The sequence below is a fragment of the Streptomyces kurssanovii genome (assembly GCF_040677245.1).
GTDB lineage: Bacteria > Actinomycetota > Actinomycetes > Streptomycetales > Streptomycetaceae > Streptomyces > Streptomyces kurssanovii.
This window is the reverse complement of the sequence record NZ_JBFAQK010000001.1, coordinates 167,366-223,160: the sequence shown is the minus strand read 5'-3', so window position 1 is coordinate 223,160 and position 55,795 is coordinate 167,366. Positions and strand designations below refer to the sequence as shown.

Sequence of the window (55,795 nt, the reverse complement as noted above, 5' to 3'; positions counted from 1 at the left end):
GCTGGAGCAGGTCGGTCAGCAGCCGGGAGCCGAGGCCCGTCCCCCACTGGCCGCGGTCGACCGCGATGGTCTGTACGTCGCCGAGACCGCCGGCGGCCGCCAGGCCCGCGTAGCCGACGATCCGGCCGTCGTCGTCCTCGGCCACCACGTAACGGCGGGTGGCCTGCGGGCCCCGGGAGTGAGCGAGTTCGGACCAGAACATGCCGGGCGACCAGGCGTCCTCGGGGAACAGCTCGTGCTCGAGCTCCAGCACCGGCTCCAGGTCCCACCAGCGCATCTCACGCAATTCAGGGAGGCCGCCGCGCAGCGGTGCCGATGCGGGGCGGCGGTCGTCGGGGACGCCTCCCGGGCGAAGCTCCGGGGGTGGGTGGGCGGCCATCACTTGGGGGTGACCACCTTGTAGTTCTTCGGGACCTGCGCGTCGGGGCGGCGCAGGTACAGCGGCAGGGGCGGCAGGAACTCCTCGCCCGCCCGCAGCTTCTCGGCCGCCAGCGCGGCGAGCGCCGCGGCGCTCACGTTCTCGGGGCCCCGGTTGTCCGGGAACGTCTCCGGGTAGAGCAGCGCACCCGCGCCGACGGCGGGCATTCCGGCGACCTGGCCGGCGATGTCCGCGGGGCGGTCGACGGCCGCGTCGGTCGCACGGGTGCGGGCGTTCTCGTACCGCGCCCAGTAGACCTCCTTGCGCCGGGCGTCGGTCGCGACCACGAAAGGCGTGTCGAGACCGGCCGCGTAGGCGAGACCGTCCAGCGTGCAGACCCCGTGCACCGGTACGCCGAGCGCGGAGGCGAACGTCGCGGCCGTGACCAGACCGACCCGCAGTCCCGTGTAAGGCCCGGGGCCGACGCCGACCACGATGCCGGTGACGGCGTCGAGCTTCACCCCGGCCTCGGCGAGCACCCGGTCGACGGCGGGCAGCAGCAGCTCCCCGTGGCGGCGCGCGTCCACACTGCTGGACTCCGCGAGGACGGAGGAGCCGTCGTGGAGGGCGGCGGTGACGGCGGGCGTGGCGGTATCCATGGCGAGCAAGAGCACGCAAACAGCCTACGGCTCCGGCGAGGGGGCCATGGCGGCACTGTCGAACGGAGCCGCGGTGCTACCGTCACCACGAGTACAGGTATTCGGTAACACACACGCATCCAAGAGGTGGGCAGGGTGGCACGGAGCAGCTCGGGATTCGTGGCCGGGCTCACGGCGGCCGCGCTGGCCGTCGTCGGATTCCTCGCCTATCAGGCGGCGGCGGACGTCCCCGACGATCTCGCCGCGTCGAAGCCGCCGAGCGCCGCCCCTTCCGCGACGACTCCCGGCGCCGGGGCGTCCCGGAAGCCGCAGGACCCGCTGGCCGTCCCGGCCGGCTCCGGCACGGGGACGCGTGTCGTGTACGCGCTCGGCGACCGGCGGGTGTGGCTCGTGGACGCGAACGGCAAGGCCGGCCGGACCTTCGAGGTCATGCCCTCCACGGTCAGCCCGAAGCCGGGCTCCTACACGGTCACCTCACGGTCGGGCAACGTGCCCGGTTCCGACGGGGTGCCGGTCGAGCATGTGGTGCGGTTCGCGAACGAGGGCGGTGTGTCCGTCGGGTTCAGCGCGGCGGTCGACGGCTCGATGGCCAGCCCCGACCCGACGAAGAAGACGGGCGGCGTGCGGATGAAGCGGGCCGACGGTGACGCGATGTGGGTCTTCGCGACGATCGGCTCGAAGGTGGTCGTCGTTCCGTAGCCCCCGCACGCCTGTCACCCGTACGGGTGATCGCGTACGACCCCGTACGAATCAGGCGGCGTCCCGGTGGGTCTCCGGGCGGTGCGTGGTGGGGCGGTGGGGCTCGTTCCCGCGGCGCGGCTCGTTCCCTCGGGGCGTCCCGTCCTCGCGGTGCGACCCGTTCTCGCGGGGCGGGGTGGACACGGCGCTCGCCGCGGCGCAGGACGCCAGCAGGTCCCGCATCGACACGGCCGACGGCAGCGGCGTCGCCGGTGTGGGCCTGGACGGCTGCTGACGTGACTGCGCTTCGCGCTCCGATGCCGGCATGGACGCCTCCTGGGCTCCGGGGGCAGCAAGTTAGGTAGACCTAACCAGGGCTCGGTACCATGTCATCACGCGCGGCGTCGTGGGCGCAACATTTTCCCGACGTCTTGTCGGAACACACGGATGCCCGGAGCCGGCCCCAGGAGCCGGGGCGTCCCTACGCGGCCGTCGCCGCCAGGTCGGTGTCCGCCCAGCGGGCCCCGTAGCCGACGAGGGTCACGACACGGCGGTCGTCGTCCGTGTCGCCCACCACCCGGTCGATGATCACGTGCAGCCGGTCCTCCGACAGGTCCTCGACCTTGCCGTCGCCCCACTCCACGACCACCACCGACTCGGGCAGCGAGACGTCGAGGTCGAGGTCCTCCATCTCGTCGAGGCCGCCGCCCAGGCGGTACGCGTCGACGTGCACCAGCGCCGGGCCGCCCGTCAGCGGCGGGTGCACACGGGCGATGACGAACGTCGGGGACGTGACCGCGCCACGGACGCCGAGGCCCTCCCCCAGGCCACGGGTCAGCGTCGTCTTGCCGGCGCCGAGCTCGCCCGTGAGCATCACAAGGTCACCGGGGCGCAGCAGCTTCGCGAGGCTGCGGCCCAGGTTCTGCATCTCCTCGGGAGAGTCGACCGTCAGTCGTGCCCGAGCGGCGGCGGCGGTCTCAGCCGCCGGGCTGTGCGGTGCTTCCATACCGACCAACGGTAGCCGCTGCCGGCACCGCCCCGGCCCGCACCAGAAGGTCCGCCAGGCGGTCCGTGACGGCCTCCGGATGCTCGAGCATCACCAGGTGGCCCGCGTCCGGCACGATGACCAGCTCGGCCGCCGGCTCGCTCTCCTTCAGCAGGTCCGCGATCGCCTCGCTGTGCGTGCTCGGGGTGACCAGGTCCTTGTCACCCGCGAGGACGAGCACCGGCAGCCCTTGGAAGACCGCGAGCGCCTCGGCCTTGTCGTGTTCGGCGAAGGCCGGGTAGAACTCGGCGACCACGTCGATGGGCGTCGACTCGATCATCCGTTCCGCGAACCGGGCGACGGCGGGGTCGACGTCCTTCGACGAGAACGAGTACCGCTTGACGAGCCCGGCGAACAGGTCCGCGGTGGCCCTGCGGCCCCGTTCCACCAGCTCGGCCTGCGAGCCCAGCGCGCGCAGTACGCCCGGCAGGACCCGCCGCACCGCGTTCACCCCGGCCACCGGGAGCCCGTAGCTGACCTCGCCCAGCTTCCCCGACGAGGTGCCGACGAACGCCGCGGCCACCACGCGTTCCCGCACCATCCTGGGGTCGTGGGCCGCGAGCGCCATCATCGTCATACCGCCCATGGAGTGGCCGACCAGCACCAGCGGCCCCTCGGGGGCCGCCGCGTCGATGACCGCCTTCAGGTCCCTGCCCAGCTGGTCGATCGTCACCGGCAGGCCGCCCGCACCGGCCTGCGCCGCGCCCCGGCCCGACCGGCCGTGGCTGCGCTGATCCCAGTGGACGGTACGGACCAGACCGCGCAGCGCGGCGCGCTGGAAGTGCCACGAGTCCTGGCTGAGGCAGTAGCCGTGACTGAAGACGACGGTGACGGGAGCCGGCGCCTTGCGCCCGAAGAGCCTGCGGCGGCGCGGCGCGGCAGCCTCGGGGTCGACCTCGTCCACCTCGTAGTAGAGGGCGGTGCCGTCGTCGGCGAGGGCCTGCCCCGGCGTGCCGCGCAGGGCGCCGTACGGGCCCGACGCGTCGAGCGCCAGACGTGCCTTCCTGCGCATCCCGCGGCCGACGGTCAGCCGCTCCAGCGCGACGCCGGCCGCGGCACCGGCGGCGACCACACCTATCGCCGCTCCCGCGAAGCCCGCGCGACGCCAGCTGTCCGAAGCCACGGCTGCCGCCGCGGCGCCGACCGCGGCCTCGGCCGCGTCCCCCGTACCGGTCTCGCTCACCGTGCCGCTCTCCTAGTCGTGGGAGTCGTGCGAGTCGTGGGCCTGTTCCTCCGGGCCTTCGTTCAGATAGACGCGCGGGACCCGGGTTCCGATCCGTGTGACGATCTCGTACGCGATGGTGTCTGCGGCCTGTGCCCAGTCCTCGGCGGTCGGCTCGCCCCGGTCGCCGGGACCGAACAGGACGGCCTCCGTGCCCTCCGGAACCGTCGCCCCGCCCAGATCGACGACGAACTGGTCCATCGCGACCCGTCCGGCCACCCGCCGCCACTCGCCCGCGACCAGGACAGGACCGCGGCCGGAGGCGTGCCGGGGAATGCCGTCCGCGTAGCCCACGGGGATCAGGCCGAGGGTCGTCTCACCGTCCGTGACGTAGTGGTGGCCGTAGCTGACGCCGTGGCCGCCGGGAACGTGCTTGACCAGGGCGACGGACGCGGCGAGCGTCATCACCGGACACAGCCCGAAGTCGGCCGGGGTGCCCAGCTCCGGGGCGGGCGAGATGCCGTACATCGCGATGCCGGTGCGGACGAGGTCGAAGTGCGACTCGGGGATCGTGAGCGTCGCCGGGGAGTTGGCCATGTGCCGGACCTCGGGCTCGATGCCGGCCTTCTCCGCGTGGTCCACCATGTCGCGGAAGACGGCCAGTTGGGCGGCGATCGAGGGGTGGCCCGGTTCGTCGGCGCAGGCGAAGTGGGACCACAGACCGGTGACCTGGACGAGCCCGTCGTCCTCCGCCGTCCGGGCGGCGGCGACCAGCTCGGGCCAGTCGGCGGGCTGGCAGCCGTTGCGGCCCAGACCCGTGTCGGCCTTGAGCTGGACACGGGCGGGGCGGCCGGCCGCCTTCGCCGCGGCGGTGACCTCCTCCAGCGCCCACATGCCGCTCACGGACATGTCCAGGTCCGCCTCGATGCCCTCACGCCAGGGGCCTCCGGGCGTCCACAGCCAGCACATGATCCGGCTCTCCACACCCGCCGCGCGCAGCGCGAGCGCCTCGTGGGGCGTGGCCGTACCGAGCCAGGTCGCGCCGGCCGCGAGCGCCGCGCGGGCGCACGGCACCATGCCGTGGCCGTACGCGTCGGACTTCACGACGGCCATCAGCGCGGCGCGCGGCGCGCGGGCGCGCAGGGCACGCACATTGGCGCGCAGGGCCGCGAGGTCGATCTCGGCCCGCGCGCGCAGTGGTGCGGAACGGCTGCTCGGTGCTGTGTGACTCATCGCGCCCAGTGTCTCAGAGCCGTACGGCCGGATCCGTACGGCAGGCGGTCGCGTGCGTCACTCGGGGTGCGCCGGCCGGGCCGCCGTGGCCCTCGGGCCGGCGCCGCGCCCCGTCAGGCCGCGCTCACGTCCCGCCACGCGGCCGGGAGCGCCTCGGCCACTTCGAGCGCCGTGATCGGCGTGCCGTGGGCCGCCGCGTGACGGGCCGCCAGACCGTGCAGATAGGCGGCTGCGGAACCCGCGTCGCGCGCGCCGAGACCGGCGGCCAGCAGGGAACCGGCCAGGCCCGAGAGCACGTCGCCGCTGCCGGCCGTCGCGAGCCACGAGGAACCCATCGGATTGACCCGGACCGGTGAGCTTTCCGCGTCGGGCGCGGCGACCAGGGTCGTGGAGCCCTTGAGGAGGACCGTCGCCCCGAACCGCGCGGCCAGCTCCCGCACGGAGTCGAGCCGCGAGGCCTCCACCTCCTCCCGCCCCACGCCGAGGAGCGCCGCCGCCTCTCCGGCGTGCGGGGTCAGCAGGGTCGGCGCCGCCCGGTCCCGGACGGCCGCGGCGTCCAGCAGGCGCAGACCGTCCGCGTCGATGAGCACCGGAACGTCGGACGCCAGCACCTCCTCCACCACACCGGCGTCGTCGCCGAGCCCCGGGCCGACGGCCCAGGCCTGGACCCGGCCGGCCTTCCCCGGGGGCCCCGCGTGCACCAGGCACTCCGGGAAACGGGCGATCACCGCGTCGGCCGCCGGGCCGACGTACCGGACGGCCCCCGCGCCGCCGCGCAGCGCGCCGGCGACGCAGAGCACGGCCGCCCCCGGATAGCGCGCGGACCCGGCGACGACCCCGACGACTCCGCGCCGGTACTTGTCGCTCTCCGCGGCCGGCACCGGCAACATCCTGGCCACGTCGGCGTGTTGGAGAGCCTCCAGCGCGGGCACGGAAGGCAGATGCTCCTCGAGCCCGATACCGACGAGCCGCACGGTGCCCGCGTACTCCTTCGCCGGGTCGATGAGCAGCCCCGGCTTGTACGTCCCGAACGTGACGGTCGCGTCCGCGCGGAGCACCTCGCCCCGCACCTGGCCCGTGTCGGCCTCGACACCGCTGGGCAGATCGACCGCCACGATGACGGCGTCGGAACCGCGGGCCGCGCGGGCCACGGGCACGGCGTCCTGGCGCAGCCCGCCCCGTCCGCCGATGCCGGTGATCCCGTCCAGCACCAGGTCGGCGGAGGCGAGCACCTCGAACGGGTCGTCGGCGACCCGCCCACCGGCGGCGAGCAGCGCCGCGAGACCGCCCTCGTGGACGCGGTCGCGGGCGAGCGGCACGGCGACGACCCCGGCGCCGCGGCGGGCCAGCCGGGCCCCGGCGTACAAGGCGTCACCGCCGTTGTCGCCGCTGCCCACGAGCAGGACGACCCGGGCCCCGTACACCCGCCCGAGCAGCCCGGCGCAGGCCGCGGCCAGTCCGGCGGCGGCCCGCTGCATGAGCGCCCCCTCCGGTAGCCGGGCCATGAGCTGTGCCTCGGCGTGCCTCACGGTCTCCACGCTGTACGCAGTACGCATGCCCCGAGTCTGCCGCAGCACACGCCACGGCGCGCGGCCACCCCGCACAAGTGCGCCACCCGCGACCGGAGTTACGTCCCGGCCCGCCGGGCCGCCCGGCCGCAGTTGCGGGCTGCCGCGCCGCCCCGGTGCGGGCCCCGCCCGCACGGCGATGCGGGCCGCTCCGGGCCGGGCCACAGCCCGCGTACGGCCCCGCAGGGTTGCGGCTCAGCCCTCCGCGATCACGACCGCCGAGGCGATTCCCGCGTCGTGGCTGAGCGACACGTGCCAGGAACGCACGCCCAGTTCGGCCGCGCGGGCGGCGACCGTGCCGTGGACACGCAGCAGCGGCCGGCCCGAGTCCTCCACGTACACCTCCGCGTCCGTCCACAGCAGGCCCGCAGGTGCGCCGAGCGCCTTCGCGAGCGCCTCCTTCGCGGCGAACCGCGCCGCGAGCGAGGCGTAGCCTCTGCGCTCACCGCTCGGCAGCAGCAACTCCCGCTCCAGGAAGAGCCGCTCGGCCATGCCCGGTGTCCGCTTCATGGACGCGGCGAAGCGTTCCACCTCCGCCACGTCGATCCCCACCCCGATGATCATCCGACGCTCATTCCACCGTCACGGACTTGGCCAGGTTCCGCGGCTGGTCCACCTCGTTGCCACGGGCCGTGGCGAGCTCGCAGGCGAAGACCTGCAGCGGCACCGCGGCCACCATCGGCTGGAGCAGGGTCGGCGTCGCCGGGATCCGCACCAGATGATCGGCGTAGGGCACGACCGCCTCGTCGCCCTCTTCCGCGATCACGATGGTCCGGGCGCCGCGGGCGCGGATCTCCTGGATGTTGGACACGATCTTGTCGTGCAGCACCGAACGCCCGCGGGGCGACGGCACGACGACCACCACGGGCAGGTCCTTCTCGATCAGCGCGATCGGCCCGTGCTTGAGCTCACCCGCGGCGAACCCCTCCGCGTGCATGTAGGCCAGCTCCTTGAGTTTCAACGCGCCTTCCAGCGCCACGGGATACCCCACATGACGCCCCAGGAACAACACCGTGTTCTTGCCGGCGAGGGAGCGCGCGAGCTCCCGTACCGGCTCCATCGTCTCCAGCACCCGCTCGACCTGTCCGGAGATCTGCGCCAGGTCCCGGACGACGGCCCTGATCTCGTCGCCCCACTTGGTTCCGCGCACCTGCCCCAGGTAAAGGGCGACCAGGTAGCAGGCCACCAACTGTGTCAGGAACGCCTTGGTGGAGGCGACCGCGACCTCCGGTCCGGCATGGGTGTACAGCACGGCGTCCGACTCGCGGGGGATCGTCGACCCGTTGGTGTTGCAGATGGCCAGCACCCTGGCCCCCTGCTCACGGGCGTGCCGCAGCGCCATCAGGGTGTCCATGGTCTCGCCGGACTGCGAGATGGCGATCACCAGCGTCCGCTGGTCCAGGATCGGGTCCCGGTAGCGGAACTCGCTCGCCAGCTCGACCTCGCAGGGGATACGGGTCCAGTGCTCGATGGCGTACTTGGCGATCAGCCCGGCGTGGAAGGCGGTCCCGCAGGCGACGATGACGACCTTGTCCGCCTCACGCAGTACGGACTGCGGGATGCGCACCTCGTCGAGGGTCAGCGATCCCGACCCGTCGACGCGGCCGAGGAGTGTGTCGGCGACCGCCTTGGGCTGCTCGGCGATCTCCTTGAGCATGAAGTAGTCGTAGCCGCCCTTCTCGGCGGCGGAGGCGTCCCAGTCCACGTGGTAGGCCCGCACCTCGGCGGGCTCCCCGTCGAAACCGGTGACCGTCACCGCGTCCCGGCGGAGCTCGACCACCTGGTCCTGGCCGAGCTCGATCGCCGACCGTGTGTGGGCGATGAACGCGGCCACGTCCGACGCCAGAAAGGACTCGCCCTCGCCGACTCCCACCACCAGCGGGGAGTTGCGCCGTGCGCCGACCACCACGTCCGGCTCGTCGGCGTGCACCGCCACCAGCGTGAACGCGCCCTGGAGCTGCCTGCAGACCATGCGCATCGCTTCCGCGAGGTCACCGCAGGACGAGAACGACTCCGCGAGCAGATGCGAGACGACCTCGGTGTCGGTCTCCGACTCCAGGTCGTGTCCGCGCTCGGCCAGTTCGGCCCGCAGGGCGGCGAAGTTCTCGATGATGCCGTTGTGCACGACGGCCACGCGCCCCGCGTTGTCCAGGTGAGGGTGCGCGTTCGCGTCGGTGGGACCGCCGTGCGTGGCCCAGCGCGTATGGCCGATGCCGGTGGAACCGCTCGGCAGCGGACGGTCCCCCAGTTCCTTCTCCAGATTGACGAGCTTGCCCGCCTTCTTCGCCGCCGCGAGCCCCCCGTCGGCGAGTACCGCGACTCCGGCCGAGTCGTAGCCGCGGTACTCGAGCCTCTTCAGCCCGGCGATGACCACATCGAGCGCCGACTGTCCGCCGACGTAACCCACGATTCCGCACATGTCGGCAGCCTACGGTTCCGGACCGGTGCGGGCAGTTCGGGTGGGCGCGCGAGTGGCCGGCCGAGGGGGGTCAGCCGAGCTTGGCCACCTGGGCGGCGATGACGGCCGTGGGCAGCGGCAGGTCGCCCTCGGGAGCGATCAGGTTGAACGACGAGAACGACACGAACGTGCCGCCCTTGCGCACGACCGCCACGTTGAACGGCAGCTTCTCGCCGTCCTGCTCGGCGGTCATCGTCCACGCCACGGCCTCGTCGCCGCCCGAGACCTTGGCCTCGGTCATCTTGACGATCTTCTGATCCGTGCTGGCCATCGTCATGGCGAAGCCACCGGCGCAGGCGGTCCCCGCGCCCTTGAGCGCGGCGAACGCGTCAGCGGCCCCTTCGCCCTCGTACGAGGAGAGCGCGACGAGCGACGTCGTGATGTCGAAGGCGCCTTCGATCGCGCCGTCCTTGCCGGCGTCCTTCACGTCGGGCTCCGCGGTGGCCCTCCGCTTGACCGTCGCCGCCGGCGCCCCCATGGGCGTACCGGCCACGGCCCGGGCCAGCGGCTCGCACTCGGCCTTCTCCGTCTTGACGTCCTTGGCCGCGATGTCGTCCTGCGGGCCGGCCTTCACGATCTTGTGCGCCTTGACGTCACCCTCGGCGAGCGCGAGCTTGTCCAGTTCGGCCGCGGTCAGCGCCTTGGCCGCGGGCTCCGCGGCAGCGGAGTCTTTGCCCTTGCCCTTCTCGTTCGTCCCCCCGTCGGAACCCTCGCCACCGCAGGCGGTGACCAGGAGAACCAGTGCGGCCGCGGCGGCGGCCAGAGCAGTACGGCGTACAGCGGTGCTTCGCATGTGCGGTTTTCCTCGCGTGATCGCAGCGACCCCTCCCGAGGCGACGGCTCACGCCTGTCCCGCCCCGAATCGCTGCTGGTGAGCCGTACGATAGCCCGCCCCGCCGACACCGCCGCCGGGCCGCCCCCGGCTCACACCTTCGCCCGGTACGCCCGCATGGCCAGCGGATAGAACACCACGGTGATACCGGCCGCCCACACCAGCGACCACAGCACCGGCTCCGCGACCGGCCCGCCGAGCAGCAGCCCGCGGAACGCGTCGGACAGATGCGTCACCGGATTGACGTCGCTGAAGGCCTGCAGCCAGCCGGGCATCGTGTCGACCAGCACGAAGGCGCTGCTGGTGAACGTGATCGGGAAGATCAGCGTGAAGCCGAACGCCTGCACCTTCTCCGCGTCTCCCGCGAGCATCCCGATGAGCACGGCGCTCCACGACACGGCCGCCGCGAACACCACCAGCAACAGCGCGCCGAGCAGGAAGCCGCCGAGCCCGCCGGTCACGCGGAAGCCGAGAAGCAGCCCGAGACCGATCATCAGCAGCATGGCCCACACATGCTTCGCGAGGTCCGCGGTGATACGGCCGACGAGCGGGGCGGAGCGCGCTATGGGCAGGCTGCGCAGCCGGTCGAAGACGCCTTTGGTGAGGTCGGTGTTCAGCGCCATGGCCGTGTACATGGTCATGAAGAGAGTGTTCTGCACGATGATCCCGGGCAGCGCGTACTTCAGATACGCCTCCGGGGAGCCGGCCATCTGTCCGCCCAGGACATAGGTGAACAGGAAGACGAACATGATCGGCGTGATGCTGTAGTCGACCAGCTCCAGCGGATTGTGCTTGACCGCCACGAGACTGCGCCAGGCCATCGTGAACGTCTGCCTGATCCCGTCGAGCGGTTTCACCCGTCCCGACGACCGGCCGGGCGCGAGCGGCATCGTCGTCGCGGTCATGTCGAACTCACCGCCTTCTCCCTCTCGTTCCCGCCGACCGGCCGGCCGGCCTCTTCCGACTCGCGGGCGGACTCGTCCGGCTGGTCGGAGTCCCGCGCCGACTCGGCCCGGTGCCCCGTCAGCGCCAGGAAGACCTCGTCCAGGGACGAACGCCGGAGCGTCAGCTCGCCCACCGCTATCCCCTCGCGGTCCAGCCTGCGCACGACGGCCGGCATCAGCTCCGCGTCGTTGACCGGCACGGTGACGGACTCGCCCTCGGTCTGGGTCTGCGAACCGGCCGTCTCCGCCACCAGCGCGCGGGTGCGCGCGAGGTCCTCCGCGGCCACCGGCCTCACCTGGAGCACCTGGCCCCCCACTTCGGACTTCAGCGTGTCCGGTGTGCCCTCGGCGATGACCCTGCCCTTGTCGACCACCACGATGTCGTCGGCGAGCTGGTCCGCCTCGTTCAGATACTGGGTGGTCAGCAGCGCGGTCGCACCGTCGGCTATCAGGGCCCGGAGCATGTCCCACAGCTCCCCGCGGCTGTGCGGATCGAGGCCCGTCGTCGGCTCGTCGAGGAAGAGGATGCTCGGCCGGCCGACCAGGCTCGCCGCGAGGTCCAGCCTGCGCCGCATGCCTCCGGAGAACGTCTTCACGGCCCGTCCCGCCGCGTCGCCGAGCTGGAACCGGTCCAGCAGTTCGGCGGCTCGGGCCTTGGAGTCCCGTCTCGGCAGGCCGAGCAGACGGCCGATGAGCAGCAGATTCTCCGTGCCGGTGAGATTCTCGTCCACCGCCGCGTACTGCCCGGTGAGGCCGATGAGGGAACGCACCTTGCCGGCCTCGCGGACGACGTCGTGGCCTGCCACCGTCGCCCTGCCGCCGTCGGGGGTCAGCAGTGTGGCGAAGATCCGTACGGCAGTCGTCTTCCCCGCCCCGTTCGGCCCCAGCAGGCCGAGCACCGAGCCGGTGCGGGCCGCCAGGTCGACTCCTGCCAGCGCTTCTGTGTCCTTGAAACGCTTGACCAGTCCTTCCGCCTGGATCGCATAGGTCATGGGACAACCCTCCGGGTCCGCGGACGTCGCGGGTCGGCGCCCACCTCACCCATAACTGTGACCCACGCCACTGACATTCCATCGCGGAGGCGCCGCGGACCCCCAGGGGCGGGTCCGCTCCGCGTGACCGAGCACACCACCCATAACCGAGTCGCACGCACGACAATGTCCCTGTGATCACTTCGCCGCCACGAAGCGCCCAGCGCCGGGCCGAGCACGCGTCGACGCCTTACGTCGACCTCACCCGCGCGGAGTGGAGCGCCCTGCGCGAGAGAACCCCGCTGCCCCTCAGTGCCGAGGAGGTCGAGCAGCTCCGCGGGCTCGGCGACGTCATCGACCTCGACGAGGTGCGGGACGTCTACCTCCCGCTGTCCAGACTCCTGAACCTCTACGTCCAGGCCAGCGCCGGCCTCCGCGGCGCTCTCAACACCTTCCTCGGCGACGCGGGAGGCGGCCACGGCGAACAGCGCGGCACGCCCTTCGTCATAGGGGTCGCCGGCTCCGTGGCCGTCGGCAAGTCGACGGTCGCCCGGCTCCTCCAGGCCCTGCTCGCGCGCTGGCCGGAACATCCGCGGGTCGAGCTGGTGACCACCGACGGATTCCTGCTTCCCATGAAGGAGCTCGAGGCCCGCGGGCTGATGTCCCGCAAGGGCTTCCCCGAGTCGTACGACCGCCGGGCGCTGACCCGTTTCGTCGCCGACATCAAGGCCGGCAAGGACGAGGTCACGGCGCCGGTCTACTCCCACCTCATCTACGACATCGTCCCGGACGAGCGTCTGACCGTGCGCCGCCCGGACATCCTGATCGTCGAAGGGCTGAACGTCCTCCAGCCGGCGCTGCCCGGCAAGGACGGCCGGACCCGGGTCGGTCTCGCCGACTACTTCGACTTCAGCGTGTACGTCGACGCGCGGCCCGAGGACATCGAGACCTGGTACCTCAACCGTTTCCGCAAGCTGCGGGAGACGGCGTTCCAGAATCCTTTCTCCTACTTCCGGAAGTACACACAGGTCTCCGAGGAAGAAGCACTCGACTACGCCCGCACCATGTGGCGGACCATCAACAAGCCCAATCTGCTGGAGAATGTGGCCCCCACCCGGGGCCGCGCCACACTGGTGCTGCGCAAGGGCCCGGACCACAAGGTGCAGCGGCTGTCACTGCGCAAGCTCTAGGAGTCACCGCCGTGCTGCATCTGCGTCTGATCACCCCGGCCGACCGCACCGCGGAGGTGCTCGGCCTGCTCGAGAAGACCGTGGGTACCGCGCATCTCGCGGTCGTCCCCGGGGCGGCACGTGACCCGCAGGGCGACCTGGTGATGTGCGACGTGGCCCGTGAGGCGGGCGACGAGCTGCTCGCCGGACTGCGCGACCTCGGCATCGACGAATGCGGCTCCGTCGCCGTGGAGAACATCGACCTCTCGATGTCGCACCGCGCGGAGCGGGCCGAGAAGGCGGCACCCGGCGAGGGCGCGGACGCGGTCCTGTGGGAACAGCTCACGGACGCCACGCACGAGGAGTCCACGCTCAGCGTCACCTACATCGCGTTCCTCACGCTGGCGACGATGATCGCCGCCTGCGGTGTGGTGCTGGACAACGCGATCCTGATCGTGGGAGCGATGGCGGTCGGGCCCGAGTTCGGCCCGCTGGCCGGTTTCTGCACGGCCGTGATCCGCCGCGCCCCCCGGCTGGCGATGCGGTCATTGGTGGCACTGATCGCCGGTTTCGCCGCGGCGATGCTGGTGACGGTGGGCTTCAGCCTCTTCATGGACGCGGTGAACCTCTTCGAGCTGTCGATGCTGAAGGCGGAACGCCCCAACACCAGCTTCATCTACAACCCGGACTGGTTCTCCTTCGTCGTCGCCCTGCTGGCCGGGACGGCCGGGATGCTCTCGCTCACCTCGTCGAAGTCGGGCGCTCTCGTCGGCGTCGCCATCTCCGTGACCACGGTGCCCGCCGCGGCGAACGCGGCGGTCGCCTTCAGCTACAGCTACTACGGGCAGGCCTGGGGCTCGACCGAGCAGCTGCTGCTGAACCTGCTGGGCATCGTGCTGGCGGGGACGCTGACCTTGCTGGCCCAGAAGTTCTTCTGGGCCGGCAAGCGCCGGCGCGCCGCGCCCGTCGAGACCGGATGACACGGGCCCGGACCGGGTGACACCGGGCGCGGACACACGGACGCCCGGTCCGGGACACAGGTCCCTGACCGGGCGTACGCACTCCTACGGCGCGACTCAGCCGAGCGCGGACTTCACCACGTCGGCCAGCCGTCCCGCGACGCACCGGGCCTGCTCGATGTCGGCGGCCTCGACCATGACCCGGACGAGCGGCTCCGTGCCCGAGGGGCGCAGCAGCACCCGGCCGGTGGAGCCGAGCTCGCGCTCGGCCTCGGCGACCGCGTGCGAGAGTTCGGCCGAGGTCTGCACCCGGGACTTGTCCACGTCGGGCACGTTCACCAGGACCTGCGGCAGGCGCTCCATCACGCCGGCCAGGTCGGCCAGCGTCCGGCCCGTCGCCACGACCCGTGCCGCGAGCATCAGACCGGTCAGCGTGCCGTCACCGGTCGTGGCGTGGTCGAGCACGATCACATGGCCGGACTGCTCGCCGCCGAGGCCGAAGCCGTGCGCCTTCATCGCCTCCAGGACGTAACGGTCGCCGACGGCCGTCTGCACCAGCTCGACGCCCTCGCGCTCCATCGCCAGCTTGAAGCCCAGGTTGGACATCACGGTGGCGACCACGGTGTTGCCGCGCAGCGTTCCCGCCTCGCGCATGGCGAGCGCCAGCACGGCGAGGATCTGGTCCCCGTCGATCTCGTTGCCCTGCGCGTCCACCGCGAGGCAGCGGTCGGCGTCGCCGTCGTGCGCGATGCCGAGGTCGGCGCCGTGCTCGACGACGGCGGCCTTCAGCAGCTCCAGGTGCGTGGAACCGCAGCCCTCGTTGATGTTGAGGCCGTCGGGCTCCGCGCCGATCGTGACGACCTCCGCACCGGCCCGCGCGAACGCCTCGGGCGAGACGCGGGAGGCCGCACCGTGCGCCTCGTCGAGGACGACCTTGAGCCCGTCGAGCCGGTTGGGCAGCACGGCGATGAGGTGGGCGACGTACTTGTCGAAGCCCTCGTCGTAGTCCGTCACCCGGCCGACGCCCGAGCCCGTCGGCCGCTCCCACGGCTCGCCGGTGCGGTGCTGCTCGTAGACCTGCTCGATACGGTCCTCGAGCTCGTCCGCGAGCTTGTGGCCGCCGCGCGCGAAGAACTTGATGCCGTTGTCCGGCATGGCGTTGTGGCTCGCGGAGAGCATCACGCCGAGGTCGGCGCCGAGCGCGCCGGTGAGGTACGCCACGGCCGGGGTCGGCAGCACGCCGACGCGCAGCACGTCGACGCCCGCGCTCGCCAGGCCGGCCACGACGGCGGCCTCCAGGAACTCTCCGGATGCGCGGGGGTCACGGCCGACCACCGCGGTCGGGCGATGGCCCGCGAACGTGCCCGCTTCTGCGAGCACATGTGCCGCCGCGACCGACAGACCGAGCGCGAGCTCCGCCGTCAGATCCGCGTTGGCGACGCCGCGTACACCGTCCGTACCGAAGAGTCGTCCCACTGTTGTTCCTCCGAGAATGCTGAATGCTCGAACCGTTGTTCGCCCGAGGCAGTCGATAGACGAACGCCCCGGCAGCACGGAGTGCCGCCGGGGCGAACGAGAAGCCGTACAGGATGTCTGCAGGCCAGCGTGCGATTTAGCGCTTGCTGTACTGCGGGGCCTTACGGGCCTTCTTGAGACCGGCCTTCTTGCGCTCGACCGCACGGTCGTCGCGGGAGAGGAAGCCGGCCTTCTTGAGGGCGCCGCGGTTGTTGTCCACGTCGGCCTCGTTCAGCGCGCGGGCCACACCGAGGCGCAGGGCGCCGGCCTGGCCGGACACGCCGCCACCCGAGATACGGGCGATGACGTCGTAGCGGTTGTCGAGCTCGAGCACCTTGAAGGGCTCGTTGACTTCCTGCTGGTGCACCTTGTTCGGGAAGTAGTCCTCGAGGGTGCGACCGTTGATCTTCCACTTGCCGGTGCCCGGAACGATCCGGACGCGGGCAATGGCGTTCTTGCGACGGCCCAGGCCGGCGGCCGGCTGCGGGTCGCCGAAGCGGGACGCCATGGACTCGGTGGTGTACTCACCCTCGACCGGGGCGTCCGACTCGAAGGTGGTGACCTCCGCGTAGGTCTCTTCGCCCTCGACGGGGGTCTCAACAGTGGTCTCGGCCACGATTCTCCTCAGATTTCTTTTCGTCTTAGGGGGTGGCCGGAACTACTGCGCGACCTGGGTGATCTCGAACGGGACCGGCTGCTGAGCAGCGTGCGGGTGCTGGTCACCCGCGTAGATCTTCAGCTTCGAGAGCATCTGACGGCCCAGGGTGTTCTTGGGGATCATGCCCTTGATGGCCTTCTCCACAGCCTTCTCCGGGCTCTTGGCAAGAAGCTCGTCGTAGCGGACGGAACGCAGACCACCCGGGTAACCGGAGTGGCGGTACGCCATCTTCTGAGTCTTCTTGTTGCCGGAGAGGTGGACCTTCTCGGCGTTGATGATGATGACGAAGTCGCCCATGTCCATGTGCGGGGCATAGGTCGGCTTGTGCTTGCCCCGGAGGAGGTTCGCTGCCGTAGTCGCCAGACGGCCCAGGACGATGTCCTGCGCGTCGATGATGTGCCACTGGCGCGTGACATCGCCGGGCTTGGGGCTGTACGTACGCACGGTCGTAGCCTTCGCTTCTTCAGTGAGTGTGGTCCTGACAAGGCCACCCGGACGATCACGACAGCCCTGGCGGCACGCGGGGACGCAACCCGAATGCCTGCCGCTGGTCATCGGCCCGGTGGACCGGCGTAAGGGCCCCTCACGTGAGATAGAGCAAGCCAATACGCATAACGAACCAGCAGAATACCCGTCTGCCCCCTGGCGGGTCAAAACGGGTCCACGGCCCCCGTCACGCGGGAGCAGGAAGACCCTCCCGGCGGGCTATCGCACCCGCTCCACCCGCCGCTCGTCCCACACCGGCTCCGGCGTCTCGCGGACCACCCCGTCCGAACCGAAGACCAGGTACCGGTCGAAGGAGCGCGCGAACCAGCGGTCGTGCGTCACGGCCAGCACCGTGCCGTCGTAGACCTCCAGCCCCTCCTGGAGCGCCTCCGCAGACTCCAGGTCCAGGTTGTCCGTCGGCTCGTCGAGCAGCAGGGCCGTGGTCCCCGCGAGCTCCAGCAGCAGGATCTGGAAGCGCGCCTGCTGTCCGCCGGAGAGCTTCTCGAAGGGCTGGTCCCCCTGGCGCTCCAGCTCGTAGCGCCGCAGGACCGACATCGCCCCGCCCCGGTCCTTGGCGTGCTCGGTCCACAGGATGTCGACGAGCGTGCGGCCCAGCAGCTCGGGGTGGGCGTGGGTCTGGGCGAAGTGCCCGGGCACGACCCGTGCACCCAGTTTCCACTCCCCCGTGTGGGCCACCGAGGCGTCGCCCGCCAGCAGCCGCAGGAAGTGGGACTTGCCCGATCCGTTGGAACCGAGGACCGCCACCCGCTCCCCGTAGAAGACCTCCAGCGAGAAGGGCTTCATCAGACCGGACAGCTCCAGTCCCTTGCAGGTCAGCGCGCGCACACCGGTGCGTCCGCCCCGCAGCCGCATCCTGATGTCCTGCTCCCTCGGCGGCTCCGGCGGCGGGCCCGCCTCCTCGAACTTCTTGAAGCGGGTCTGCATCGCCCGGTACCGCGAGGCCATGTCCGGGCTGTTCGCCGCCTGCTGCCGCAGCCGCAGCACCAGCGCCTTCAGCCGGGCGTGCTCCTCGTCCCAGCGCCGCTTCAGCTCCTCGAAGCGCGCGAAGCGCTCCCGTCGCGCCTCGTGGAAGGTGGCGAAGCCGCCGCCGTGGATCCACACGTCGGATCCGGCCGGCCCCGGCTCCACCGCGACGATCCGCTCCGCCGCCCTGGCCAGCAGCTCCCGGTCGTGGGAGACGAACAGGACGGTCTTGCGGGTCTCCTTCAGCCGGTCCTCGAGCCAGCGCTTGCCCGGCACGTCCAGATAGTTGTCCGGCTCGTCGAGCAGCAGCACCTCGTCGGGGCCGCGCAGCAGCGCCTCCAGCACGAGCCGCTTCTGCTCGCCCCCGGACAGGGTCCGCACCTGGCGCCACTGCGCCTTCTCGTACGGCATCCCGAGCGCCGCCGTGGTGCACATGTCCCAGACGGTCTCCGCCTCGTACCCGCGCGCCTCCGCCCAGTCGCTCAGCGCCTGCGCGTACCGCATCTGCGCAGCCTCGTCGTCGACCGTCATGATCGCGTGCTCCGCGGAGTCCACCGCGGCCGCCGCCTCCCTGATCCGCGGCTGGGCCACGGACACCAGGAGATCGCGGACGGTGCGCTCGTCCCGCACGGAGCCGACGAACTGCCGCATCACGCCGAGTCCGCCGCTGACGCTCACCGAACCGCCGTGCGGCTGGATCTCCCCCGCGATCAGCCGCAGCAGCGTGGTCTTGCCGGCGCCGTTGGCCCCCACCAGCGCCGCCACCGCGCCCTCGCCGACCCGGAACGAGGCGTCGGCGAGGAGCGGACGCCCGTCCGGCAGGTAGTACTCGAGATGCGCGGCCTCTACATGTCCCATGGGGCCGATTCTGACTGCCGGGACCGGTCCCGCCCAACAGGTTTAGGATGCGCGGCATGAGCTTTGGGCAGGGGGGACCACAGTGGGGGTCCGGCGGACAGGACCAGAACCCGTACAACCAGGGCCAGTACGGACAGAACCAGTACGGCCAAGGACCGGGCCGGTACGGGCAGAACCAGTACGGCCAGGACTCCTTCGATCCGTTCGGCGACCGGTCGGGCAATGACGGCACGCCCGACTGGGCCGCGCTCGCCGACGCCTCGGCCGCCCGTGCCCGCCGCAGGCGCTGGCTCATGGTCGGCGGCGGCGCACTCGCGACCGCGCTCATAGCCGGCGCCGTCGCCACCGCCATCGTCTCGTCCAACAAGGACGGCGACGACACCGCCTCCGACAAGAACAGCAGCCAGCTCCCCGCGCCGCCGGAACTGCCGCAGAACACCACCGCGCCGGAGCCGTCCTTCTCCTCCGTGGCGCCGCTGCCGCCCCCGGACCCCAAGGACTTCATCTCCGAGCGCAAGAAGGACACCCTGCCGCTGAGCGCCGAGACGCTGTTCCCCGGCAGGAAGCTGACGATGGGTGACCGCGTCTACGACAAGGGCGCGCTGGCCCGCACCGGCAACTGCGCCTCCGCCGTCAAGGGCGCCCTTGCGACCGCCCTCGAAAGCAACGGCTGCGAGCAGGTCTTCCGCGCCACCTACAGCAAGGACGGCATCGCGGTCACCATCGCCGTCGCCACCTTCGAGAACGAGGCGAAGGCGAAGAAGGCCCTCCAGCAGGCGTCGGGCAGCGTCGTGCCGCTGGCGGGCGCGGGCGTGCCCGCGTTCTGCAAGGGCGGCCCGGTGTGCCGCTCCACCTTCAACTCCTACGGCCGCTACGCCTACTTCACGACCACCGGCTACACCAAGGCCAAGTCCGTCACCAAGCAGGACACCAAGGCCTTCCAGACCGGCGACGACCTGGGCGAGTTCACGTTCCGCCAGATCGTCCGCCGCGGCGAGGCACAGGCCTCCGCGGCGGCCTCCGCCCCGGCGCAGTAGCGAGCGAGCGCGCGTGACGTCGCGCTCCCGCGCGCAGCGACGCTCGCACCGTCGGGGTCACGCTCCCCAGGGGTGAGTCTCGCGGCCACCGGCCCGTCCGCGCCGACGGGATCGCGGAACTCACCGCGGCACTCGGCGGAGCCCTGTGGTTCTGGGCGCGCGGCCGCCGCACCGCCTGCCCCCGTACGCCGGAGGGGGCGAGCGCCACCGGCGCCCGCCCCCTCCTTCATGTCATTGCCCTCACAGCGGCCGTCAGGCCGCCCTACGCCGCCTTGCCACGACGAGGAGGACGCCACCCGCCACGACCGCCGCCGCAGCGCCCACACCGGCCACCAGCGCCGACGAACCCGTCGAGGCCAGGCCTCCGTTCGCGGACCCGGTGGCCGAGCCGCCGGTCGACCCGCCCGTGGCGGTCCCGGCCGAAGAGCCACTGGTCGACCCGCCCGTGACGGTCCCGGCCGGCCGAGTAGCCGCTGCAGCCCTCCGGCTTCGACGTCACCTTGGTGCCGGCCGGCACTGTGAACTCGACCCGCCACGATGGTGCCCCAGAGGTACAGGTCGGTCGAGCGGGTGCAAGGGCCCGCCTTCTCCAAGGCGACCGACGGCCCTGTCCCGCGCGTGAACGTGAGGCCGTCCCGCAGCCGTTCGCGCGCGGCGGGGGTTGCCCGGGGAGCCCCGATTCAGCAGCAGCCCGCCGACAGGCCCGGCAGCGAACGCCTGTTGCGCGCTTCCTTGTTCCGCGCGGCGAGCAACTCGTCCGCCGGGTAGCCGACTTCCTCCAGCGTCAGCCCGTGCGGGCGCACCACGTGGACCGCCGAGTCGCGCACACCGGCGGCCAGGACCTTCGCCGGCCACTCGGCGGACCGGTGGCCGTCGCCGACGAACAGCAGCGCGCCGACCAGCGAGCGCACCATGTTGTGGCAGAAGGCGTCGGCCTTCACGGTCGCGGTGATGACGCCGGACGCGTCGCGTTCCCACGACAGTTGCTGGAGCGTGCGGATGGTCGTCGCGCCGTCGCGCTTCTTGCAGTACGCCGCGAAGTCGTGCTCCCCGACCAGCCCGGCCGAGGCCTCGTTCATCGCGGCCACGTCCAACGGCCAGTCGTGCCACAGCACATGACCGCGCAGCAGCGGGTCGACGCCGCCGGGGTTGTCCGTCACCCGGTACGCGTAACGCCGCCAGATCGCCGAGAAGCGCGCGTTGAACCCCTCGGGCGCCTCCGCCACGCTCCAGATCCGCACATCGCGCGAGAGCCGGCCGGCCAACCGCTTGAGCAGCTTCTCCCGGTGCTCCGCCCACAGCTCCACGGGCAGGTCCACGTGCGCCACCTGGCCGCGCGCGTGCACCCCGGCGTCGGTGCGTCCGGCGACGGTCAGCTCGTACGTCGTCCGCGAGCGCGTGACCGTGCGCAGGGCGTCCTCGATCTCGCCCTGCACGGTCCGCCGTCCGCCGGCCTGCTTCGCCCAGCCGGAGAAGTCCTTGCCGTCGTACGAAAGATCCAGCCGCACCCGTACGAAGCCGGGCTCCACCTCGTCGCTCACGCGATCCATCCTCTCAACTCACGCGGAACGGGCCCGCCCCCAGTGGGGAACGGGCCCGCTCGACGAACCTGAAATCAGGCTCAGGCGTCCTTCGACTCCTCGGCAGACTCCGCCGGAGCCTCCTCGGACGTGGCCTCGGCGGCCTCGTCCTTCTTGAGGGCGTCTTCCTTGACCGCGCGCTTGGCGGCAGCCTCGGCCTCGGCCACGGTCGCCTTCTTCGCGATCTCGCCCTCGACGAGCTCGATCACGGCCATCGGGGCGTTGTCGCCACGACGGTTGCCGATCTTGGTGATACGGGTGTAGCCACCCGGACGCTCGGCGTAACGCGGAGCGATCTCGGTGAAGAGCGTGTGCACGATGCCCTTGTCCGTGATCGTCTGCAGCACCAGGCGACGGTTGTGGATGTCGCCCTTCTTCGCCTTGGTGATCAGGCGCTCGGCGACCGGACGCAGGCGGCGGGCCTTGGCCTCGGTCGTGGTGATGCGGCCGTGCTCGAACAGCGACTTCGCCAGGTTCGCGAGAAGAAGCTTCTCGTGAGCGGCGCTGCCACCGAAACGGGCTCCCTTGGTGGGACGCGGCATGGGGTTTCTCCTTGTGATCTGCACCGGCCGTATCAGGTACCGGTGTCAGTTCCCTCCTGGCGGTCGCCGGAGGGGGTGCGGGGAGCCGGGGCTCCCCGCAAGCCTTCTCAGTACTGCTCGGTCTCGACGAAGCCCGCGTCCGCGTCGTCGTCGGCGCCGAAGGCGTCGGCGGCGGCGGTCGGGTCGAATCCGGGCGGGCTGTCCTTGAGGGCCAGGCCCATGCCGGCCAGCTTCGCCTTGACCTCGTCGATCGACTTCGCACCGAAGTTGCGGATGTCGAGCAGGTCGGCCTCGGAGCGCGCCACGAGCTCACCCACGGAGTGGATGCCCTCACGCTTGAGGCAGTTGTACGAACGAACGGTGAGCTCGAGCTCCTCGATCGGCAGCGCCAGGTCGGCGGCGAGGGCGGCGTCCGTGGGGGACGGGCCCATGTCGATGCCCTCGGCGTCGATGTTGAGCTCGCGCGCCAGACCGAACAGCTCGACCAGGGTCTTACCGGCGGACGCCATGGCGTCACGCGGGCGCATGGCCTGCTTGGTCTCGACGTCGACGATCAGCTTGTCGAAGTCGGTGCGCTGCTCGACTCGGGTCGCCTCGACCTTGTAGGTGACCTTGAGGACCGGCGAGTAGATGGAGTCGACCGGGATACGGCCGATCTCCTGGCCCACCTGCTTGTTCTGCACGGCGGAGACGTAGCCGCGGCCGCGCTCGACGGTCAGCTCCATCTCCAGCTTGCCCTTGCCGTTGAGCGTGGCGAGCACCAGGTCGGGGTTGTGCACCTCGACACCGGCCGGCGGGGCGATGTCAGCAGCGGTGACCAGGCCGGGACCCTGCTTGCGCAGGTACATCACGACCGGCTCGTCGTGCTCCGAGGAGACGACCAGCTGCTTGATGTTCAGGATGAGGTCGGTGACGTCCTCCTTGACGCCCGGCACGGTGGTGAACTCGTGCAGGACACCGTCGATGCGGATGGACGTGACGGCCGCACCCGGGATCGAGGAGAGGAGCGTACGGCGGAGCGAGTTGCCGAGGGTGTAACCGAAGCCCGGCTCGAGGGGCTCGATCACGAACCGCGAGCGGTACTCGTCGACGACCTCTTCGGTCAGCGAGGGACGCTGAGCGATAAGCATGGTGTGTTTCCTTCAGTCATGGATGCCCGCTATTTGACACCCGACAGGTACTGCGTACTGCAAGGGTACGGGCGGTACGTCCCACAAGGGACCTACCGCCCGAAAGCCCTACGTCGACCAGGATGCGTCACGCACCCAGGGTCAGACGCGCCTCCGCTTGGGGGGACGGCAGCCGTTGTGCGGCGTGGGGGTGACGTCCTGGATCGAGCCGACCTCGAGGCCGGTGGCCTGGAGGGAGCGGATCGCGGTCTCACGGCCGGAGCCGGGACCCTTGACGAAGACGTCGACCTTGCGCATGCCGTGCTCCTGCGCGCGGCGGGCGGCCGACTCGGCGGCCATCTGCGCGGCGAAGGGGGTGGACTTGCGCGAGCCCTTGAAGCCGACGTGGCCGGCGGAGGCCCAGGAGATCACGTTGCCGCTCGGGTCCGTGATGGACACGATCGTGTTGTTGAACGTGCTCTTGATGTGCGCGTGGCCGTGAGCGACGTTCTTCTTTTCCTTGCGGCGCACCTTCTTGGCAGCGCCCTGACGACCCTTGGGGGGCATCTATAACTCCTACGGGGAGGTGGTCGGTCCTACAGCGAAGACCGCTGGTAAAGCGAGTCCGCTGAGGACTACTTCTTGCCCGGCTTCTTCTTACCGGCGATGGCGCGACGCGGGCCCTTGCGGGTACGAGCGTTCGTGCTGGTGCGCTGACCGTGGACCGGCAGGCCGCGGCGGTGACGCAGACCCTGGTAGCAGCCGATCTCGACCTTGCGGCGGATGTTGGCCTGGATGTCGCGGCGGAGGTCACCTTCCGTCTGGAAGTTGACATCCACGTACTCGCGAATCTTGACCAGGTCCTCTTCGGCCAGGTCACGAACGCGGACGTTCGGGTCGACACCGGTGGCGGCGAGGGTCTCCTGCGACCGGGTGCGCCCGATGCCGAAAACGTAGGTGAGGGCGACCTCAATACGCTTGTCGCGCGGGAGGTCAACGCCTTCAAGGCGTGCCATTCATGGCTCCTGATGTAGTCGGAGGTCTTCCGCAGAGCCGTTCCGTGGCCGCCGCCCCTTGAACAAGAGAGGGAGGTACGGACCAGGTCCCCGGCCTCCACCGGAGGTGTCGCCGACCGTAGTCAGGCGGGCTCTGCGTATGTACGTATTTACGTGCGTCGCGCGATGAACTGCGAGTGCAGGTGGTCGTGCGTCAGCCCTGGCGCTGCTTGTGGCGCAGGTTGTCGCAGATGACCATGACCCGGCCGTGACGGCGGATCACCTTGCACTTGTCGCAGATCTTCTTGACGCTCGGCTTGACCTTCATGGGATGTGAGGTTCTCCGGGTCAGTGCCGACACCCCGCGAGGGGGGTGCGACAAGATCTACTTGTACCGGTAGACGATCCGGCCACGCGTCAGGTCGTACGGGGAGAGCTCCACGACGACCCGGTCGTCCGGGAGGATACGGATGTAGTGCATCCGCATCTTGCCGGAGATGTGCGCGAGGACCTTGTGACCGTTCTGGAGCTCCACCTTGAACATGGCGTTCGGGAGGGACTCGATCACGGTGCCCTCGATTTCGATGGCACCTTGCTTCTTGGCCACGCTTCGCCTTTCGAATCGGCTACCTTGATCGACTCTCGTCACCGCGTGCGGACACACGGGTACACGAGAGCCGACGCATCAGTCTACGTCAGGCCATTCGAAAAGACGAATCCGGCAAGTGTGCCCAACGTGAGAGATCGTTAAGCGGCGTGCGCGCCCGAAGACGCGCCGCGGCCGCTACGCGTCAGGCAAGGGGGTCCGGTGCCGCCGTGATGCCCAGCTCCGCCAGCTTCGCCTTGCCGCCGTCGTGGGCGGTCAGGACCAGCGGACCCTCCTCCGTCAGCGCGACCGAGTGCTCCCAGTGCGAGGACCAGGTGCCGTCGGTGGTGATGACCGTCCAGTCGTCGGAGAGGACCTCCGTGTGCGGCGTGCCGAGCGACACCATCGGCTCGATGGCCAGGCAGAAGCCGGGGACCAGCTTGGGGCCCTTGCCGCGCTTGCGCGAGACGTAGTTCAGCAGGTGCGGGTCCATGTGCATCTCGGTGCCGATGCCGTGGCCGCCGTAGTCCTCGATGATCCCGTACTTGCCGGTCGCCGGACGCGGCTGGCGGCGGATGTAGGTCTCGATGGCGCGGGAGACGTCGATGAGCCGGTTGCCGTTCTTCATCGCGGCGATGCCGGCCCACATCGACTCCTCGGTCACCCGCGACAGCTCGAGGAGCTCCGGAGCGTGACCGCTGCCCACGAAGGCCGTGTAGGCGGCGTCCCCGTGCCAGCCGTCGACGATGGCGCCGCAGTCGATGGAGATGATGTCGCCGTCCTTGAGGACGGTCGTCTCGTCCGGGATGCCGTGGACGACGACCTCGTTGACCGAGGTGCAGATCGTCGCGGGGAAGCCCCCGTAGCCGAGGAAGTTCGACTTCGCTCCGTGATCGGCGATCACCTTGCGGGCGACCTCGTCGAGGTCCTTGGTCGTGGCGCCGGGCACCGCGGCCTTGCGGGTCGCGTCGTGGATGGCGGCGACGACCAGTCCCGCCTCGCGCATCTTCGCGATCTGCTCGGGGGTCTTGATCTGCACCATTGCGGCGGGCGCCTTTCTGGACAAGTGGTTCCGGGCTTATCAACGATACGGCCGCGGCGTCCGAAGGACACCGCGGCCGTAACTCTCGAGAAACTGCTTCGCAGGTGCTCAGGCCTGGGCGGCCTTGTCCACCTGGAGGGCCTCCATCGCCCGGGCGGTCACGTCGGTGACCTTGCCGAGCGCGGAGATGGTGACCACCAGGCCCTGCGACCTGTAGTAGTCGATGATCGGCTCGGTCTGCGTGTGGTAGACCTCGAGCCGCTTGCGGACCGTCTCCTCCGAGTCGTCGTCGCGCTGGTACAGCTCGCCGCCGCACTCGTCGCAGACGCCCTCGGTCTTGGCCGGGGAGTACGTCACGTGGAAGACGTGCGCGCTGTTGTTGCGGCACACACGGCGTCCGGCGATCCGCTTGACGACCTCGTCCTCGGGGACCTCCAGGTCGAGCACGGCGTCCAGCTGGACGCCCTCGCCCTTCAGCATCCCGTCCAGCGCCTCGGCCTGGCCCACGTTGCGCGGGAAGCCGTCGAGCAGGAAGCCGCCCACGGCGTCCGGCTGGGACATGCGGTCCTTGGCCATCCCGATGGTCACCTCGTCGGGGACCAGGTTGCCGGCGTCCATGTACGCCTTGGCCTGCTTCCCCAGCTCGGTGCCCTGGGAGATGTTGGCGCGGAACAGGTCGCCCGTGGAGATGTGCGGGATCGACAGGTTCTTGGCGAGGAACGCTGCCTGCGTCCCTTTCCCGGCACCGGGCGGTCCGACGAGGACGATTCGCATCAGCGGAGGAACCCTTCGTAATTGCGCTGCTGGAGCTGGCTCTCGATCTGCTTCACGGTCTCCAGACCCACACCCACGATGATGAGGATGCTCGTCCCGCCGAACGGGAAGTTCTGGTTCGCGCCTCCGAAGCCTGCCAACGCCATCGTCGGGACAAGAGCAATCAGACCCAGGTACAGCGAGCCCGGCCAAGTGATCCTGTTGAGCACGTAGCTCAGATACTCGGCAGTAGGTCGACCAGCCCGGATACCCGGGATGAAGCCACCATACTTCTTCATGTTGTCCGCGACTTCCTCGGGGTTGAACGAGATCGCCACATAGAAGAAGGCGAAGAACACGATCAGAAGGAAGTACGTGATGATGTAGTAGGGGTGATCGCCCTTGACGAAGTGGGCTTCGATCCAGGTTTTCCACCCGGACTGCGAGTTCGAGAACTGCGCGACGAGCGCCGGGATGTAGAGCAGCGACGAGGCGAAGATGACGGGAATCACACCCGCCTGGTTCACCTTGAGCGGGATGTATGTGGACGTACCGCCGTACGACCTGCGACCGATCATCCGCTTCGCGTACTGCACCGGGATGCGCCGCTGGGCCTGCTCGACGAAGACGACCAGCGCCACCATCACGAAGCCGATCAGGATGACCGTGCCGAACTCGATCCAGCCCTGGGCGAGCTTGCCGCTCTCCTTGATCGCCCACAGGGCGCCCGGGAAGCCGGCGGCGATCGAGATGAACATCAGGATCGACATGCCGTTGCCGATGCCGCGGTCGGTGATGAGCTCACCGAGCCACATGACGGCCGCGGTACCGGCGGTCATGGTGACGACCATCACGATGGTGGTGAAGATCGAGCGGTCCGGCACGATCTCGTTGCCGACCGGGCAGCTGGCGAAGAGCGCGCCGCTCCGGGCGGTGGCGACGAGGCCGGTGCCCTGCAGCACCGCGAGCGCCACCGTCAGGTAACGCGTGTACTGCGTGATCTTCGCCGTGCCGGACTGACCCTCCTTCTTGAGGGCCTCCAGCCGCGGGATGACCACGGTCAGCAGCTGCAGGATGATGCTCGCCGTGATGTACGGCATGATGCCGAGCGCGAAGATGGTGATCTGCAGCAGCGCTCCGCCGCTGAACATGTTCACCAGCCCGAACAGGCTGTTGTTGCCCTTCGTGGCCGCGTCGACACAGATCTGGACATTCTGATAACTGACACCGGGTACCGGGATGTGTGACCCGAGTCGGTACAGAACGATGATGGCCAGTGTGAAGAGCAGCTTCTTGCGCAGGTCGGGCGTCTTGAACGCCCGGGCGAACGCGGTGAGCACGGTGCCTCCTGCGACCCCCGCGCTACTGCGTCAGAGGTGACGGTCTTGAGGATCGACGAATACGTATCAGGCAAAATCCGCACGGGGCGCCAGTAGGCACACCGGGCTGAAGTTAACAACGCACGACACCTTACCGGCGACCGTGCCCCCCAAGGAACGACCAACCGGGGATGCCCCTTATGAGAGGCATCCCCGGTCGGATGTTCAAGCCATCGAGTCGTCTCAGACGAGCTCGGTGACGGTGCCGCCGGCGGCGGCAATCTTCTCCTTGGCGGAACCGGAGACGGCGTCGACCGTCACCTGCAGCGCCACGGAGATCTCGCCCTGGCCCAGGACCTTGACGAGGCTGTTCTTGCGCACGGCACCCTTGTCGACCAGGTCGGCAACGGTGACCTCACCACCCTCGGGGTAGAGGGCAGCGAGCTTGTCCAGGTTCACGACCTGGTACTCGGTGCGGAACGGGTTCTTGAAGCCCTTGAGCTTCGGGAGACGCATGTGGAGGGGCATCTGCCCACCCTCGAAGCGCTCCGGAACCTGGTAACGGGCCTTGGTGCCCTTGGTACCACGACCGGCCGTCTTACCCTTCGACGCCTCACCACGACCCACACGGGTCTTGGCGGTCTTGGCGCCCGGGGCGGGACGGAGGTTGTGGACCTTCAGCGGGTTCTGCTCCGCCATGTCAGTCGACCTCCTCGACCGTCACGAGGTGGCGGACGGTGTGAACCATTCCGCGGAACTCGGGGCGGTCCTCCTTGACGACCACGTCGTTCAGGCGCTTGAGCCCGAGCGAACGCAGGGTGTCACGGTGGTTCTGCTTGCTGCCGATGTACGACTTCGTCTGCGTGATCTTGAGGCGGGCCATTACGCACCCGCTCCCGCACGCGCACGGAGCAGAGCCGCGGGGGCGACGTCCTCGAGGGGCAGACCACGGCGAGCCGCGATCTCCTCGGGACGCTGCAGGCCCTTGAGGGCCGCCACGGTCGCGTGCACGATGTTGATCGCGTTGTCCGAGCCGAGCGACTTCGACAGGATGTCGTGCACGCCCGCGCACTCGAGCACGGCGCGCACCGGGCCACCGGCGATGACGCCGGTACCGGGGGAAGCCGGCTTGAGCAGGACGACGCCGGCAGCCTTCTCACCCTGGATCGGGTGAGGGATGGTGCCCTGGATACGGGGGACCTTGAAGAAGTGCTTCTTGGCCTCCTCAACACCCTTGGCGATGGCGGCCGGCACCTCCTTGGCCTTGCCGTAACCGACGCCTACGGTGCCGTCACCGTCACCCACCACGACGAGCGCGGTGAAGCTGAAGCGACGACCACCCTTGACAACCTTGGCGACGCGGTTGATCGCGACAACGCGCTCAACGTACGCGGTCTTCTCGGCGGCAGCTGCGCCACCGTCGCGACCCTTCCGGTCCCGCCGCTCGCCGCCACCGGCACCGCTTCCGCGGCGCTGGGGTCCAGCCATTGGATTTACCTCTCTCTGTTACGTCCGTTAGTCCCGGAACCGGGGCTCAGAACTTCAGCCCGGCTTCGCGGGCGGCGTCAGCCAGAGCGGCAATGCGCCCGGCGTACCTGTTGCCACCACGGTCGAACACGACGGCCTCGACGCCGGCGGCCTTGGCGCGCTCGGCGACCAGGGAACCGACCTGCTTGGCCTGGGCGCTCTTGTCGCCCTCGCCACCACGGATCGAGGTGTCCAGGGTCGACGCCGAGGCGAGCGTGTGGCCCGCGATGTCGTCGATGACCTGGGCCACGATGTGGCGGTTGGAACGCGTCACGACCAGGCGCGGACGCTCCGGCGTACCGGAGACGTTCTTGCGGACGCGGATGTGGCGGCGCTTGATGGCGGCGCGCTTGTACGCGTCACCCTTGGCAATCTTCACACCGTATGCCATGGCTTACTTACCCGCCTTTCCGACCTTGCGGCGGATGACCTCGCCCGCATACTTCACGCCCTTGGCCTTGTACGGGTCGGGCTTGCGCAGCTTGCGGATGTTCGCGGCGACCTCGCCGACCTTCTGCTTGTCGATGCCCTCGACCGAGAACTTGGTCGGCGACTCGACCTTGAAGGAGATGCCTTCCGGCGCCTCCACCAGGATCGGGTGGCTGTAACCGAGCTGGAACTCCAGGTTGGAGCCCTTCGCGGCGACGCGGTAACCGACACCGCTGATCTCGAGCGCCTTGGTGTATCCCTGGGTCACACCGGTGATCATGTTCGCCACCAGCGTGCGGGACAGGCCGTGCAGGGCCTTGTTCTGACGCTCGTCGTTGGGACGGGTGACGTTGAGCACGCCCTCCTCGCCCTTAACAATCTCGATCGGCGCAGCGACGGTGTGCGTGAGGGAGCCCTTCGGACCCTTCACCGCGACCGTGCGGCCATCGATGGTGACGTCCACACCGGCGGGAACCTGGATGGGGAGCTTGCCGATTCGCGACATGAGCTATTCCTCCGTTCCCGACTACCAGACGTAGGCGAGGACTTCCCCACCCACGCCCTTCTTCTGCGCCTGCTGGCCGGTCAGGAGACCGTGGGACGTGGAGATGATCGCCACGCCCAGGCCGCCGAGAACCTTCGGCAGGTTGGTGGACTTCGCGTAAACACGCAGACCCGGCTTGGAGATGCGCTTGATGCCGGCGATCGAACGCTCACGGTTCGGGCCGAACTTCAGCTCGAGGACGAGGTTCTTGCCGACCTCGGCGTCCTCGACCTTCCAGCCGGTGATGAAACCCTCCTGCTGGAGGATCTCGGCGATGTGCGACTTGATCTTGCTGTGCGGCATCACCACGGAGTCGTGGTACGCCGAGTTCGCGTTACGCAGACGCGTCAGCATGTCTGCGATCGGATCAGTCATGGTCATGAATTGGCCTTCGGCCTCTCTCGCCGGGGTTTCCTGTATGCGCCATCCCTCTCCCCACACAGGGGCGGGACGGGTGCGGCGCGGGGACCTACGGCGTAGTAAGTCGTACGGGCGGCAGACGCCCAACCCTCCTAGCCTAAGCCATGGAGAGAAGGGCCCCTGCCAACCCTCTGCTTACCGAGAGACTCCGGTTGTCCCGATTAAGGGGACTACCAGGAGCTCTTGGTCACGCCCGGCAGCTCGCCACGGTGAGCCATCTCACGAAGGCACACGCGGCACAGGCCGAACTTGCGGTACACGGAGTGCGGGCGGCCGCAGCGCTGGCAGCGGGTGTACGCACGCACACCGAACTTGGGCTTACGAGCAGCCTTGGCAATAAGAGCCTTCTTCGCCATCTCGCTTACGCCTCCTTGAACGGGAAGCCGAGGTGACGCAGAAGGGCTCGGCCCTCGTCGTCGTTGGTCGCCGTGGTGACCACGGTGATGTCCATACCCCGGACGCGGTCGATCTTGTCCTGGTCGATCTCGTGGAACATGACCTGCTCCGTGAGACCGAAGGTGTAGTTGCCACGGCCGTCGAACTGCTTGGGGGACAGACCACGGAAGTCGCGGATGCGCGGAAGCGCGAGCGACAGGGTGCGGTCCAGGAACTCCCACATGCGGTCGCCACGAAGCGTGACGTGGGCACCGATCGGCTGACCCTCACGCAGCTTGAACTGCGCGATGGACTTGCGGGCCTTGGTGACGGCCGGCTTCTGACCGGTGATCGTGGTGAGGTCGCGAATCGCGCCGTCGATCAGCTTGGAGTCGCGGGCGGCGTCGCCCACACCCATGTTGACCACGATCTTGACGAGGCCCGGGACCTGCATGACGTTCTCGTAGGAGAACTCCTCACGCAGCTTGCCCGCGATCTCCTCGCGGTACTTCGTCTTCAGACGCGGAGTGGTGGTGGTAGCCATCAGATGTCCTCACCCGTCCGCTTGGCAACGCGGATCTTGTTGCCCTCGTCGTCGAAGCGGAAACCGACGCGGGTCACGACCTTCTTGCCGTCCTTCTCCACGACGAGCTGAACATTGCTCACGTGAATGGGGGCCTCGGTCGTGACGATGCCACCGGTCTGCGAACCACGAGCGGTCTGGCCGGCCTTGGTGTGCTTCTTGACCCGGTTGACACCCTCGACCAGGACGCGGTCCTCGCGGGGGAAGGCCTGAATGACCTTGCCCTGCTTGCCCTTGTCCTTACCGGTGATGACCTGAACCAGGTCGCCCTTCTTGATCTTCATGCTTACAGCACCTCCGGCGCGAGCGAGATGATCTTCATGAACTTCTTCTCGCGCAGCTCACGGCCCACCGGGCCGAAGATACGGGTGCCGCGAGGGTCGCCGTCGTTCTTCAGAATGACGGCGGCGTTCTCGTCGAAGCGGATGTACGAGCCGTCCTGACGACGACGCTCCTTGACGGTGCGAACGATGACCGCCTTGACGACGTCACCCTTCTTCACGTTGCCACCGGGGATCGCGTCCTTGACGGTGGCGACGATGACGTCACCGATGCCCGCGTAGCGGCGACCGGAGCCACCGAGAACACGGATGCAAAGGATCTCCTTGGCACCAGTGTTGTCGGCGACGCGCAGTCGCGACTCCTGCTGGATCACGTCTATCTCCTGATTGTCTGCCGGTTCCCGGCGGGGGCTCTCCTCTTACGAGGAAAGACCCCCACCGAGCCTGGCGGAACGAACTCGAAGGGTTACCCCTTCAAGCAATTACTTGGCCTTCTCGAGGATCTCGACGATGCGCCAGCGCTTGGTCGCCGACAGCGGACGCGTCTCCATGATGAGGACGCGGTCGCCGACGCCGGCAGCGTTCTGCTCGTCGTGCGCCTTGAGCTTGTTGGTACGGCGGATGACCTTGCCGTACAGCGCGTGCTTCACGCGGTCCTCGACGGCGACGACGACGGTCTTGTCCATCTTGTCGCTGACGACGAGACCCTCACGGGTCTTGCGGAAACCGCGGGCGGTCTTGTCTTCAGTCACGTTGCTCTCGCTCATCAGGCGCTCTCCACCGTCTCGATGCCCAGCTCGCGCTCACGCATCAGGGTGTAGATCCGCGCGATGTCCTTGCGGACGGCCTTCAGCCGGCCGTGGTTCTCGAGCTGACCGGTCGCCGCCTGGAAGCGGAGGTTGAACAGCTCTTCCTTGGCCTCGCGGAGCTTGGCAACAAGCTCCTCGTTGCCCAGCTCGCGCAGCTCGGACGCCTTGGTACCGGCCGACATCACGCTTCACCTGCCTCGCGCTTGACGATCCGGCACTTCATCGGCAGCTTGTGGGCCGCGCGAGTCAGAGCCTCACGTGCAATCTTTTCGTTCGGGTAGGACAGCTCGAACATGACCCGGCCCGGGTGCACGTTCGCCACCCACCACTCGGGGGAACCCTTACCGGAACCCATGCGGGTCTCGGCGGGCTTCTTGGTCAGCGGGCGGTCCGGGTAGATGTTGATCCAGACCTTGCCGCCACGCTTGATGTGGCGGGTCATCGCGATACGAGCCGCCTCGATCTGGCGGTTGGTCACGTACGCCGGAGTCATGGCCTGGATGCCGTACTCGCCGAACGCAACCGTCGTACCACCCTTGGCCATACCGCGGCGCTTCGGGTGGTGCTGCTTGCGGTGCTTGACCCTACGGGGGATCAGCATTTCGGTCAGGCCTCCGTTCCGGTGCTCTCAGCAGCCGGAGCGGCGGCGGGAGCGTCGGCCTTGGGGGCCTCGGCAGCCGGAGCCTGCTGCGGCTTGCGACCGCGACCGCCACGCTCGCCACCGCGGCCACCACGGGCCGGGCGGTCAGCGCCACCACGGGCCGGGCGGTTGCCGGCGCGGGCAGCAGCGTTCTCGGCGCGGACCTCGGCGATGTTCTTGACGTCGCCCTTGTAGATCCAGACCTTCACGCCGATGCGGCCGAAGGTCGTCTTGGCCTCGAAGAAGCCGTACTCGACGTTCGCGCGCAGCGTGTGCAGCGGCACACGACCCTCGCGGTAGAACTCCGAGCGGGACATCTCGGCGCCGCCGAGACGACCGCCACACTGGATCTTGATGCCCTTGGCGCCGGCCTTCATCGCCGACTGCATGCTCTTACGCATGGCGCGGCGGAAGGAGACGCGGGAGGACAGCTGCTCGGCAACGGCCTGGGCCACGAGCTGAGCGTCGACCTCGGGGTTCTTGACCTCGAGGATGTTCAGCTGGACCTGCTTGCCCGTGAGCTTCTCGAGGTCGCCGCGGATGCGGTCGGCCTCGGCGCCACGGCGGCCGATGACGATGCCGGGACGCGCGGTGTGGATGTCCACCCGCACGCGGTCACGGGTGCGCTCGATCTCGACCTTCGAGATGCCGGCGCGCTCCATGCCGGACGTCATCATCCGACGGATGGCGACGTCTTCCTTGACGTAGTCCTTGTACAGCTTGTCGGCGTACCAGCGGGACTTGAAGTCCGTGGTGATACCGAGCCGGAACCCGTGCGGGTTTACCTTCTGGCCCATTACCGGGTTCCTTCCTTGCTGCTGACGACCACGGTGATGTGGCTGGTCCGCTTACGGATCCGGTAGGCACGGCCCTGAGCACGCGGACGGAACCGCTTCAGGGTCGGACCCTCGTCCACGTACGCCTCGCTGATGACCAGCGAAGAGGCGTCGGTGTGGTCGTAGTTGTGCGCGGCGTTGGCAATGGCGCTGTCAAGCACCTTGCCGACCGGCACGCTCGCGGCCTGCGGGGCGAAACGCAGGACCGCCTGAGCCTCCGTGGCATCCATGCCACGGATGAGGTCCACCACTCGGCGGGCCTTCATGGGCGTGACGCGGATGTACCGCGCCTGGGCCCTGGCTTCCATGGTTGTCCCTTCGGTGTAAGTCATTAGTCGTTCCACCCCGCGGTTAGCGGCGCTTCGACTTCCGGTCGTCCTTGACGTGGCCGCGGAAGGTGCGAGTCGGCGAGAACTCGCCGAGCTTGTGGCCGACCATGGACTCGGTGACGAACACCGGGACATGCGTCTTGCCGTTGTGCACCGCGATCGTGTGGCCCAGCATGGCCGGGACGATCATCGAGCGACGGGACCAGGTCTTGATGACGTTCTTGGTGCCGGCTTCGTTCTGTACGTCCACCTTCTTGATCAGGTGGTCGTCGACGAAGGGCCCCTTCTTGAGACTGCGCGGCATCTAAACCCGCTCCTAGCGCTTCTTGTTCGTCTTGCGGCGGCGGACGATGTACTTGTTGCTCGCCTTCTTGGGAGAACGAGTACGACCCTCCTTCTGACCCCACGGGGAGACCGGGTGGCGACCACCGGAGGTCTTGCCCTCACCACCACCGTGCGGGTGGTCAACCGGGTTCATCGCGACACCGCGGACGGTCGGGCGAACGCCCTTCCAGCGCAGACGGCCGGCCTTGCCCCAGTTGATGTTCGACTGCTCGGCGTTGCCGACCTCGCCGACCGTGGCGCGGCAGCGGATGTCGACCAGGCGAATCTCGCCGGACGGCATACGCAGGTGGGCCATCTGGCCCTCCTTCGCCAGCAGCTGCACGGAGGCACCCGCGGAGCGGGCGAACTTCGCGCCGCCGCCGGGCCGCAGCTCGATGGCGTGGATGGTCGTACCGACCGGGATGTTGCGCAGCGCCAGGTTGTTACCGGGCTTGATGTCGGCGCCGGGGCCGTTCTCGACCCGGTCGCCCTGGTTCAGGCCACGGGGGGCGATGATGTAGCGCTTCTCGCCGTCTGCGTAGTGCAGGAGCGCGATGCGCGCGGTGCGGTTGGGGTCGTACTCGATGTGAGCGACCTTCGCCGGAACGCCGTCCTTGTCGTGACGACGGAAGTCGATCACGCGGTAGGCGCGCTTGTGGCCACCGCCCTGGTGACGGACGGTCACACGACCGGTGTTGTTACGGCCGCCCTTGCTGTGCAGGGGGCGGACCAGCGACTTCTCCGGCGTGGACCGCGTGATCTCGACGAAGTCGGCGACGCTGGAGCCACGACGGCCCGGAGTCGTCGGCTTGTACTTGCGGATACCCATTGTCTCTCAGTCCTCGGAAACTATTCCGAAATCTGGACGATCTCGACCGCCGTCAGGCGGTCGGACCGCCGAAGATGTCGATACGGTCGCCCTCGGCAAGGGTCACGATGGCGCGCTTGGTGTTGGCGCGCTTGCCGAAACCGGTGCGGGTGCGCTTGCGCTTGCCCTGACGGTTGATCGTGTTGACCCCGGTGACCTTGACCGAGAAGACCGCCTCGACGGCCTGCTTGATCTGGGTCTTGTTGGAGCCAGGCGCGACGATGAACGTGTACTTGTTCTCGTCGAGCAGGGCGTAGCTCTTCTCGGACACGACCGGCTTGACGAGAACGTCGCGCGGGTCCGTGAAGGTCTTGCTGGTAACGGTCGCCTCGGACATCAGACGTCGCTCCCTTCGGTCTCAGCGGCCTTGGGGCCAGACACGAAGGACTCGAAAGCGGCCTTGGTGAAGACCACGTCGTCGGAGACGAGCACGTCGTACGTGTTCAGCTGGCCCGGCTCCAGGATGTGCACCTGGGGCAGGTTGCGGGCGGACAGCCACGCGGCCTCGTCGGCGCGGTCGACGACCAGGAGCAGGTTCTTGCGCTCACTGATCTTGCCGAACAGCGTCTTCGCTGCCTTGGTGGAGACCTCGCCCTCGACCACGCCGGAGACGACGTGGATACGGGAGTGACGGGCCCGGTCGGTGAGGGCACCGCGGAGGGCGGCGGCCTTCATCTTCTTCGGGGTCCGCTGCGAGTAGTCACGCGGCACGGGGCCGTGGACGACGCCACCGCCGGCGAACTGAGGCGCACGGGTCGAACCCTGACGGGCGCGGCCGGTGCCCTTCTGGCGGTAAGGCTTCTTGCCACCACCGCGGACCTCGCCACGCGTCTTGACCTTGTGCGTGCCCTGACGGGCAGCGGCCAGCTGCGCGACGACGACCTGGTGGATCAGCGGGATGCTGACCTTGGCGTCGAAGATCTCGGCCGGGAGCTCAACGGTCCCGGACTTGTCGCCCGCGGGCGACAGGATGTCAATGGTGCTCATAGTCCTCAGGCCCCCTTGGCCGCAGTGCGGACCAGGACCAGGCCGCCGTTCGGACCAGGAACTGCGCCCTTGATGAGGAGCAGGCCCTTCTCCGCGTCAACGGCGTGAACGGTCAGGTTCTGGGTGGTGACCCGCTCGTTGCCCATGCGGCCCGCCATGCGGAGGCCCTTGAACACACGGCCCGGGGTGGCGCAGCCACCGATGGAGCCGGGAGAGCGGTGCTTGCGCTGGGTGCCGTGACCGGCGCCGAGGCCCTTGAAGTTGTGACGCTTCATGACACCGGCGAAGCCCTTGCCCTTGCTCTTGCCCGTGACGTCGACCTTGACGCCGGACTCGAACACCTCGGCAGTGATCTCCTGGCCCAGCGTGTACTCGCTGGCGTCAGGGGTGCGGAGCTCCACCAGGTGGCGGCGGGGGGTCACGTCGGCCTTGGCGAAGTGGCCCTTGAGGGGCTTGTTCACCTTGCGAGGGTCGATCTCGCCGAAGGCGATCTGGACCGACTCGTAGCCGTCGATGTCATTCGTACGGACCTGGGTAACGACACAGGGCCCGGCCTTGACGACGGTCACCGGGACGACACGGTTGTTCTCGTCCCAGACCTGGGTCATGCCGAGCTTCTCGCCCAGGACGCCCTTGATCTGCTTTGCCATCTCTTCCGCGCCTCTCAGAGCTTGATCTCGATGTCGACGCCGGCCGGAAGGTCCAGGCGCATCAACGAGTCAACGGTCTTGGGCGTCGGGTCGAGGATGTCGATCAGGCGCTTGTGCGTGCGCATCTCGAAGTGCTCGCGCGAGTCCTTGTACTTGTGCGGCGACTTGATGACGCAGTACACGTTCTTCTCAGTGGGCAGCGGCACCGGGCCTGCGACCGACGCACCAGTGCGGGTCACCGTCTCGACGATCTTCTTCGCCGAAGAGTCGATGACCTCGTGGTCGTAGGCCTTGAGCCGGATGCGGATCTTCTGTCCCGCCATGGCTACTCAGTAGTCCTTTGTCTAGTGAAACGCTCTGGTACTCGGTGGGTCTTGCTCTCTTCTCCGACCCACGCGGTCGGGCGTGTCGCACTCCCTCTACGTAGATCTCCCGAAGGATTTCCCAACCAAGGGGGTGCGGCCTGCGGCCGCGTATCGGGGGAAGAGCTCCCGCCGAGTGCCTGGCCGGTACCCCGCTGACACTTCCCGGAAGATTCCCGTACGTCCGACCCGAGGGTCGACGAGTACTGTGGGACTCGCTTCCGGTCCTCCCGGCGGGAGGCGCGCAGCATCGGCACTCAACCGAGCAACCCGGACAGTCTGCCACACACTCCCGCGCCCTGGCCAATCGAGCCGAGAACACTACCCCGCGGGGGTTACGTGTCAAACAACGGCGCGCAGAACCCCTGTCCGGACGGCCGCCCGGCGCCCCCGTTCACCTGCCGCCCGGCCTCCCCCGGAAGAGGGCCGACCGGGCGCGGCCCGGTGAGCGATATTCGGTCGAGCGGGGCTCCTCGCCGCTCCTACAGTGGCCGGACAGTCATTCGACACGGGGGCCCGGTTCTGTCATGCGCACGCACTATCCCCGCACGGCTCATCTGCCGTGGTCGCCCGGTGCGACCTCGGACGATGTGCGCGTCGCGGATCTCGACGGGCTGCGCGGGCGAGAGGTCGTCGTCACCGAGAAGCTCGACGGGGAGAACACCACCCTGTACCGCGACGGGCTGCACGCCCGGTCGCTGGACTCCGCCCATCATCCGTCCCGGGCCTGGGTGAAGGCGCTGCAGGGACGCGTCGCACACGGCATCCCCGAGGGCTGGCGGGTGTGCGGGGAGAACATGTTCGCCCGGCACTCGATCGCCTACGACGACCTGGAGAGCTACTTCTACGGGTTCTCCGTGTGGGACGAACTCGGCTGGTGCCTGGACTGGGACCGGACCGTCGCGTTCCTGCGCGACCTGGGTGTCCCCGTACCGAGGGTGCTGTGGCGCGGCGTGTTCGACGAGCGGGCGCTGCGGGCCCTGAAGCCGGACCTCGCCCGGCAGGAGGGCTTCGTCGTCCGCACCGCCGACGGCTTCATGGCCGAGGAGTTCGGGCGGCGGGTCGCCAAGTGGGTGCGGGCCGGGCATGTGCGGACCGATACGCACTGGATGCACGCGGCCGTCGTACCGAACGGGCTCGGGCCGGGCGCCGCGCTGTGGGACGTACGGTCCGGGGCCGCGCCGGACCCCCGGGCGCTGGGCGTGGGCGACGGTGACGCCGAGGCCGTGGCGCGGCTGGACAGCGGCGGCCGCACGGGGGACGCCCGGCTCGCCGGCGTACTGGCGGCGCTGCTCCACCGGGAGCGGCGGGGCGCGCTCGCGCCCCGCCTGGCGCCGCTGCTCGGCCTGCCGCTCGCGCGGCGCGTCGCCGACCTGGTCGGGCTGCAGGCCGGGCTGCACCTGCCGTACCCGGACGAGCGGCGCCGCGCCGGGCTCGTCCGGATGTCGTACGCCGCCGATCTCGGTGTGCTGCACGCGGTGGCCGCGGCGACGGCCGGGACGGGAGAGGCGCGGGAGCAGGTGGAGTGGTCCGCGCTGCACGCCTCGGACGTCGCGCCCCTGGACGGGCTCGCAGAAGAGTTCGCCGGTCTGGACGACGACGCGGCGGCCCGCTGCCGGGCCGAGGCCCGCGAGGCGTACGCCGAGGGCCGCATCGGCAGCACCGCGGAGGCCGTCGCCGCGACCTGGCGGTGGCGCTCGGGAGACTTCCCCCAGCTGATCCATCTCGTGGGCCCGTCCGGCAGCGGCAAGAGTTCGTTCGCGCAGGGCCTCGGCGGGGTGGACGCGCGGGTGTCCCTCGACGAACTGCGCCGCGCCCGCGGGTCGCGCGCCGACCAGAAGGCCAACGGGGACGTGCTCCGCGAAGGGCTCGGCCTGCTGGACGCCGCCCTGGCGCGCGGCGGCACCGTGGTGTGGGACGCCACGTCGCTCAATCCCCACCAGCGGTCGTTGGTGCACGCGGTGGCCCGCCGTCGCGACGCGCTCACGACCCACGCCGTGCTGCTGGTCGACGAGGACGAGCTGGCGCGGCGCAATCTGGAAAGAGAGCACCCCGTGCCGCCGGAGGTGCTGACCTCGCAACTGCACCGGTTCGTCCCGCCGTACCCGGGCCAGGCGCACCGCACCTGGTACATCGGGGCGGGCGGGACCGTCGAGGAGGAGGCGTAGGCCGTGCGAACCAGCGAGGAGATCTACCACCGGGTCCGCTGGGACGCGCGCTTCGACCCGGCCCGCTTCGTGATCGGCGTGCGCCGGCGCGAGGCGGCGCCCAAGCGCATGCCGCTGTCGGCCTTCGTGCCGGGCGGGGACATCCCCTGGCACCGGGTGCTGTTCTTCGAGGCGGACGGCGAGCTGGTCTGGGACCGGGCCACGGGCGTGGACCGGATCGACGACACCGAGGCCGGCCGGGTACGGGAGGCGCGCCGGCTGCGGGCGCCGTTCTTCGAGGCACGGACGCCCTACGCGTGGGACGGCGACGCCTGGGTGCCGGCACACGCCCCCACGGGCACCGCGGGGAGCCTGCGCGTCCTGACCTGGAACACGCTGTGGGACCGCTACGACTCCGACCGCATCGCCACCGCCGTACGCCGCCCCCTGCTGATCGACGCCCTCCGCGAGGCGGACGCGGACGTCGTCGCGCTCCAGGAGGTCGAGCCCGAGCTGCTCGTCATGCTGCTGCGCGCGCCGTGGGTACGGGACGCGTACACGGTGGCGACCGACCCGGGCGGCCGTGACGTCGACGAGTGCGGGCTGCTGCTGCTCAGCAAGCTGCCCGTACGGGAGGCGGGCCACCATGCCCTCGGCCCGCACAAGGCGGTGACGGCCATCGTCGTGGAGACCGACGGCGGTCCGGTGACCGTGGCCGCGACCCACCTCACCAGTGACCACTCGGAGGACGGCCCCGCCCGGCGGAACGCCGAACTGGCCCGGATCGCCGAGGGGTTGGCGGGCATCGACGGGGACGTCGTCCTCATGGGCGACTTCAACGACGGCACGGACGCACCGCAGACGACGCTCGGCATGCGCGACGCCTGGAGCGAGGCGCGCGGACCCGGTGACACCACCCCGACCTTCGACCCGGCCGCCAATCCGCTGGCCGCCGTCTCGTCCCTGACCGGGCGGGTGTCCCGGCTGGACCGCGTACTGCTCCGGTCGGACGCGCTCCGGGTCGACTCGGCCGTCCTGCGCGGTGACGTCCCGGGCCCCGAGGGCCTGTACGTCTCCGACCACTACGGCGTGGAGGTCGCCCTGAGCCCCGCGCGGCAGGAGAGCGGCGTTCTCGACGTGCGGCCGACGGCCCGTACGGCCGTGGCCTGGCTGCCGCCTGCCGGGCTGTGGCGACCGATCCAGGACGTCCGCCGCGACCACGACCCGCAGATCCACCGCTGGCCGCCGCACGTCAACCTGCTCTTCGGGTTCGTGCCGGAGTCCGCATTCGAGGAGGCCGTCCCGCTGCTCGCGGAGGCGGCCGCGGACGTCGCCCCCTTCGACGCCCGGCTGGAGGGCGTGCACAGCTTCGGGCACCGCGAGGACGCGACCGTGTGGCTCGACCCGGCGGCGGCCGGCGAGCAGCCGTGGCAGGAGCTCCGCCGCTCCCTGGAACGGCGGTTCCCCCGCTGCCGCGGCCGGCGGGAGGGTTTCACGCCGCACCTGAGCCTGGGCCGGACCCGCGATCCGCAGCCGCTGGTGGCCGAGTGCGCGTCCCGGCTCGGCGGCATGTCCGCTCGGGTCGGCGAGCTGGTGCTGCTCTCGCGCCGCGCCGGCGAGCCGATGCGGGTACGGGCGACGGTGGCGCTCGGAACGGGCGAGGTGCGCTGGGCACCGGAGGCGCCGGGCGTACCGGAGGCCCCGGCGCCACCGCAGGACGAGCGCGTCGCCGACGAGGTCCGGGTACGGGTCGGGCGGGCACTCGCGGACGGGTGCGTGCACCTCGTCGGTTCGCGGCGTACGGGGTGTGCGCTGCCCGGCGCCGATCTGGACCTGGTCGCCGCCGTGCCGGGCACGCCCGGACCCGCCGGCGTACGCGCCCGGCTGACCGCTGCGCTGCCCGAGGCGACGGACGTGCGGGACGTGGTCGGGGCACGTGTCCCCGGGCTGCGGCTGAGCGTCGGTGGCCTCGCCGTGGACGTGGCCGTCGTCGCCACCGGGGCGCTCGATCCGGCGGAAGCGGTCGGCCGCCGGGCCGAGCTGGGCGACGACGCGGCGGTCGTGCTCAGCGCGGTGAGCGACGCCGACGCGCTCCTCGAGGAGGTCGCGGGCCGCCGGGAGGCGTTCACTCACCTGGCCCGCCGGGTGAAGGCCTGGGCGAGGGCCCGTGGGCTGGACTCCGCTCCGTTCGGCGGGCTGCCGGGCCTCGGCTGGTCCGTCCTCGCGGCGCGTACCGTCCGCGAGGCCGGCGACCTGCCGCCCGGCGAACTGCTCCGGCACTTCTTCGCGACCTGGGCGGCCTGGGACTGGCGCGAGCCGGTCGGCGGCCCGGCGCGCCCGGATCTGCCGGTCACCGTCATGACGCCGACCGCCCCGGTGCGCCCCTGCTCCGACCAGATCACCGCGGGCATGCGCGACCTGATCACGCAGGAACTGTTCCGGGCCTGGGAGCTCCTGGACGGCGACTCCCCCGAACCGCTGCTCACCCCTCCCCCGATGCACCGCCGGCACGCGGCGTGGGCCGTCGTGACCGTCGCCCCCGGCGACGAGGGCCGCGTCCGCGGCCGGATGCGGGCGCTGCTGACGGCGCTGCCACAGCCCGGTGTCCACGCGTGGCCGCGCCCGTTCGCCGGCTCCCCCGTGCGCTACGCCGTCGGCCTCGGCCCCACCCCGCCGGACCCGGCCGGGCTTGCGGAAGCCACCGCCCCCTGGCTCAGGGGGCTGACCGGCACGACGGTCGAGCACGCGCCGTGCGGGGACGTGCCGACTCTGGTGTGACGTGCCGGCTCGCGTAAGGGACGGCCGCCGCGCGCCGAGGGACGGCCGCCCGCGCACCGGCGCCGGCCGCCCCGGCGCCTGGAGTCAGATCGAACACATGGCGAACATCCAGGCAACCCCCGGCAGCCGCGCCCCGTCTAGTTGATCGCGGCTGTCGGCTCGACCGGCCCGGCCGCCACCTGGGGATTTCACAGTACGCAGACGGGGGCACCGCCCGGCCGCTGCGGGGGGACCGGACGGAGCACCACAAGTGGAAGACAGAGCTGTGTCAGGGCTGCGCCCGAGCAGGTCCCGGCCCCGGCGGCGCAGCATCGTCGCCGCCATCGGCGCACTGGCCGCGGCCGGCTCGGCCACCGCCCTCACGTCGTGTTCCGTGCCCGCGCCACGGCGCACCGGGCCCGTCACCGATCCCGCGCCCGGCATCGCCATAAGCGACTCACGGCCCGCCCGGCTGATGCAGATACTGGCGCACCCCGACGACGACCTGTACTTCATGAACCCGGACACCCAGCGGATGCTGGACTCCGGCGTACCCCTCGTCTGCGTGTACGTCACGGCCGGCGAGGCCAACGGCGTCAACAAGGCGCCGGGGCGCCCGCGTCCCGCCGCGGACAAGAGCGCGTACTCGTCCGCCCGCCACCAGGGCCTGCGGCAGGCGTACGCGACCCTGCTCGGTCTGCCCAAGTACACGGAGTGGCAGAAGGGCGTCACGACGCTGCGCGGCGGCCGGCGGGCCGAGATCAACAGCCTGGCCGTCGGCCCCCGGCGCGTCGACCTGATCTACCTCAACCTGGCCATGCACACCACCCGCCATGCGCGGCTCGGTATGCCGAACCTGTGGCGGGACCGGGCGCTGGACCTGCCGACCGTCGTCGCGGACGACTCCCCCGTGCGCAGGATCGAGAGTTACGACTACGACCGGCTCGTCGACGTCCTCGTCGGGCTGATGGACCGCTACCGGCCCACCGTCGTGCAGACCCTGGACCCTGATCCCGACATCCAGTACAGCGACGAGGTCACCCGTAAGAAGGACAGCGAACAGCGCGGCTACTCGGACCACGGGGACCACACGGCCGTGGCCTCCTTCAGCTGGGCGGCGATGGCCCGGTGGGTGGCCGAGTCGGCCCGCGACGGCGGCGAGATACCGGCGTTCGTCGCCACCTCCTTCCGCGGCTACTACAACCGGCACTGGCCGAAGAACCTGCCGGACGGCGTGCTGCGGCAGAAGGCCGGCCATCTGGTCCCGTACGGCGGGGAGGCCGACTGGAGCTGTGGCAACAGCGGCGGGTGCGGCGACTACAACGTCGGCGGCGAACGGCCTCTGACGAACAAGAAGGGCTGGGTCAGGTCCACCCACTACCGCTATCCCGGACCCCGCACGGCCCTCGCCGCGGAACCGGACGGACGGCTGGCCGCGTACGGGGTGCTGGGGCTGCGCGCCGTGCGCTGGCGGGAGACGGAGGCCGGAAGCGGCCGGTGGGGACAGCCCTCCGACCTCGGCGGCGGCCCGCTCGCACCGACGCTGGGCGCGACGGCGCTCGGTGACGGACGGCAGCTCCTCTTCGCCCTTCGCTTCTCGGCGATCAGCGGTCACGGCGGGAACAACGCCCGGGAGATAGTGCTGCTGGAACAGCGCTCGGCGGGCGGACCCTTCCTCGCGTGGCGCGGCCTGGGCAACCCCGAGCGCCATGACGACCGGGGCCGGCGGATCGGCGTGCCGGTGGCCGTCACCGCGCCCGACGGGCGCGTTCACCTGTTCGTGCGCAACGCGGACAAGGGCGTGAGCACACGGGTCCGGGAGACGGACGGCCGCTGGAGCGGCTGGCGGGCCCTCGACGGCAGCGCCGAGATACAGGACGGGCTGACCACCGTCGTGGACGCGGCCGGCCGTGTCCATCTGTTCGGCGCGGGCTTCGCCACCGTCCACCACTGGAGCCAGGACGCGCCCGGCCTGCCCCTCGGCCACCGTCCCGGCGGACACCTGCCGGCCGCCGTCGACACCCCCGCCGCGCTCGCGAGGGCCGACGGTTCCGTGCACCTGCTGTACCGGACGGAGCGGACCTGGAAGCGGACGGCCCCACGGGACTCCCGGGGCAGCGCCTCCCCCGCTCTCACCCGCTTCAGCTCGGACGGCAGGCTGCTGCCCGCGGTCCGTTTCGACGGATACGGACCGCTCGCCGCGGCCGGTGACCCCGAGCGTGCCGTCCTGCTGGGTCTGGATCTGCGGGGCCGGGTGCAGTTGCGGCACGAAGGCCGGCTGCTGACCCGTACCGCCGGTGCCGTGGCCCTGGACACGCCGACGCTGGACGTCACCCCCGCCGGGGAGGTCAAGGTCGTCGGCATGGGCCCGGACGCACACCCGTGGACCTGGTCGCCCGGGAGGACCACGGCGAGCGGCTGACCGGCCGCGCTCCGGCGGGCACGCGGGGTCCGCCCGGTGCGTGCCCGCCGGACATGACGAAGGCCCACCGGACATGACGAAGGGCCCCGCACCGAGAGGTGCGGGGCCCTTCTTGCAGCTCAGCGAGCTACCAGGTCAGAGCAACAATTACTTGTTGATCTTGGTGACCTGGCCGGCGCCCACGGTCCGGCCACCCTCACGGATGGCGAACTTGAGGCCCTCCTCCATGGCGACGGGCTGGATCAGCTCGACGGTCATGGTGGTGTTGTCGCCCGGCATGACCATCTCGGTGCCCTCGGGGAGGGTCACGACGCCGGTCACGTCCGTGGTACGGAAGTAGAACTGCGGGCGGTAGTTGTTGAAGAAGGGGGTGTGACGGCCACCCTCGTCCTTCGACAGGATGTAGGCCTGGGCCTCGAAGCTGGTGTGCGGCGTGACCGAACCCGGCTTGATGATGACCTGGCCGCGCTCGACGTCCTCGCGCTTGATGCCACGGAGGAGCAGACCGACGTTCTCGCCCGCCTGGCCCTCGTCGAGCAGCTTGCGGAACATCTCGATGCCGGTGACCGTGGTGGTGGTCTTCTCGGTCTTGATACCGACGATGTCGACGGTCTCGTTGACCTTGAGGACACCACGCTCGATACGACCGGTGACGACGGTTCCACGACCGGTGATCGTGAAGACGTCCTCGATCGGCATCAGGAACGGCTTGTCGACGTCACGCTCGGGCTGCGGGATCGCCTCGTCGACGGCGGCCATCAGGTTCAGGACCGACTGGCCCCACTCCTTGTCGCCCTCGAGAGCCTTGAGCGCCGAGACCTTGACGACGGGAACGTCGTCGCCCGGGAACTCGTACTCGGAGAGGAGCTCACGCACCTCGAGCTCGACGAGCTCCAGGATCTCCTCGTCGTCCACCATGTCGGCCTTGTTCAGGGCGACGACGATGTACGGAACGCCGACCTGGCGGGCCAGGAGCACGTGCTCCTTGGTCTGCGGCATCGGGCCGTCGGTCGCGGCGACCACGAGGATGGCGCCGTCCATCTGCGCCGCACCCGTGATCATGTTCTTGATGTAGTCCGCGTGACCGGGGCAGTCGACGTGCGCGTAGTGACGCGACTCGGTCTGGTACTCGACGTGCGCGATGGAGATGGTGATACCGCGCTGGCGCTCCTCAGGAGCCTTGTCGATCTGGTCGAAGGCCGAGGCCTCGTTCAGGTCCGGGTACGCGTCGTGCAGCACCTTGGTAATGGCGGCCGTGAGGGTCGTCTTACCGTGGTCGATGTGACCGATGGTGCCGATGTTGACGTGCGGCTTAGTCCGCTCGAACTTCGCCTTCGCCACTGGGGTCCTCCTGTGGAGTGGTTCTGTACGCCTTACTCATCGGCGCCAGGTGATCTTTGCTGGGATGCCGGGGCCCGGGGCATTCCCGCCGTGTTGCGACGGGAATGCCCCTGGAGGCTCCGGTGACAAGCCTAAAGCGTGAACTCGGGAGAGTTACTCGCCCTTGGCCTTCGCGATGATCTCCTCGGCGACGTTCCGGGGAACCTCGGCGTAGGAGTCGAACTGCATCGAGTAGCTTGCGCGACCCGAAGTCTTGCTGCGGAGGTCTCCGACGTAGCCGAACATCTCCGAAAGCGGCACCAGACCCTTGACGATCCGGGCGCCCATCCGCTCCTCCATGGCCTGAATCTGACCACGGCGGGAGTTGATGTCACCGATGACCTCGCCCATGTAGTCCTCGGGCGTGGTGACCTCGACGGCCATCATCGGCTCGAGCAGCACGGGGCTGGCCTTACGCGCGGCCTCCTTGAAGGCCTGCGAACCGGCGATCTTGAACGCGAGCTCGGAGGAGTCGACCTCGTGGTAACCACCGTCGAGAAGAATGACGCGAACGCCCGTCATCTCGTAGCCGGCCAGGATGCCGAACTGCATGGCCTCCTGCGCGCCCGCGTCCACCGAGGGGATGTATTCCTTGGGGATGCGGCCACCGGTGACCTTGTTCACGAACTCGTACGAGGCGTCGCCGCCCTCGATCGGCTCGATCGCGATCTGCACCTTGGCGAACTGACCGGTACCACCGGTCTGCTTCTTGTGCGTGTAGTCGTGGCGCTCGACGCCCTTACGGATCGTCTCACGGTATGCCACCTGCGGCTTACCGACATTCGCCTCGACCTTGAACTCACGGCGCATACGGTCGACCAGCACCTCGAGGTGCAGCTCGCCCATACCACCGATGATGGTCTGGCCGGTCTCCTCGTCCGAGTGAACCTGGAAGGAGGGGTCCTCCTCCGCGAGACGCTGGATGGCGACACCCAGCTTCTCCTGGTCACCCTTGGACTTGGGCTCGATCGCGACCTGGATGACCGGCGCCGGGAAGTCCATGGACTCCAGGATCACCGGGTTCTTGTCGTCGCACAGCGTCTCACCGGTGGTGGTCTGCTTCAGGCCCATGACGGCGACGATGTCGCCGGCGCCCACCGACTCGATCTCCTCACGCTTGTTCGCGTGCATGCGGTAGATCTTGCCGATGCGCTCCTTCTTGCCCTTGACGGAGTTCAGCACCGCGGTGCCGGAGTCCAGGCGACCGGAGTAGATCCGGACGAAGGTGAGCTTGCCGAGGTGCGGGTCGCTCGCGATCTTGAACGCGAGGGCCGACAGCGGCTCGTCGTCGGACGGCTTGCGCTTGACGACCGTCTCCGGGTCCTTCACGTCGTGGCCCTCGATGGCCTCGACGTCCAGGGGGGAGGGGAGGTAGCGCACGACCGCGTCGAGCAGGGGCTGAACGCCCTTGTTCTTGAAGGCGGTACCGCAGAACACCGGGGTGACCGTGGTGTCCTTGGAGACGCCGGACGCGATGGTGATACGACGGATCGCGGCGTACAGCTGCTCCTCGGTGGGCTCCTGGCCCTCGAGGTACAGCTCCATGATCTCTTCGTCGTTCTCGGCGACCGTCTCGAGGAGCTTGCCGCGCCACTCGTCGGCAGCCTCGGTGTGGGTGGCCGGGATGTCGACGACGTCGTACATCTCGCCCTTGGTGGCCTCGGCGGACCACACGAGGGCCTTCATACGAACCAGGTCGACGATGCCCTTGAAGTCGGCCTCGGCACCGATCGGCAGCTGCATGACGATCGGCGTCGCACCCAGGCGGTCGCTGATCATGTCGACACAGCGGTGGAACTCGGCACCGGTGCGGTCGAGCTTGTTGACGAAGCAGATACGCGGAACGCCGTAGCGGTCCGCCTGGCGCCAGACAGTCTCGGACTGGGGCTCGACACCGGCGACACCGTCGAACACCGTGACGGCACCGTCGAGGACACGAAGCGAACGCTCCACCTCGACGGTGAAGTCGACGTGACCCGGGGTGTCGATGATGTTGATGGTGTGATCGACGTCCTCGAGCGGCCAGTGACAGGTCGTCGCGGCGGACGTGATCGTGATGCCGCGCTCCTGCTCCTGCTCCATCCAGTCCATCGTGGCAGCGCCGTCGTGGACCTCACCGATCTTGTAGCTCACACCGGTGTAGAACAGGATGCGCTCGGTGGTCGTCGTCTTGCCCGCGTCGATGTGGGCCATGATCCCAATGTTGCGGACCTTGGCCAGGTCAAGCGAAGTGGTGGCCATAAGGCTCAATCTTCTCTCGGTCTCGATGTGGGTAGCGACTACCAGCGGTAGTGCGCGAAGGCCTTGTTGGACTCGGCCATCTTGTGCGTGTCCTCACGCTTCTTGACCGAAGCGCCGAGGCCGTTGGAGGCGTCGAGCAGTTCGTTCATGAGGCGCTCGGTCATGGTCTTCTCGCGACGGGCGCGGGAGTAACCGACCAGCCAGCGCAGCGCCAGCGTGGAGGCGCGGCCGGGCTTGACCTCGACCGGGACCTGGTAGGTGGCGCCACCGACACGGCGGGACTTGACCTCGAGCGCCGGCTTGACGTTCTCGAGGGCGCGCTTCAGCGTGATGACCGGGTCGTTGCCGGTCTTCTCGCGGAGGCCTTCCATGGCGCCGTAGACGATGCGCTCAGCGGTGGAACGCTTGCCGTTGAGCAGAATCTTGTTGATGAGCGAGGTCACCAGAGGAGAACCGTAAACCGGGTCGATGATGACCGGGCGCTTCGGGGCGGGGCCCTTACGAGGCATTCTTACTTCTCCTTCTTGGCGCCGTAGCGGCTGCGGGCCTGCTTGCGGTTCTTGACACCCTGGGTGTCAAGCGAACCGCGGATGATCTTGTAACGAACACCCGGCAGGTCCTTCACACGGCCACCACGCACGAGCACGATGGAGTGCTCCTGCAGGTTGTGTCCCTCACCCGGGATGTAGGCCGTGACCTCGATGCCGGAGGTCAGACGCACACGCGCGACCTTACGCAGGGCCGAGTTCGGCTTCTTCGGGGTGGTCGTGAACACACGCGTGCAGACGCCGCGGCGCTGAGGGGAACCCTCGAGTGCGGGCGTCTTGTTCTTCTCGACCTTGTCCTGCCGGCCCTTACGGACCAGCTGCTGGATCGTAGGCACTACTTCTCCGGTTTCTGTGTGCCGTCAGTGAAGCTAACCTGGAACGTCGCCGACCCACGCGGTCGGGTGTGTCGAATGCTGCAGACCTCCGCCGCCAGGCGGAAAGAGCGCAGATTGCGGTGGCCGGTATCTGACTCGCCATGCGGTTGAAGACACGCACACGAGCCCAGGCACACCCCAGGCACAAGGTCTGAGCGTACCTACCGCATCCACTCCGGTCAAAACAAATGCCCAGGGGCCGGATCCGGGCGCGGGGCCGGGGCTGATTCGCGCTGGTTTTCGGCCATCTTGGCCGTGGTGTCCGGCCCGGCCGGGCCGCCGCCCGTGCGGGTCGTCGGCCACCGGGTGGCCGCTCCCCCGACAGGGGGCGGAAGCCGTCCCCCTGAGCCCCTCCGGCCACCCCTGCCGGCGCGTGGGTCCACCCGCACCGGTCGGCCCGTCGGCCCGGAGAGCCGCGCCTGGAGCTGTGGCGAACGGTGTTTCCCCACGCCGGGCTGCGACCCACGAAGAGGACATGCACAGGCACCAAGAAGGGCGGCCACCCCGCACGGGGTGACCGCCCTTCTTCACGACCTACTACTGGTTGTACGGACCGTAGTCGTAGTCCTCCAGCGGAACGGCCTGGCCGGAGCCCGTGCCGAACGGCGAGTAGTCGATGTCGTCGTAGCCGACGGCCGAGTACATCGCGGCCTTGGCCTCCTCGGTCGGCTCGACCCGGATGTTGCGGTAGCGGGACAGACCCGTACCGGCCGGGATGAGCTTACCGATGATGACGTTCTCCTTGAGGCCGATCAGGGAGTCGGACTTGGCGTTGATCGCCGCGTCCGTCAGAACCCTGGTCGTCTCCTGGAAGGACGCCGCCGACAGCCAGGACTCGGTCGCCAGCGAGGCCTTGGTGATACCCATCAGCTGCGGACGGCCGGAGGCGGGGTGACCGCCCTCGGTGACCACACGACGGTTCTCGGTCTCGAACTTCGAACGCTCGACCAGCTCGCCCGGCAGCAGCTCCGCGTCGCCGGACTCGATGATCGTCACACGGCGCAGCATCTGCCGGATGATGATCTCGATGTGCTTGTCGTGGATCGACACACCCTGCGAGTTGTAGACCTTCTGGACCTCGCCGACCAGGTGGACCTGGACCGCGCGCTGGCCGAGGATGCGGAGCACGTCGTGCGGGTTGGTGGCACCCACGGTGAGCTTCTGGCCCACCTCGACATGATCGCCCTCGCCGACCAGCAGACGGGCACGCTTCGAGATCGGGAACGCCGTCTCGTCGCTGCCGTCGTCCGGAGTGACGACGAGCTTCTTGGTCTTCTCGGTCTCCTCGATACGGACGCGGCCGGCCGCCTCCGAGATCGGGGCGACACCCTTGGGCGTACGAGCCTCGAAGAGCTCGACGACACGGGGCAGACCCTGGGTGATGTCGTCACCGGCCACACCACCGGTGTGGAAGGTACGCATCGTCAGCTGCGTGCCGGGCTCACCGATGGACTGGGCGGCGATGATGCCGACCGCCTCACCGATGTCGACCAGCTTGCCGGTCGCGAGCGAACGGCCGTAGCAGTACGCACAGGTGCCGACCGCGGACTCACAGGTCAGGACCGAGCGGGTCTTGACCTCCTCGACACCGGCCGCGACGAGCGCGTCGATGAGCACGTCACCGAGGTCGACGTTGGCAGGCGCGATGACCTTGCCGTCGACGACGACGTCCTCGGCGAGCATCCGGGCGTAGACGGAGGTCTCGACGTCCTCGGTCTTGCGCAGGGTGCCGTCGGCGCCACGCTCCGCGATCTTGAGCTTGAGGCCACGGTCGGTCCCGCAGTCCTCCTCGCGGATGATGACGTCCTGCGAGACGTCCACCAGACGACGGGTCAGGTAACCCGAGTCGGCGGTACGCAGGGCGGTGTCCGCCAGACCCTTACGGGCACCGTGCGTGGAGATGAAGTACTCCAGCACGGACAGACCCTCACGGAAGGACGCCTTGATCGGACGCGGGATGGTCTCGTTCTTGGCGTTCGACACCAGACCACGCATACCGGCGATCTGACGCATCTGCATCATGTTTCCGCGAGCACCCGAGTTCACCATCATGGAGACCGGGTTGGTCTTCGGGAAGTTCGCGTTCATCGCCTCGGCAACCTCGTTGGTCGCCTTGGTCCAGATCGCGATGAGCTCCTGGGTGCGCTCTTCCTTGGTGATCAGACCGCGCTCGTACTGCTTCTGGACCTTCTCGTCCAGGTCCTCGTAGCCCTTGACGATCGCCTTCTTGGCGTCGGGGACCACGATGTCCGAGATGGCCACGGTGACACCGGAACGGGTCGCCCAGTAGAAGCCGGCCGCCTTCAGGTTGTCGAGCGTCGCCGCCACGATGACCTTGGGGTAGCGCTCGGCGAGGTCGTTGACGATCTCGGAGAGCTGCTTCTTGCCGACCGTGTAGTCGACGAACGGGTAGTCCTCGGGCAGCAGCTCGTTGAAGAGCGCGCGGCCCAGCGTGGTGCGCAGGCGGAACGAGTCCCCCTGCTGCCACTCCGGCTCGCCCTCCTCCTGCGCCGGCGGGGTCCAGCCGCGGGGCGGGATGGTGCCGACCGGGAAGCGGATGTCGATCTTCGCCTGGAGCGAGAGCTCCCGGGCGTCGAACGCCATGATCGCCTCGGCGGTGGAACCGAAGGAACGGCCCTCACCGATGACCTTGCGCTCCTCCTCGTCCGTGGTCAGGAAGAAGAGGCCCAGCACCATGTCCTGGGTCGGCATGGTGACCGGACGGCCGTCGGCCGGCTTGAGGATGTTGTTCGAGGACAGCATCAGGATGCGGGCCTCGGCCTGCGCCTCCGCGGACAGCGGCAGGTGCACGGCCATCTGGTCACCGTCGAAGTCCGCGTTGAACGCGGTGCAGACGAGCGGGTGGATCTGGATGGCCTTGCCCTCGACCAGCTGCGGCTCGAAGGCCTGGATGCCGAGGCGGTGCAGCGTGGGCGCACGGTTCAGCAGCACCGGGTGCTCGGCGATGACCTCTTCGAGGACGTCGTACACCACGGTGCGGCCACGCTCGACCATGCGCTTGGCCGACTTGATGTTCTGCGCGTGGTTCAGGTCGACCAGGCGCTTCATCACGAACGGCTTGAAGAGCTCCAGCGCCATGGCCTTGGGCAGACCGCACTGGTGCAGCTTCAGCTGCGGACCGACGACGATGACGGAACGGGCCGAGTAGTCGACACGCTTACCGAGCAGGTTCTGACGGAAACGACCCTGCTTACCCTTCAGCATGTCGCTGAGGGACTTCAGCGGACGGTTGCCGGGGCCCGTGACCGGGCGACCACGACGGCCGTTGTCGAAGAGGGCGTCGACCGCCTCCTGGAGCATCCGCTTCTCGTTGTTCACGATGATCTCGGGGGCACCGAGGTCGAGCAGACGCTTCAGACGGTTGTTGCGGTTGATCACACGGCGGTACAGGTCGTTCAGGTCGGAGGTCGCGAAGCGGCCACCGTCCAGCTGCACCATCGGACGAAGGTCCGGCGGGATGACCGGCACGCAGTCGAGCACCATGCCCTTGGGGCTGTTGGACGTCTGCAGGAACGCGGAGACGACCTTGAGGCGCTTGAGCGCACGGGTCTTCTTCTGGCCCTTGCCGGTGCGGATGATCTCGCGGAGACGCTCGGCCTCCTCCTCGAGGTCGAAGGACTCCAGGCGCTTCTGCAGCGCCGCGGCACCCATCGAGCCGTCGAAGTACGTGCCGAAGCGGTCACGCAGCTCGCGGTAGAGCAGCTCGTCGCCCTCGAGGTCCTGGACCTTGAGGTTCTTGAAGCGGTTCCACACCTCGTCGAGACGGTCGATCTCGCGCTGGGCGCGGTCGCGCAGCTGCTTCATCTCGCGCTCGGCACCCTCGCGCACCTTGCGGCGCACGTCGGCCTTGGCGCCCTCGGCCTCGAGCTCGGCCAGGTCGGTCTCGAGCTTCTTGGCACGGGCCTCGAGGTCGGCGTCACGGCGGTTCTCGACCTGCTGGCGCTCGACGGAGACGTGGGCCTCCAGCGACGGCAGGTCACGCGTGCGGCGCTCCTCGTCCACGAACGTGATCATGTACGCGGCGAAGTAGATGACCTTCTCGAGGTCCTTCGGCGCCAGGTCCAGCAGGTAGCCCAGACGCGACGGGACGCCCTTGAAGTACCAGATGTGGGTCACGGGAGCGGCAAGCTCGATGTGGCCCATCCGCTCACGCCGCACCTTGGCGCGGGTGACCTCGACGCCACACCGCTCACAGATGATGCCCTTGAAGCGGACACGCTTGTACTTGCCGCAGTAGCACTCCCAGTCCCGGGTCGGACCGAAGATCTTCTCGCAGAAGAGTCCGTCCTTCTCGGGCTTGAGCGTGCGGTAGTTGATGGTCTCGGGCTTCTTGACCTCGCCGTGGGACCAGGTCCTGATGTCGTCCGCGGTGGCAAGGCCGATCCGCAGCTCGTCGAAGAAGTTGACGTCGAGCACTGTGCGTCAATCCCTCTTTCGGGGTCGTGTCTCAATCATGGTCTGAACGGTCCCGGGGATGGCGGGGGCTCCTTCGTGGGAGCCCCCGCCAGGCCCGTCAGACCTCTTCGACGCTGCTCGGCTCACGCCGGGACAGGTCGATACCGAGCTCCTCCGCGGCGCGGAAGACGTCCTCGTCCGTGTCGCGCATCTCGATGGACATACCGTCCGAGGAGAGCACCTCCACGTTGAGGCAGAGCGACTGCATTTCCTTGATGAGCACCTTGAAGGACTCGGGAATGCCGGGCTCGGGGATGTTCTCGCCCTTGACGATGGCCTCGTAGACCTTCACGCGGCCGGTCACGTCGTCGGACTTGATGGTCAGCAGCTCCTGGAGCGCGTAGGCCGCTCCATAAGCCTCGAGTGCCCACACCTCCATCTCTCCGAACCGCTGGCCACCGAACTGGGCCTTACCACCCAGCGGCTGCTGGGTGATCATCGAGTACGGACCGGTCGAACGGGCGTGCAGCTTGTCGTCGACCAGGTGGTGGAGCTTGAGGATGTACATGTACCCGATCGAGATCGGGTCCGGGAACGGCTCGCCGGAGCGGCCGTCGAACAGGTTGGCCTTGCCGGACGACTGGACCAGGCGGTCGCCGTCGCGGTTCGGGATCGTGGCATCGAAGAGGCCGGCGATCTCGTCCTCACGCGCACCGTCGAAGACCGGGGTCGCGACGTTGGTGCCGGGAGCGACCTGGTCGGCGCCGATGGTCTGCAGGCGCTGCGCCCAGTCGTCCGCCAGCCCGGAGACGTCCCAGCCGCGGCTGGCGAGCCAGCCGAGGTGGATCTCCAGGACCTGTCCCGGGTTCATTCGGGACGGGACACCCAGCGGGTTGAGGATGATGTCGACCGGGGTGCCGTCCTCCAGGAACGGCATGTCCTCGATCGGCAGGATCTTCGAGATGACGCCCTTGTTGCCGTGACGGCCGGCGAGCTTGTCACCGTCGGTGATCTTGCGCTTCTGGGCCACGTAGACGCGGACCAGCTGGTTGACGCCCGGGGGAAGCTCGTCGCCCTCCTCGCGGTCGAAGACGCGCACACCGATGACCTTGCCGGTCTCGCCGTGCGGCACCTTCAGCGAGGTGTCACGGACCTCACGCGCCTTCTCACCGAAGATCGCACGGAGCAGACGCTCCTCCGGGGTCAGCTCGGTCTCACCCTTGGGCGTGACCTTGCCGACCAGGATGTCGCCGGCGACGACCTCGGCACCGATACGGATGATGCCGCGCTCGTCGAGGTCCGCGAGGACCTCCTCGGAGACGTTCGGGATGTCCCGGGTGATCTCCTCGGGGCCGAGCTTGGTGTCACGGGCGTCGACCTCGTGCTCCTCGATGTGGATCGAGGAGAGGACGTCGTCCTGCACGAGGCGCTGCGACAGGATGATCGCGTCCTCGTAGTTGTGACCCTCCCACGGCATGAACGCCACGAGCAGGTTCTTGCCGAGCGCCATCTCACCGTTCTCGGTGGCGGGGCCGTCGGCGAGGACCTGGCCCTCGATGACGCGGTCGCCCTCGGAGACGATGACCTTCTGGTTCACCGAGGTGCCCTGGTTGGAGCGGGAGAACTTCGCGATGCGGTACGTGGTGTACGTGCCGTCGTCGTTCGCGACGGTGACGTAGTCGGCCGAGACCTCCTGGATGACACCGTCCTTCTCCGCCTTGATGACGTCGCCGGCGTCGGTGGCACAGCGGTACTCCATGCCGGTGCCGACGAGCGGGGCCTCCGCCTTGATGAGCGGAACGGCCTGGCGCATCATGTTCGCGCCCATGAGGGCACGGTTGGCGTCGTCGTGCTCGAGGAACGGAATCATGGCGGTCGCGACCGACACCATCTGGCGCGGCGAGACGTCCATGTAGTCGACCTCGGTCGGCGGGACGTAGTCGACCTCGCCGCCACGACGGCGGACCAGCACGCGGGCCTCGGTGAAGCGCAGGTCCTCGGAGAGGGTCGCGTTCGCCTGCGCGATGACGAAGCGGTCCTCCTCGT

The 55,795-nt window shown here is 69.3% G+C and carries 60 protein-coding genes (2 of these 60 cut by a window edge); 7 read left to right on the top strand and 53 right to left on the bottom strand.

From position 1 onward, the window contains the following. Together rimI and tsaB are read right to left on the bottom strand one after the other, a co-directional pair. A protein-coding gene (rimI, locus tag AB0K36_RS01125) for a ribosomal protein S18-alanine N-acetyltransferase (RefSeq protein ID WP_159695049.1) crosses the window boundary here: on the bottom strand, positions 1 to 277 show its 5' portion. It extends 188 nt beyond the left edge of the window; the window shows 277 of its 465 coding nt (coding positions 1-277); its start codon is at positions 275 to 277; its stop codon lies beyond the left edge, outside the window. Positions 278 to 378: 101 nt separating this feature from the next. Further along, positions 379 to 1,032 (bottom strand): tRNA (adenosine(37)-N6)-threonylcarbamoyltransferase complex dimerization subunit type 1 TsaB, encoded by a 654-nt coding sequence (gene tsaB, locus AB0K36_RS01120; protein WP_189466852.1) that lies wholly within the window; start codon positions 1,030 to 1,032, stop codon positions 379 to 381. Positions 1,033 to 1,176: 144 nt separating this feature from the next. Here tsaB and AB0K36_RS01115 point away from each other — a divergent pair, with 144 nt between their 5' ends. Beyond that, positions 1,177 to 1,716, top strand: coding sequence for a hypothetical protein (locus AB0K36_RS01115; RefSeq protein WP_364586973.1), 540 nt, complete (start codon positions 1,177 to 1,179; stop codon positions 1,714 to 1,716). A 51-nt stretch (positions 1,717 to 1,767) separates the two neighbouring features. Here the strand turns inward: AB0K36_RS01115 and AB0K36_RS01110 are convergent, their stop codons facing one another. The 10 genes from AB0K36_RS01110 to AB0K36_RS01065 form a co-directional block, all read right to left on the bottom strand. Next, positions 1,768 to 2,022, bottom strand: a complete 255-nt coding sequence (locus tag AB0K36_RS01110; protein WP_364586530.1) for a hypothetical protein — start codon at positions 2,020 to 2,022, stop codon at positions 1,768 to 1,770. 154 nt (positions 2,023 to 2,176) lie between these two features. Then, positions 2,177 to 2,701: a tRNA (adenosine(37)-N6)-threonylcarbamoyltransferase complex ATPase subunit type 1 TsaE gene (gene tsaE, locus AB0K36_RS01105; protein WP_159688511.1), complete on the bottom strand. Its 525-nt coding sequence runs from the start codon at positions 2,699 to 2,701 to the stop codon at positions 2,177 to 2,179. Further along, on the bottom strand, positions 2,673 to 3,923 hold the full coding sequence (locus AB0K36_RS01100) for an alpha/beta fold hydrolase (RefSeq protein WP_364586527.1): 1,251 nt from the start codon (positions 3,921 to 3,923) through the stop codon (positions 2,673 to 2,675). The genes tsaE and AB0K36_RS01100 overlap by 29 nt, the downstream gene beginning before the upstream one ends. Positions 3,924 to 3,935: 12 nt before the next feature. Then, positions 3,936 to 5,135, bottom strand: a complete 1,200-nt coding sequence (gene alr / locus AB0K36_RS01095; RefSeq protein ID WP_364586524.1) for an alanine racemase — start codon at positions 5,133 to 5,135, stop codon at positions 3,936 to 3,938. Positions 5,136 to 5,248: 113 nt separating this feature from the next. Beyond that, positions 5,249 to 6,691, bottom strand: a complete 1,443-nt coding sequence (locus tag AB0K36_RS01090; protein WP_364586521.1) for an NAD(P)H-hydrate dehydratase — start codon at positions 6,689 to 6,691, stop codon at positions 5,249 to 5,251. A 207-nt stretch (positions 6,692 to 6,898) separates the two neighbouring features. Next, the gene (locus tag AB0K36_RS01085) at positions 6,899 to 7,267 is read right to left on the bottom strand and encodes a holo-ACP synthase (RefSeq protein WP_005313448.1); all 369 of its coding nucleotides are present in this window, start codon (positions 7,265 to 7,267) and stop codon (positions 6,899 to 6,901) included. 7 nt (positions 7,268 to 7,274) lie between these two features. Then, positions 7,275 to 9,122 carry a glutamine--fructose-6-phosphate transaminase (isomerizing) gene (gene glmS / locus AB0K36_RS01080; protein WP_364586518.1) on the bottom strand — a complete coding sequence of 616 codons (1,848 nt, stop codon included), beginning with the start codon at positions 9,120 to 9,122 and terminating at the stop codon, positions 7,275 to 7,277. Positions 9,123 to 9,192: 70 nt separating this feature from the next. Further along, a complete protein-coding gene (locus tag AB0K36_RS01075) occupies positions 9,193 to 9,954 on the bottom strand; it encodes a hypothetical protein (RefSeq protein ID WP_364586515.1) in 762 nt (253 codons plus the stop codon). Between the two features lie 131 nt (positions 9,955 to 10,085). Then, entirely contained in the window at positions 10,086 to 10,898 is an 813-nt protein-coding gene (locus AB0K36_RS01070) for an ABC transporter permease (RefSeq protein WP_364586512.1), read from the bottom strand. Continuing rightward, positions 10,895 to 11,929, bottom strand: coding sequence for an ATP-binding cassette domain-containing protein (locus tag AB0K36_RS01065; protein WP_364586509.1), 1,035 nt, complete (start codon positions 11,927 to 11,929; stop codon positions 10,895 to 10,897). Before AB0K36_RS01065 ends, AB0K36_RS01070 begins: the two co-directional genes overlap by 4 nt. 173 nt (positions 11,930 to 12,102) lie before the next feature. Here AB0K36_RS01065 and coaA point away from each other — a divergent pair, with 173 nt between their 5' ends. Together coaA and AB0K36_RS01055 are read left to right on the top strand one after the other, a co-directional pair. Then, on the top strand, positions 12,103 to 13,098 hold the full coding sequence (coaA, locus tag AB0K36_RS01060; RefSeq protein WP_364586506.1) for a type I pantothenate kinase: 996 nt from the start codon (positions 12,103 to 12,105) through the stop codon (positions 13,096 to 13,098). 11 nt (positions 13,099 to 13,109) lie between these two features. After that, the gene (locus tag AB0K36_RS01055; RefSeq protein WP_364586503.1) at positions 13,110 to 14,057 is read left to right on the top strand and encodes a DUF389 domain-containing protein; all 948 of its coding nucleotides are present in this window, start codon (positions 13,110 to 13,112) and stop codon (positions 14,055 to 14,057) included. A gap of 96 nt (positions 14,058 to 14,153) precedes the next feature. On the opposite strand, the gene glmM is transcribed toward AB0K36_RS01055, so the two are convergent. The 4 genes from glmM to AB0K36_RS01035 form a co-directional block, all read right to left on the bottom strand. Further along, on the bottom strand, positions 14,154 to 15,512 hold the full coding sequence (gene glmM, locus AB0K36_RS01050; RefSeq protein ID WP_364586500.1) for a phosphoglucosamine mutase: 1,359 nt from the start codon (positions 15,510 to 15,512) through the stop codon (positions 14,154 to 14,156). A 136-nt stretch (positions 15,513 to 15,648) separates the two neighbouring features. After that, entirely contained in the window at positions 15,649 to 16,167 is a 519-nt protein-coding gene (gene rpsI / locus AB0K36_RS01045; protein ID WP_053557020.1) for a 30S ribosomal protein S9, read from the bottom strand. Positions 16,168 to 16,209: 42 nt separating this feature from the next. Beyond that, entirely contained in the window at positions 16,210 to 16,653 is a 444-nt protein-coding gene (rplM, locus tag AB0K36_RS01040; protein ID WP_005313471.1) for a 50S ribosomal protein L13, read from the bottom strand. Between the two features lie 261 nt (positions 16,654 to 16,914). After that, on the bottom strand, positions 16,915 to 18,537 hold the full coding sequence (locus AB0K36_RS01035; protein ID WP_364586495.1) for an ABC-F family ATP-binding cassette domain-containing protein: 1,623 nt from the start codon (positions 18,535 to 18,537) through the stop codon (positions 16,915 to 16,917). Positions 18,538 to 18,593: 56 nt separating this feature from the next. Here AB0K36_RS01035 and AB0K36_RS01030 point away from each other — a divergent pair, with 56 nt between their 5' ends. Continuing rightward, positions 18,594 to 19,574, top strand: a complete 981-nt coding sequence (locus tag AB0K36_RS01030; protein ID WP_364586492.1) for a hypothetical protein — start codon at positions 18,594 to 18,596, stop codon at positions 19,572 to 19,574. Between the two features lie 680 nt (positions 19,575 to 20,254). Here AB0K36_RS01030 and truA read toward each other — a convergent pair. The 31 genes from truA to rpsJ form a co-directional block, all read right to left on the bottom strand. After that, positions 20,255 to 21,115 (bottom strand): tRNA pseudouridine(38-40) synthase TruA, encoded by an 861-nt coding sequence (truA, locus tag AB0K36_RS01025; RefSeq protein WP_364586489.1) that lies wholly within the window; start codon positions 21,113 to 21,115, stop codon positions 20,255 to 20,257. Positions 21,116 to 21,195: 80 nt separating this feature from the next. Then, the gene (gene rplQ / locus AB0K36_RS01020; RefSeq protein ID WP_364586486.1) at positions 21,196 to 21,696 is read right to left on the bottom strand and encodes a 50S ribosomal protein L17; all 501 of its coding nucleotides are present in this window, start codon (positions 21,694 to 21,696) and stop codon (positions 21,196 to 21,198) included. 107 nt (positions 21,697 to 21,803) lie between these two features. Continuing rightward, on the bottom strand, positions 21,804 to 22,826 hold the full coding sequence (locus AB0K36_RS01015; protein WP_003956430.1) for a DNA-directed RNA polymerase subunit alpha: 1,023 nt from the start codon (positions 22,824 to 22,826) through the stop codon (positions 21,804 to 21,806). 141 nt (positions 22,827 to 22,967) lie between these two features. Next, positions 22,968 to 23,372 (bottom strand): 30S ribosomal protein S11, encoded by a 405-nt coding sequence (gene rpsK / locus AB0K36_RS01010; RefSeq protein ID WP_003956432.1) that lies wholly within the window; start codon positions 23,370 to 23,372, stop codon positions 22,968 to 22,970. Positions 23,373 to 23,440: 68 nt separating this feature from the next. Then, the gene (gene rpsM, locus AB0K36_RS01005) at positions 23,441 to 23,821 is read right to left on the bottom strand and encodes a 30S ribosomal protein S13 (protein ID WP_159688557.1); all 381 of its coding nucleotides are present in this window, start codon (positions 23,819 to 23,821) and stop codon (positions 23,441 to 23,443) included. 193 nt (positions 23,822 to 24,014) lie between these two features. Continuing rightward, the gene (gene rpmJ / locus AB0K36_RS01000; RefSeq protein ID WP_003956441.1) at positions 24,015 to 24,128 is read right to left on the bottom strand and encodes a 50S ribosomal protein L36; all 114 of its coding nucleotides are present in this window, start codon (positions 24,126 to 24,128) and stop codon (positions 24,015 to 24,017) included. A 57-nt stretch (positions 24,129 to 24,185) separates the two neighbouring features. Then, on the bottom strand, positions 24,186 to 24,407 hold the full coding sequence (gene infA / locus AB0K36_RS00995; RefSeq protein WP_003956442.1) for a translation initiation factor IF-1: 222 nt from the start codon (positions 24,405 to 24,407) through the stop codon (positions 24,186 to 24,188). A 184-nt stretch (positions 24,408 to 24,591) separates the two neighbouring features. After that, positions 24,592 to 25,428, bottom strand: a complete 837-nt coding sequence (gene map / locus AB0K36_RS00990; protein ID WP_364586483.1) for a type I methionyl aminopeptidase — start codon at positions 25,426 to 25,428, stop codon at positions 24,592 to 24,594. A gap of 108 nt (positions 25,429 to 25,536) precedes the next feature. Continuing rightward, on the bottom strand, positions 25,537 to 26,202 hold the full coding sequence (locus tag AB0K36_RS00985; RefSeq protein WP_364586480.1) for an adenylate kinase: 666 nt from the start codon (positions 26,200 to 26,202) through the stop codon (positions 25,537 to 25,539). Continuing rightward, positions 26,202 to 27,521: a preprotein translocase subunit SecY gene (gene secY, locus AB0K36_RS00980; RefSeq protein ID WP_307707795.1), complete on the bottom strand. Its 1,320-nt coding sequence runs from the start codon at positions 27,519 to 27,521 to the stop codon at positions 26,202 to 26,204. Before secY ends, AB0K36_RS00985 begins: the two co-directional genes overlap by 1 nt. 222 nt (positions 27,522 to 27,743) lie before the next feature. Further along, complete coding sequence (gene rplO / locus AB0K36_RS00975) at positions 27,744 to 28,199, bottom strand: 50S ribosomal protein L15 (RefSeq protein WP_005313522.1); 456 nt, start codon at positions 28,197 to 28,199, stop codon at positions 27,744 to 27,746. Between the two features lies 1 nt (position 28,200). Further along, positions 28,201 to 28,383 (bottom strand): 50S ribosomal protein L30, encoded by a 183-nt coding sequence (rpmD, locus tag AB0K36_RS00970; RefSeq protein ID WP_005313525.1) that lies wholly within the window; start codon positions 28,381 to 28,383, stop codon positions 28,201 to 28,203. After that, positions 28,383 to 28,988, bottom strand: a complete 606-nt coding sequence (gene rpsE / locus AB0K36_RS00965; RefSeq protein WP_005313527.1) for a 30S ribosomal protein S5 — start codon at positions 28,986 to 28,988, stop codon at positions 28,383 to 28,385. Before rpsE ends, rpmD begins: the two co-directional genes overlap by 1 nt. A 46-nt stretch (positions 28,989 to 29,034) precedes the next feature. Beyond that, the gene (rplR, locus tag AB0K36_RS00960; RefSeq protein ID WP_005313533.1) at positions 29,035 to 29,418 is read right to left on the bottom strand and encodes a 50S ribosomal protein L18; all 384 of its coding nucleotides are present in this window, start codon (positions 29,416 to 29,418) and stop codon (positions 29,035 to 29,037) included. Between the two features lie 3 nt (positions 29,419 to 29,421). Next, positions 29,422 to 29,961 (bottom strand): 50S ribosomal protein L6, encoded by a 540-nt coding sequence (gene rplF / locus AB0K36_RS00955; protein WP_005313535.1) that lies wholly within the window; start codon positions 29,959 to 29,961, stop codon positions 29,422 to 29,424. Between the two features lie 21 nt (positions 29,962 to 29,982). Beyond that, positions 29,983 to 30,381 (bottom strand): 30S ribosomal protein S8, encoded by a 399-nt coding sequence (gene rpsH, locus AB0K36_RS00950; protein ID WP_005313538.1) that lies wholly within the window; start codon positions 30,379 to 30,381, stop codon positions 29,983 to 29,985. Positions 30,382 to 30,590: 209 nt separating this feature from the next. Then, positions 30,591 to 30,776: a type Z 30S ribosomal protein S14 gene (locus tag AB0K36_RS00945; RefSeq protein ID WP_003956452.1), complete on the bottom strand. Its 186-nt coding sequence runs from the start codon at positions 30,774 to 30,776 to the stop codon at positions 30,591 to 30,593. A 5-nt stretch (positions 30,777 to 30,781) separates the two neighbouring features. Further along, positions 30,782 to 31,339, bottom strand: a complete 558-nt coding sequence (gene rplE, locus AB0K36_RS00940) for a 50S ribosomal protein L5 (RefSeq protein ID WP_018847497.1) — start codon at positions 31,337 to 31,339, stop codon at positions 30,782 to 30,784. Continuing rightward, entirely contained in the window at positions 31,339 to 31,662 is a 324-nt protein-coding gene (gene rplX, locus AB0K36_RS00935) for a 50S ribosomal protein L24 (protein WP_159688581.1), read from the bottom strand. Before rplX ends, rplE begins: the two co-directional genes overlap by 1 nt. A gap of 2 nt (positions 31,663 to 31,664) precedes the next feature. Then, the gene (gene rplN, locus AB0K36_RS00930; protein WP_003956455.1) at positions 31,665 to 32,033 is read right to left on the bottom strand and encodes a 50S ribosomal protein L14; all 369 of its coding nucleotides are present in this window, start codon (positions 32,031 to 32,033) and stop codon (positions 31,665 to 31,667) included. 108 nt (positions 32,034 to 32,141) lie between these two features. Next, positions 32,142 to 32,426 carry a 30S ribosomal protein S17 gene (gene rpsQ, locus AB0K36_RS00925; protein ID WP_005313575.1) on the bottom strand — a complete coding sequence of 95 codons (285 nt, stop codon included), beginning with the start codon at positions 32,424 to 32,426 and terminating at the stop codon, positions 32,142 to 32,144. Next, on the bottom strand, positions 32,426 to 32,650 hold the full coding sequence (gene rpmC / locus AB0K36_RS00920; protein WP_017949657.1) for a 50S ribosomal protein L29: 225 nt from the start codon (positions 32,648 to 32,650) through the stop codon (positions 32,426 to 32,428). Before rpmC ends, rpsQ begins: the two co-directional genes overlap by 1 nt. Next, a complete protein-coding gene (gene rplP / locus AB0K36_RS00915; RefSeq protein WP_005313579.1) occupies positions 32,650 to 33,069 on the bottom strand; it encodes a 50S ribosomal protein L16 in 420 nt (139 codons plus the stop codon). The genes rpmC and rplP overlap by 1 nt, the downstream gene beginning before the upstream one ends. Before the next feature lie 5 nt (positions 33,070 to 33,074). Further along, the gene (rpsC, locus tag AB0K36_RS00910; protein WP_005313583.1) at positions 33,075 to 33,905 is read right to left on the bottom strand and encodes a 30S ribosomal protein S3; all 831 of its coding nucleotides are present in this window, start codon (positions 33,903 to 33,905) and stop codon (positions 33,075 to 33,077) included. Next, positions 33,905 to 34,252 (bottom strand): 50S ribosomal protein L22, encoded by a 348-nt coding sequence (gene rplV, locus AB0K36_RS00905; protein ID WP_004571827.1) that lies wholly within the window; start codon positions 34,250 to 34,252, stop codon positions 33,905 to 33,907. Before rplV ends, rpsC begins: the two co-directional genes overlap by 1 nt. Before the next feature lie 43 nt (positions 34,253 to 34,295). Beyond that, positions 34,296 to 34,577: a 30S ribosomal protein S19 gene (gene rpsS / locus AB0K36_RS00900; protein ID WP_003956461.1), complete on the bottom strand. Its 282-nt coding sequence runs from the start codon at positions 34,575 to 34,577 to the stop codon at positions 34,296 to 34,298. Between the two features lie 12 nt (positions 34,578 to 34,589). After that, a complete protein-coding gene (gene rplB / locus AB0K36_RS00895) occupies positions 34,590 to 35,426 on the bottom strand; it encodes a 50S ribosomal protein L2 (RefSeq protein WP_189466902.1) in 837 nt (278 codons plus the stop codon). Positions 35,427 to 35,478: 52 nt separating this feature from the next. Next, a complete protein-coding gene (gene rplW, locus AB0K36_RS00890) occupies positions 35,479 to 35,802 on the bottom strand; it encodes a 50S ribosomal protein L23 (RefSeq protein WP_005313587.1) in 324 nt (107 codons plus the stop codon). Then, on the bottom strand, positions 35,802 to 36,452 hold the full coding sequence (rplD, locus tag AB0K36_RS00885) for a 50S ribosomal protein L4 (protein ID WP_037773993.1): 651 nt from the start codon (positions 36,450 to 36,452) through the stop codon (positions 35,802 to 35,804). The genes rplW and rplD overlap by 1 nt, the downstream gene beginning before the upstream one ends. 5 nt (positions 36,453 to 36,457) lie before the next feature. Then, positions 36,458 to 37,102, bottom strand: coding sequence for a 50S ribosomal protein L3 (gene rplC, locus AB0K36_RS00880; protein WP_005313592.1), 645 nt, complete (start codon positions 37,100 to 37,102; stop codon positions 36,458 to 36,460). Between the two features lie 14 nt (positions 37,103 to 37,116). Beyond that, entirely contained in the window at positions 37,117 to 37,425 is a 309-nt protein-coding gene (rpsJ, locus tag AB0K36_RS00875) for a 30S ribosomal protein S10 (protein ID WP_003948644.1), read from the bottom strand. A 566-nt stretch (positions 37,426 to 37,991) separates the two neighbouring features. Here rpsJ and AB0K36_RS00870 point away from each other — a divergent pair. The 3 genes from AB0K36_RS00870 to AB0K36_RS00860 all read left to right on the top strand — a co-directional run bounded on the left by AB0K36_RS00870 (position 37,992) and on the right by AB0K36_RS00860 (position 44,790). Then, the gene (locus tag AB0K36_RS00870; RefSeq protein WP_364586465.1) at positions 37,992 to 39,632 is read left to right on the top strand and encodes an RNA ligase family protein; all 1,641 of its coding nucleotides are present in this window, start codon (positions 37,992 to 37,994) and stop codon (positions 39,630 to 39,632) included. Positions 39,633 to 39,635: 3 nt separating this feature from the next. Continuing rightward, positions 39,636 to 42,389 (top strand): poly(A) polymerase, encoded by a 2,754-nt coding sequence (locus AB0K36_RS00865; RefSeq protein WP_364586462.1) that lies wholly within the window; start codon positions 39,636 to 39,638, stop codon positions 42,387 to 42,389. Between the two features lie 250 nt (positions 42,390 to 42,639). Beyond that, a complete protein-coding gene (locus AB0K36_RS00860; RefSeq protein WP_364586459.1) occupies positions 42,640 to 44,790 on the top strand; it encodes a PIG-L family deacetylase in 2,151 nt (716 codons plus the stop codon). A gap of 147 nt (positions 44,791 to 44,937) precedes the next feature. Here the strand turns inward: AB0K36_RS00860 and tuf are convergent, their stop codons facing one another. The 6 genes from tuf to rpoB all read right to left on the bottom strand — a co-directional run. Beyond that, positions 44,938 to 46,131 (bottom strand): elongation factor Tu, encoded by a 1,194-nt coding sequence (tuf, locus tag AB0K36_RS00855; protein WP_005313609.1) that lies wholly within the window; start codon positions 46,129 to 46,131, stop codon positions 44,938 to 44,940. Positions 46,132 to 46,284: 153 nt separating this feature from the next. Next, on the bottom strand, positions 46,285 to 48,411 hold the full coding sequence (gene fusA / locus AB0K36_RS00850) for an elongation factor G (protein ID WP_189466909.1): 2,127 nt from the start codon (positions 48,409 to 48,411) through the stop codon (positions 46,285 to 46,287). 38 nt (positions 48,412 to 48,449) lie between these two features. Continuing rightward, positions 48,450 to 48,920, bottom strand: a complete 471-nt coding sequence (rpsG, locus tag AB0K36_RS00845) for a 30S ribosomal protein S7 (RefSeq protein WP_100108597.1) — start codon at positions 48,918 to 48,920, stop codon at positions 48,450 to 48,452. 2 nt (positions 48,921 to 48,922) lie between these two features. Continuing rightward, entirely contained in the window at positions 48,923 to 49,294 is a 372-nt protein-coding gene (gene rpsL, locus AB0K36_RS00840) for a 30S ribosomal protein S12 (protein WP_003948652.1), read from the bottom strand. 576 nt (positions 49,295 to 49,870) lie between these two features. Next, complete coding sequence (locus AB0K36_RS00835; protein ID WP_189466911.1) at positions 49,871 to 53,770, bottom strand: DNA-directed RNA polymerase subunit beta'; 3,900 nt, start codon at positions 53,768 to 53,770, stop codon at positions 49,871 to 49,873. A 97-nt stretch (positions 53,771 to 53,867) separates the two neighbouring features. Further along, positions 53,868 to 55,795, bottom strand: partial view of a DNA-directed RNA polymerase subunit beta gene (gene rpoB, locus AB0K36_RS00830; protein ID WP_364586454.1) — the 3' portion only. Its footprint extends 1,558 nt past the window's final position; only the last 1,928 of its 3,486 coding nucleotides appear in the window; the start codon falls outside the window, past its right edge; its stop codon occupies positions 53,868 to 53,870.

Bases quoted from the DNA above. Each gene is read 5' to 3' on its own strand.
- AB0K36_RS00985 (WP_364586480.1), bottom strand. From the start codon at position 26,202: ATGCGAATCGTCCTCGTCGGACCGCCCGGTGCCGGGAAAGGGACGCAG.
- rpsS (WP_003956461.1), bottom strand. From the start codon at position 34,577: ATGCCGCGCAGTCTCAAGAAGGGGCCCTTCGTCGACGACCACCTGATC.
- alr (WP_364586524.1), bottom strand. From the start codon at position 5,135: ATGAGTCACACAGCACCGAGCAGCCGTTCCGCACCACTGCGCGCGCGG.
- rplB (WP_189466902.1), bottom strand. From the start codon at position 35,426: ATGGGTATCCGCAAGTACAAGCCGACGACTCCGGGCCGTCGTGGCTCC.
- rpsJ (WP_003948644.1), bottom strand. From the start codon at position 37,425: ATGGCGGGACAGAAGATCCGCATCCGGCTCAAGGCCTACGACCACGAG.
- rplC (WP_005313592.1), bottom strand. From the start codon at position 37,102: ATGGCAAAGCAGATCAAGGGCGTCCTGGGCGAGAAGCTCGGCATGACC.
- rplQ (WP_364586486.1), bottom strand. From the start codon at position 21,696: ATGCCGCGTCCCACCAAGGGAGCCCGTTTCGGTGGCAGCGCCGCTCAC.
- glmS (WP_364586518.1), bottom strand. From the start codon at position 9,122: ATGTGCGGAATCGTGGGTTACGTCGGCGGACAGTCGGCGCTCGATGTG.
- rpmC (WP_017949657.1), bottom strand. From the start codon at position 32,650: ATGTCGGCCGGTACCAAGGCGTCCGAGCTGCGCGAGCTGGGCAACGAG.
- AB0K36_RS01075 (WP_364586515.1), bottom strand. From the start codon at position 9,954: ATGCGAAGCACCGCTGTACGCCGTACTGCTCTGGCCGCCGCCGCGGCC.
- rplR (WP_005313533.1), bottom strand. From the start codon at position 29,418: ATGGCATACGGTGTGAAGATTGCCAAGGGTGACGCGTACAAGCGCGCC.
- rpsH (WP_005313538.1), bottom strand. From the start codon at position 30,381: ATGACCATGACTGATCCGATCGCAGACATGCTGACGCGTCTGCGTAAC.
- fusA (WP_189466909.1), bottom strand. From the start codon at position 48,411: ATGGCCACCACTTCGCTTGACCTGGCCAAGGTCCGCAACATTGGGATC.
- AB0K36_RS01035 (WP_364586495.1), bottom strand. From the start codon at position 18,537: ATGGGACATGTAGAGGCCGCGCATCTCGAGTACTACCTGCCGGACGGG.
- rpmD (WP_005313525.1), bottom strand. From the start codon at position 28,383: ATGGCCCGCCTCAAGATCACGCAGACGAAGTCGTACATCGGCAGCAAG.
- AB0K36_RS00870 (WP_364586465.1), top strand. From the start codon at position 37,992: ATGCGCACGCACTATCCCCGCACGGCTCATCTGCCGTGGTCGCCCGGT.
- rplF (WP_005313535.1), bottom strand. From the start codon at position 29,961: ATGTCGCGAATCGGCAAGCTCCCCATCCAGGTTCCCGCCGGTGTGGAC.
- AB0K36_RS01085 (WP_005313448.1), bottom strand. From the start codon at position 7,267: ATGATCATCGGGGTGGGGATCGACGTGGCGGAGGTGGAACGCTTCGCC.
- rplD (WP_037773993.1), bottom strand. From the start codon at position 36,452: ATGAGCACCATTGACATCCTGTCGCCCGCGGGCGACAAGTCCGGGACC.
- AB0K36_RS00945 (WP_003956452.1), bottom strand. From the start codon at position 30,776: ATGGCGAAGAAGGCTCTTATTGCCAAGGCTGCTCGTAAGCCCAAGTTC.
- rpsE (WP_005313527.1), bottom strand. From the start codon at position 28,988: ATGGCTGGACCCCAGCGCCGCGGAAGCGGTGCCGGTGGCGGCGAGCGG.
- AB0K36_RS01065 (WP_364586509.1), bottom strand. From the start codon at position 11,929: ATGACCTATGCGATCCAGGCGGAAGGACTGGTCAAGCGTTTCAAGGAC.
- rplW (WP_005313587.1), bottom strand. From the start codon at position 35,802: ATGTCCGAGGCGACCGTTACCAGCAAGACCTTCACGGACCCGCGCGAC.
- rplV (WP_004571827.1), bottom strand. From the start codon at position 34,252: ATGGAAGCCAGGGCCCAGGCGCGGTACATCCGCGTCACGCCCATGAAG.
- rplX (WP_159688581.1), bottom strand. From the start codon at position 31,662: ATGAAGATCAAGAAGGGCGACCTGGTTCAGGTCATCACCGGTAAGGAC.
- rpsK (WP_003956432.1), bottom strand. From the start codon at position 23,372: ATGCCCCCCAAGGGTCGTCAGGGCGCTGCCAAGAAGGTGCGCCGCAAG.
- rpsG (WP_100108597.1), bottom strand. From the start codon at position 48,920: ATGCCTCGTAAGGGCCCCGCCCCGAAGCGCCCGGTCATCATCGACCCG.
- AB0K36_RS01030 (WP_364586492.1), top strand. From the start codon at position 18,594: ATGAGCTTTGGGCAGGGGGGACCACAGTGGGGGTCCGGCGGACAGGAC.
- rpsM (WP_159688557.1), bottom strand. From the start codon at position 23,821: ATGGCACGCCTTGAAGGCGTTGACCTCCCGCGCGACAAGCGTATTGAG.
- rplE (WP_018847497.1), bottom strand. From the start codon at position 31,339: ATGGCTACCACCACCACTCCGCGTCTGAAGACGAAGTACCGCGAGGAG.
- rpsC (WP_005313583.1), bottom strand. From the start codon at position 33,905: ATGGGCCAGAAGGTAAACCCGCACGGGTTCCGGCTCGGTATCACCACG.
- rplO (WP_005313522.1), bottom strand. From the start codon at position 28,199: ATGGCGGAGCAGAACCCGCTGAAGGTCCACAACCTCCGTCCCGCCCCG.
- rpsQ (WP_005313575.1), bottom strand. From the start codon at position 32,426: ATGAGCGAGAGCAACGTGACTGAAGACAAGACCGCCCGCGGTTTCCGC.
- tsaE (WP_159688511.1), bottom strand. From the start codon at position 2,701: ATGGAAGCACCGCACAGCCCGGCGGCTGAGACCGCCGCCGCCGCTCGG.
- AB0K36_RS01110 (WP_364586530.1), bottom strand. From the start codon at position 2,022: ATGCCGGCATCGGAGCGCGAAGCGCAGTCACGTCAGCAGCCGTCCAGG.
- AB0K36_RS01070 (WP_364586512.1), bottom strand. From the start codon at position 10,898: ATGACCGCGACGACGATGCCGCTCGCGCCCGGCCGGTCGTCGGGACGG.
- AB0K36_RS01090 (WP_364586521.1), bottom strand. From the start codon at position 6,691: ATGCGTACTGCGTACAGCGTGGAGACCGTGAGGCACGCCGAGGCACAG.
- map (WP_364586483.1), bottom strand. From the start codon at position 25,428: ATGGTGCAGATCAAGACCCCCGAGCAGATCGCGAAGATGCGCGAGGCG.
- AB0K36_RS01015 (WP_003956430.1), bottom strand. From the start codon at position 22,826: ATGCTTATCGCTCAGCGTCCCTCGCTGACCGAAGAGGTCGTCGACGAG.
- rpmJ (WP_003956441.1), bottom strand. From the start codon at position 24,128: ATGAAGGTCAAGCCGAGCGTCAAGAAGATCTGCGACAAGTGCAAGGTG.
- rplP (WP_005313579.1), bottom strand. From the start codon at position 33,069: ATGCTGATCCCCCGTAGGGTCAAGCACCGCAAGCAGCACCACCCGAAG.